56 protein-coding genes and 1 tRNA gene (2 of these 57 cut by a window edge) are annotated in these 56,118 nt (G+C 62.0%); 8 read left to right on the top strand and 49 right to left on the bottom strand.

The features are described 5' to 3' along the window. From KO539_RS15410 to KO539_RS15325, 18 genes are all read right to left on the bottom strand, one after another. A protein-coding gene (locus tag KO539_RS15410) for an endonuclease/exonuclease/phosphatase family protein (protein ID WP_077398987.1) crosses the window boundary here: on the bottom strand, positions 1 to 411 show its 5' portion. Its footprint begins 411 nt before the window's first position; 411 of the gene's 822 nt are visible here — the first part of the coding sequence; it begins with the start codon at positions 409 to 411; its stop codon lies beyond the left edge, outside the window. A 70-nt stretch (positions 412 to 481) separates the two neighbouring features. Beyond that, the gene (locus tag KO539_RS15405) at positions 482 to 730 is read right to left on the bottom strand and encodes a hypothetical protein (RefSeq protein WP_219310425.1); all 249 of its coding nucleotides are present in this window, start codon (positions 728 to 730) and stop codon (positions 482 to 484) included. 124 nt (positions 731 to 854) lie between these two features. After that, positions 855 to 1,148, bottom strand: coding sequence for a hypothetical protein (locus KO539_RS15400; RefSeq protein WP_176387726.1), 294 nt, complete (start codon positions 1,146 to 1,148; stop codon positions 855 to 857). A 13-nt stretch (positions 1,149 to 1,161) separates the two neighbouring features. Then, entirely contained in the window at positions 1,162 to 1,626 is a 465-nt protein-coding gene (nudB, locus tag KO539_RS15395; RefSeq protein WP_035824172.1) for a dihydroneopterin triphosphate diphosphatase, read from the bottom strand. 84 nt (positions 1,627 to 1,710) lie between these two features. Next, entirely contained in the window at positions 1,711 to 3,507 is a 1,797-nt protein-coding gene (aspS, locus tag KO539_RS15390; protein ID WP_219310486.1) for an aspartate--tRNA ligase, read from the bottom strand. 69 nt (positions 3,508 to 3,576) lie between these two features. Next, positions 3,577 to 4,218, bottom strand: coding sequence for a DUF502 domain-containing protein (locus KO539_RS15385; RefSeq protein ID WP_035824167.1), 642 nt, complete (start codon positions 4,216 to 4,218; stop codon positions 3,577 to 3,579). A 40-nt stretch (positions 4,219 to 4,258) separates the two neighbouring features. Further along, a complete protein-coding gene (locus KO539_RS15380) occupies positions 4,259 to 4,567 on the bottom strand; it encodes an FmdB family zinc ribbon protein (protein WP_099378504.1) in 309 nt (102 codons plus the stop codon). A gap of 79 nt (positions 4,568 to 4,646) precedes the next feature. Next, the gene (locus tag KO539_RS15375) at positions 4,647 to 5,249 is read right to left on the bottom strand and encodes a methyltransferase (protein ID WP_219310424.1); all 603 of its coding nucleotides are present in this window, start codon (positions 5,247 to 5,249) and stop codon (positions 4,647 to 4,649) included. An 18-nt stretch (positions 5,250 to 5,267) separates the two neighbouring features. After that, positions 5,268 to 6,839, bottom strand: coding sequence for a ubiquinone biosynthesis regulatory protein kinase UbiB (gene ubiB / locus KO539_RS15370; protein WP_035824160.1), 1,572 nt, complete (start codon positions 6,837 to 6,839; stop codon positions 5,268 to 5,270). Then, entirely contained in the window at positions 6,836 to 7,474 is a 639-nt protein-coding gene (locus KO539_RS15365; RefSeq protein WP_257626298.1) for an SCP2 domain-containing protein, read from the bottom strand. Before KO539_RS15365 ends, ubiB begins: the two co-directional genes overlap by 4 nt. A gap of 152 nt (positions 7,475 to 7,626) precedes the next feature. Beyond that, positions 7,627 to 8,571 carry a Tim44 domain-containing protein gene (locus KO539_RS15360; protein WP_219310423.1) on the bottom strand — a complete coding sequence of 315 codons (945 nt, stop codon included), beginning with the start codon at positions 8,569 to 8,571 and terminating at the stop codon, positions 7,627 to 7,629. 31 nt (positions 8,572 to 8,602) lie between these two features. Continuing rightward, a complete protein-coding gene (gene ubiE, locus KO539_RS15355; RefSeq protein ID WP_034778407.1) occupies positions 8,603 to 9,337 on the bottom strand; it encodes a bifunctional demethylmenaquinone methyltransferase/2-methoxy-6-polyprenyl-1,4-benzoquinol methylase UbiE in 735 nt (244 codons plus the stop codon). Positions 9,338 to 9,366: 29 nt separating this feature from the next. Then, a complete protein-coding gene (locus KO539_RS15350; protein WP_219310422.1) occupies positions 9,367 to 10,608 on the bottom strand; it encodes an RNA polymerase sigma factor in 1,242 nt (413 codons plus the stop codon). 2 nt (positions 10,609 to 10,610) lie between these two features. Beyond that, positions 10,611 to 10,955 (bottom strand): YciI family protein, encoded by a 345-nt coding sequence (locus tag KO539_RS15345; protein WP_219310421.1) that lies wholly within the window; start codon positions 10,953 to 10,955, stop codon positions 10,611 to 10,613. A gap of 214 nt (positions 10,956 to 11,169) precedes the next feature. After that, complete coding sequence (locus KO539_RS15340) at positions 11,170 to 11,619, bottom strand: gamma-butyrobetaine hydroxylase-like domain-containing protein (protein WP_035824146.1); 450 nt, start codon at positions 11,617 to 11,619, stop codon at positions 11,170 to 11,172. 9 nt (positions 11,620 to 11,628) lie between these two features. Beyond that, complete coding sequence (locus KO539_RS15335; RefSeq protein ID WP_219310420.1) at positions 11,629 to 12,078, bottom strand: HIT family protein; 450 nt, start codon at positions 12,076 to 12,078, stop codon at positions 11,629 to 11,631. Then, on the bottom strand, positions 12,078 to 16,118 hold the full coding sequence (locus KO539_RS15330; protein WP_219310419.1) for a DUF3683 domain-containing protein: 4,041 nt from the start codon (positions 16,116 to 16,118) through the stop codon (positions 12,078 to 12,080). Before KO539_RS15330 ends, KO539_RS15335 begins: the two co-directional genes overlap by 1 nt. Before the next feature lie 268 nt (positions 16,119 to 16,386). After that, a complete protein-coding gene (locus tag KO539_RS15325) occupies positions 16,387 to 16,878 on the bottom strand; it encodes a YqaA family protein (RefSeq protein ID WP_035824134.1) in 492 nt (163 codons plus the stop codon). Between the two features lie 201 nt (positions 16,879 to 17,079). Here KO539_RS15325 and ilvA point away from each other — a divergent pair, with 201 nt between their 5' ends. From ilvA to rapZ, 5 genes are all read left to right on the top strand, one after another. Further along, on the top strand, positions 17,080 to 18,615 hold the full coding sequence (ilvA, locus tag KO539_RS15320) for a threonine ammonia-lyase, biosynthetic (RefSeq protein WP_034753344.1): 1,536 nt from the start codon (positions 17,080 to 17,082) through the stop codon (positions 18,613 to 18,615). A 78-nt stretch (positions 18,616 to 18,693) separates the two neighbouring features. Further along, positions 18,694 to 19,536 (top strand): NADPH-dependent 7-cyano-7-deazaguanine reductase QueF, encoded by an 843-nt coding sequence (queF, locus tag KO539_RS15315; protein ID WP_219310418.1) that lies wholly within the window; start codon positions 18,694 to 18,696, stop codon positions 19,534 to 19,536. A 347-nt stretch (positions 19,537 to 19,883) separates the two neighbouring features. Further along, positions 19,884 to 20,366: a PTS sugar transporter subunit IIA gene (locus KO539_RS15310; RefSeq protein ID WP_034753339.1), complete on the top strand. Its 483-nt coding sequence runs from the start codon at positions 19,884 to 19,886 to the stop codon at positions 20,364 to 20,366. A 36-nt stretch (positions 20,367 to 20,402) separates the two neighbouring features. Then, positions 20,403 to 21,338, top strand: coding sequence for an HPr(Ser) kinase/phosphatase (gene hprK, locus KO539_RS15305; protein WP_034753337.1), 936 nt, complete (start codon positions 20,403 to 20,405; stop codon positions 21,336 to 21,338). Between the two features lie 242 nt (positions 21,339 to 21,580). Then, positions 21,581 to 22,444, top strand: a complete 864-nt coding sequence (rapZ, locus tag KO539_RS15300) for an RNase adapter RapZ (RefSeq protein WP_035824128.1) — start codon at positions 21,581 to 21,583, stop codon at positions 22,442 to 22,444. Here the strand turns inward: rapZ and KO539_RS15295 are convergent, their stop codons facing one another. The 8 genes from KO539_RS15295 to KO539_RS15260 form a co-directional block, all read right to left on the bottom strand. Next, complete coding sequence (locus KO539_RS15295; RefSeq protein ID WP_219310417.1) at positions 22,445 to 23,530, bottom strand: enoyl-CoA hydratase/isomerase family protein; 1,086 nt, start codon at positions 23,528 to 23,530, stop codon at positions 22,445 to 22,447. A gap of 135 nt (positions 23,531 to 23,665) precedes the next feature. Beyond that, entirely contained in the window at positions 23,666 to 24,028 is a 363-nt protein-coding gene (hpf, locus tag KO539_RS15290; RefSeq protein ID WP_035824124.1) for a ribosome hibernation-promoting factor, HPF/YfiA family, read from the bottom strand. Between the two features lie 69 nt (positions 24,029 to 24,097). Then, positions 24,098 to 25,576: an RNA polymerase factor sigma-54 gene (locus KO539_RS15285; protein WP_219310416.1), complete on the bottom strand. Its 1,479-nt coding sequence runs from the start codon at positions 25,574 to 25,576 to the stop codon at positions 24,098 to 24,100. A gap of 4 nt (positions 25,577 to 25,580) precedes the next feature. Next, positions 25,581 to 26,336, bottom strand: a complete 756-nt coding sequence (gene lptB, locus KO539_RS15280) for an LPS export ABC transporter ATP-binding protein (RefSeq protein WP_035824117.1) — start codon at positions 26,334 to 26,336, stop codon at positions 25,581 to 25,583. Then, positions 26,336 to 26,917, bottom strand: coding sequence for a lipopolysaccharide transport periplasmic protein LptA (gene lptA, locus KO539_RS15275; RefSeq protein ID WP_219310415.1), 582 nt, complete (start codon positions 26,915 to 26,917; stop codon positions 26,336 to 26,338). Before lptA ends, lptB begins: the two co-directional genes overlap by 1 nt. Before the next feature lie 25 nt (positions 26,918 to 26,942). Further along, positions 26,943 to 27,554 carry an LPS export ABC transporter periplasmic protein LptC gene (gene lptC / locus KO539_RS15270; RefSeq protein ID WP_257626297.1) on the bottom strand — a complete coding sequence of 204 codons (612 nt, stop codon included), beginning with the start codon at positions 27,552 to 27,554 and terminating at the stop codon, positions 26,943 to 26,945. Positions 27,555 to 27,593: 39 nt separating this feature from the next. Continuing rightward, positions 27,594 to 28,127: an HAD family hydrolase gene (locus tag KO539_RS15265; RefSeq protein WP_077398943.1), complete on the bottom strand. Its 534-nt coding sequence runs from the start codon at positions 28,125 to 28,127 to the stop codon at positions 27,594 to 27,596. Continuing rightward, positions 28,127 to 29,137, bottom strand: coding sequence for an SIS domain-containing protein (locus tag KO539_RS15260; protein WP_219310414.1), 1,011 nt, complete (start codon positions 29,135 to 29,137; stop codon positions 28,127 to 28,129). Before KO539_RS15260 ends, KO539_RS15265 begins: the two co-directional genes overlap by 1 nt. A 108-nt stretch (positions 29,138 to 29,245) precedes the next feature. Here KO539_RS15260 and KO539_RS15255 point away from each other — a divergent pair, with 108 nt between their 5' ends. Further along, positions 29,246 to 31,225: a monovalent cation:proton antiporter family protein gene (locus tag KO539_RS15255; RefSeq protein ID WP_035824107.1), complete on the top strand. Its 1,980-nt coding sequence runs from the start codon at positions 29,246 to 29,248 to the stop codon at positions 31,223 to 31,225. Here KO539_RS15255 and KO539_RS15250 read toward each other — a convergent pair whose 3' ends face one another. The 3 genes from KO539_RS15250 to KO539_RS15240 all read right to left on the bottom strand — a co-directional run bounded on the left by KO539_RS15250 (position 31,226) and on the right by KO539_RS15240 (position 34,492). Further along, positions 31,226 to 32,383 carry a diguanylate cyclase gene (locus KO539_RS15250; protein ID WP_099401323.1) on the bottom strand — a complete coding sequence of 386 codons (1,158 nt, stop codon included), beginning with the start codon at positions 32,381 to 32,383 and terminating at the stop codon, positions 31,226 to 31,228. It abuts the gene before it with no gap. 34 nt (positions 32,384 to 32,417) lie between these two features. Further along, positions 32,418 to 33,269: an MOSC domain-containing protein gene (locus KO539_RS15245; RefSeq protein WP_219310413.1), complete on the bottom strand. Its 852-nt coding sequence runs from the start codon at positions 33,267 to 33,269 to the stop codon at positions 32,418 to 32,420. Between the two features lie 128 nt (positions 33,270 to 33,397). Continuing rightward, complete coding sequence (locus KO539_RS15240; protein WP_176387714.1) at positions 33,398 to 34,492, bottom strand: type II asparaginase; 1,095 nt, start codon at positions 34,490 to 34,492, stop codon at positions 33,398 to 33,400. Between the two features lie 133 nt (positions 34,493 to 34,625). Here KO539_RS15240 and KO539_RS15235 point away from each other — a divergent pair, with 133 nt between their 5' ends. Together KO539_RS15235 and KO539_RS15230 are read left to right on the top strand one after the other, a co-directional pair. Next, positions 34,626 to 35,018, top strand: coding sequence for a hypothetical protein (locus KO539_RS15235; RefSeq protein ID WP_219310412.1), 393 nt, complete (start codon positions 34,626 to 34,628; stop codon positions 35,016 to 35,018). Then, the gene (locus KO539_RS15230) at positions 35,015 to 35,851 is read left to right on the top strand and encodes a MipA/OmpV family protein (protein WP_219310411.1); all 837 of its coding nucleotides are present in this window, start codon (positions 35,015 to 35,017) and stop codon (positions 35,849 to 35,851) included. The genes KO539_RS15235 and KO539_RS15230 overlap by 4 nt, the downstream gene beginning before the upstream one ends. A gap of 12 nt (positions 35,852 to 35,863) precedes the next feature. Here the strand turns inward: KO539_RS15230 and KO539_RS15225 are convergent, their stop codons facing one another. The 20 genes from KO539_RS15225 to KO539_RS15130 all read right to left on the bottom strand — a co-directional run. Beyond that, complete coding sequence (locus tag KO539_RS15225) at positions 35,864 to 38,317, bottom strand: TonB-dependent receptor (RefSeq protein ID WP_219310410.1); 2,454 nt, start codon at positions 38,315 to 38,317, stop codon at positions 35,864 to 35,866. Positions 38,318 to 38,423: 106 nt separating this feature from the next. Then, entirely contained in the window at positions 38,424 to 39,401 is a 978-nt protein-coding gene (locus KO539_RS15220; protein WP_219310409.1) for a siderophore ABC transporter substrate-binding protein, read from the bottom strand. Position 39,402: 1 nt separating this feature from the next. After that, positions 39,403 to 40,173: an ABC transporter ATP-binding protein gene (locus KO539_RS15215; RefSeq protein WP_219310408.1), complete on the bottom strand. Its 771-nt coding sequence runs from the start codon at positions 40,171 to 40,173 to the stop codon at positions 39,403 to 39,405. Then, positions 40,170 to 41,120: an iron chelate uptake ABC transporter family permease subunit gene (locus tag KO539_RS15210; RefSeq protein ID WP_219310407.1), complete on the bottom strand. Its 951-nt coding sequence runs from the start codon at positions 41,118 to 41,120 to the stop codon at positions 40,170 to 40,172. The genes KO539_RS15215 and KO539_RS15210 overlap by 4 nt, the downstream gene beginning before the upstream one ends. Next, the gene (locus KO539_RS15205) at positions 41,117 to 42,073 is read right to left on the bottom strand and encodes an ABC transporter permease (RefSeq protein WP_219310406.1); all 957 of its coding nucleotides are present in this window, start codon (positions 42,071 to 42,073) and stop codon (positions 41,117 to 41,119) included. The genes KO539_RS15210 and KO539_RS15205 overlap by 4 nt, the downstream gene beginning before the upstream one ends. Continuing rightward, positions 42,070 to 43,842 carry an ABC transporter ATP-binding protein gene (locus tag KO539_RS15200; protein ID WP_219310405.1) on the bottom strand — a complete coding sequence of 591 codons (1,773 nt, stop codon included), beginning with the start codon at positions 43,840 to 43,842 and terminating at the stop codon, positions 42,070 to 42,072. Before KO539_RS15200 ends, KO539_RS15205 begins: the two co-directional genes overlap by 4 nt. Next, on the bottom strand, positions 43,836 to 45,602 hold the full coding sequence (locus tag KO539_RS15195) for an ABC transporter ATP-binding protein (protein WP_219310404.1): 1,767 nt from the start codon (positions 45,600 to 45,602) through the stop codon (positions 43,836 to 43,838). The genes KO539_RS15200 and KO539_RS15195 overlap by 7 nt, the downstream gene beginning before the upstream one ends. 103 nt (positions 45,603 to 45,705) lie before the next feature. Next, the gene (locus KO539_RS15190) at positions 45,706 to 46,665 is read right to left on the bottom strand and encodes a FecR domain-containing protein (RefSeq protein ID WP_374106412.1); all 960 of its coding nucleotides are present in this window, start codon (positions 46,663 to 46,665) and stop codon (positions 45,706 to 45,708) included. A 12-nt stretch (positions 46,666 to 46,677) separates the two neighbouring features. Then, entirely contained in the window at positions 46,678 to 47,196 is a 519-nt protein-coding gene (locus KO539_RS15185; RefSeq protein ID WP_099378628.1) for a sigma-70 family RNA polymerase sigma factor, read from the bottom strand. 121 nt (positions 47,197 to 47,317) lie between these two features. Continuing rightward, positions 47,318 to 48,730: a lipopolysaccharide biosynthesis protein gene (locus tag KO539_RS15180; protein ID WP_219310402.1), complete on the bottom strand. Its 1,413-nt coding sequence runs from the start codon at positions 48,728 to 48,730 to the stop codon at positions 47,318 to 47,320. A 21-nt stretch (positions 48,731 to 48,751) separates the two neighbouring features. Then, positions 48,752 to 49,300 (bottom strand): dTDP-4-dehydrorhamnose 3,5-epimerase family protein, encoded by a 549-nt coding sequence (locus KO539_RS15175; protein WP_219310401.1) that lies wholly within the window; start codon positions 49,298 to 49,300, stop codon positions 48,752 to 48,754. A gap of 38 nt (positions 49,301 to 49,338) precedes the next feature. Then, positions 49,339 to 50,307, bottom strand: a complete 969-nt coding sequence (locus tag KO539_RS15170) for a glycosyltransferase family 2 protein (protein WP_219310400.1) — start codon at positions 50,305 to 50,307, stop codon at positions 49,339 to 49,341. A gap of 60 nt (positions 50,308 to 50,367) precedes the next feature. Further along, a complete protein-coding gene (ychF, locus tag KO539_RS15165; RefSeq protein WP_035824073.1) occupies positions 50,368 to 51,459 on the bottom strand; it encodes a redox-regulated ATPase YchF in 1,092 nt (363 codons plus the stop codon). 214 nt (positions 51,460 to 51,673) lie between these two features. Next, positions 51,674 to 52,258, bottom strand: coding sequence for an aminoacyl-tRNA hydrolase (pth, locus tag KO539_RS15160; protein WP_099401315.1), 585 nt, complete (start codon positions 52,256 to 52,258; stop codon positions 51,674 to 51,676). 115 nt (positions 52,259 to 52,373) lie between these two features. Continuing rightward, on the bottom strand, positions 52,374 to 52,982 hold the full coding sequence (locus KO539_RS15155) for a 50S ribosomal protein L25/general stress protein Ctc (protein ID WP_176387707.1): 609 nt from the start codon (positions 52,980 to 52,982) through the stop codon (positions 52,374 to 52,376). A gap of 164 nt (positions 52,983 to 53,146) precedes the next feature. Then, complete coding sequence (locus tag KO539_RS15150) at positions 53,147 to 54,097, bottom strand: ribose-phosphate pyrophosphokinase (protein ID WP_034753270.1); 951 nt, start codon at positions 54,095 to 54,097, stop codon at positions 53,147 to 53,149. Between the two features lie 150 nt (positions 54,098 to 54,247). Beyond that, a tRNA-Gln gene (locus tag KO539_RS15145) sits at positions 54,248 to 54,324 on the bottom strand. A gap of 78 nt (positions 54,325 to 54,402) precedes the next feature. Beyond that, on the bottom strand, positions 54,403 to 55,287 hold the full coding sequence (gene ispE / locus KO539_RS15140) for a 4-(cytidine 5'-diphospho)-2-C-methyl-D-erythritol kinase (RefSeq protein WP_219310399.1): 885 nt from the start codon (positions 55,285 to 55,287) through the stop codon (positions 54,403 to 54,405). Beyond that, entirely contained in the window at positions 55,284 to 55,934 is a 651-nt protein-coding gene (locus KO539_RS15135; protein WP_219310398.1) for an outer membrane lipoprotein LolB, read from the bottom strand. Before KO539_RS15135 ends, ispE begins: the two co-directional genes overlap by 4 nt. 83 nt (positions 55,935 to 56,017) lie before the next feature. After that, positions 56,018 to 56,118, bottom strand: partial view of a tetratricopeptide repeat protein gene (locus tag KO539_RS15130; protein WP_219310397.1) — the end only. The gene runs 1,687 nt beyond the window's last position; the window shows 101 of its 1,788 coding nt (coding positions 1,688-1,788); its start codon lies beyond the right edge, outside the window; the stop codon is at positions 56,018 to 56,020.

The following is a 56,118-nucleotide window of genomic DNA, read 5'->3' as shown; positions in this document are numbered from 1 at the left end:
GACATAACAATGCACGTCGGCCTGCGGCGTCTTGAGCACGCAATGCAGGATGCCGCGTTGCTCGTAGGCATGGTCGGAGACGTCGTGGTTGGTTTGCGAGGCGATGGGAAACTTGCTCAGCAAGGCGTTGCCATGGTGGCCATGGTCATACACGGCATTCATGCCATACGCGGAATGGTGTTCGGCGCCGGCAAAAAACTCATGCTGTGACGCTTCCGGCCAATGCTTGTGGCCGTTTTTCTCGGCGCCATAACGGGCCGCATTGCGGTCATGCTTGCCTTGCACTTCCTGCAAAAAGACGACATCGGCATGAAACAGGGCAATCGCCTGTTTTAAAGCATGCACGCGGGGCAAGCCTCGCACGGAGGAGACGCCTTTGTGAATATTATAAGTTGCTACGCGGATTTTCATGCATTGATTCTACTCCCTGACGGGCCCCGCGCGGCGCCAGCGTAGGTGCGCGTGCGCACCTACGGCAGCTTTATCTGCCCGTCATCGCTGCCAGCAAACTATCGATGGCGCTGATGCTGCCCACCACCATGCCGATCACCCACAAGCCCTTCACGATCCCGGGTGCGCTGCTCCAGCTGAAGGCGCCCCGTCCACCGGCAAAGCAACGGGGGTGCAACAGAAATCCCAGCATCAGCAAGGGCAAGCCTGCCTGTGGAAGGCGGGCATGCGGCTGATCAGGGAAACACACGGCATACAGGGCGCCAACGATGCAGGACAAGAATACGGCGCCTAGGAGACGCTGCTGAAAAGAAAGTTGAGACCAGTTCAGCATGTACGCCTTTCGTCATGAAGTGGAATTACTATTAAAGCAATAATACCACATGACAATAGTTTTGCAGCGCTTAAGCCAGCATGCGTCCCACGCCTGCCGTCACGCTGACGAGCAGCGCGGTGATGCCTGCCGCCCAGACGATTTTCACCAGCAACGGCGCGCCGCGCCAGGCCACGGTACGCTTGCCCTTGGCAAAGGCGCCCGGATGCAGCAGCCAGCCGATCGCCATCAGCGGCATGCCGATCGGCGGCGTGCGGCCAGGCACGGTGGAGCTGAACAGCAGGAAAATAAAGCACAGGCAAAAAACGATGCCCAAGGTGCCCAGCAGTTTTTGCTGCGTCGTCAAATGTAACCAGTTCAACATGGAATGCTTTCTATCAAGTGGGGCGCGCCAGGCCCGTCATGGCCGGCAATTGCAGAATCGCTTCCGCGTTGGATGACGAGAAACAGCGGTCGGCCGCCGCCAGGTAAGGCAGCCACGCGTACTGCAAGTGTTCGCGCGGGCTCAGGGTGATGGCGATATCGCGCGGCACTTGCACGCTGAACACGTGTTCCGTGTTGCGCGTCACGCCGGGCGCATAGCGGTGGCGCCAGATCGGGTAGATCTCGTACACGTTCGACAAGTTCCAGTCGCGCAGCACAATATCGCGCCCATCGGCAACGATGCCGGTTTCTTCCGCCAATTCGCGCGCGGCCGTCCGCAGCAGCGGTTCGTCGACGGCATCGACGGAACCCGTCACCGATTGCCAGAAACCGGGCTGGCCCGCGCGTTCGATGAGCAAGACGTCAAGGTCAGCCGTATGAATGACGACCAGCACGGAAACAGGGATTTTATGAGTCATATCAACAATGAAAAAGGCGCCACGACAGCGCCTTTTTTTGCATAGTGGATCAAACAGCGGCCGCTTGGGCAGCCGCATGCTTCATTACACTACTTTTGGCTCGGCGCTGCGCAAACGGATGTGCAGTTCACGCAGTTGCTTCTCGTCCACTTCCGACGGCGCATGGGTCAGCAAGTCTTGCGCGCGCTGGGTTTTCGGGAAGGCGATCACGTCGCGGATCGATTCGGAACCCGTCATCATGGTCACGATACGGTCCAGGCCGAATGCCAGGCCGCCATGCGGTGGCGCGCCGTATTGCAGGGCGTCGAGCAGGAAGCCGAATTTCAGCTGCGCTTCTTCCGCATCGATCTTCAGCGCGCGGAACACTTTCGACTGCACTTCTTCGCGGTGGATACGGATCGAACCGCCGCCCAGTTCCCAGCCGTTCAGAACCATGTCGTAGGCCTTGGCGATACAGGCGCCCGGATCGCTTTCCAGCATGTCTTCATGGCCGTCTTTCGGCGCCGTGAATGGATGGTGGGTCGCCGTCCAGCGGTCCGCTTCTTCGTCGTGCTCGAACATCGGGAAGTCGACCACCCACAATGGCTTCCACACGTCTTCGAACAGGCCGGCTTTCTTGCCGAACTCGCTGTGACCGATTTTCACGCGCAGCGCGCCGATGGCGTCGTTGACGACCTTGGCCTTGTCCGCGCCGAAGAAGATCAGGTCGCCGTCTTGCGCGCCCGTCTGCTCGAGGATCGTGGCCAGCACGTCAGCCGGCAGGAACTTGACGATCGGCGACTGCAAGCCTTCAGGACCCTTGGCTTTCTCATTGACCTTGATGTAAGCGAGGCCCTTGGCGCCGTAGATGGCGACAAATTGCGTGTAGGCATCGATTTCCGAACGGGGCATGCTGCCGCCTTGCGGTACGCGCAGGGCAACCACGCGGCCGCCGTTCATGTTGGCGGCGCCGTTGAAGACCTTGAATTCGACCGACTTCATGACTTCCGTCAAGTCCGTGAAGGCCAGCTTGACGCGCATGTCCGGCTTGTCGGAACCGTACAGGCCCATCGCTTCGGCGAAATCCATCACCGGGAACGGGTTCGGCAGGTCGATGTCCAGGGTGTTCTTGAAGACGACGCGGATCATGTCTTCGAACAGGTCGCGGATTTCCTGCTCCGTCAGGAACGAGGTTTCGCAGTCGATCTGCGTGAATTCAGGCTGGCGGTCAGCGCGCAAGTCTTCGTCGCGGAAGCACTTGGTGATCTGGTAATAACGGTCGAAGTTAGCAACCATCAACAGTTGCTTGAACAACTGTGGCGATTGCGGCAAGGCGAAGAAACTGCCCGCGTTGACGCGCGACGGCACCAGGTAGTCGCGTGCGCCTTCTGGCGTGGACTTGGTCAACATCGGCGTTTCGATGTCGATGAAGCCCAGCGCGTCGAGGTACTTGCGCACTTCCATCGTCACCTTGTAACGCAGGCGCAGGTTGTTTTGCATTTGCGGGCGGCGCAGGTCCAGCACGCGGTGCGTCAGGCGCGTCGTTTCCGACAGGTTGTCGTCGTCCAGCTGGAACGGCACGGGCACGGAAGGGTTCAGCACTTCCAGCTCCGAGCAGACCACTTCGATCTTGCCCGATTTCAGGTTGTTGTTGATCGTGCCGTCGATACGGTTGGTCACGACGCCCGTCACGCGCAGGCAGAATTCGTTGCGCACGGCTTCGGCGACCTTGAACATTTCCGCTTGTTCCGGGTTGCAAACGATTTGCACCAGGCCTTCACGGTCGCGCAAGTCGATGAAGATCAGGCTGCCGTGGTCGCGGCGGCGATGTACCCAGCCGCACAGGCTGACGGTTTGTCCCAGCATGGCTTCGGTAACGAGGCCGCAGTATTCAGTACGCATAGACATAAAATTCTCAGTTCAGGTTAGTGAGTGTTCAATCCGGCCACGTCCCACGTGGGACGCCTGCCTTTATTCTTTGGCTGCCGGGGCCGGTACAGCAACAACTTCCGCAGGCGCCACCACGCCCATCGAGACGATATATTTGAGCGCCGCATCGACGCTCATGTCGAGTTCGACGACATCGCTGCGCTTCATCATCAGGAAAAAGCCTGATGTCGGGTTCGGCGTCGTCGGCACGTACACGCTGACAAAGTCGCCCACCAGGTGGTTCGCCGCATCGCCGCCCGGCACACCGGTCAGGAAAGCGATGGTCCAGGAGTTCTGATGCGGATACGGCACCAGCACGGCCTTGCGGAAGGCGTTGCCCGACGGGGAAAACAGGGTATCGGAGACTTGCTTGACGCTCGAATACAGGGAATTGACGATGGGTATGCGTTGCAGCAATTTTTCCCACAGTTTCACCACGTAATTGCCGACCAGGTTATTCGTCAGCAAGCCCGTGAAGAAGACGATCAGTACCGTCAATACCGTGCCCAGGCCGGGAATGGTGCTCAGCGGAGGAACCAGGTGGCCGAACCATATGCTGGGCTTCGTACTGCCGGGCACCAGCAATAGCGACTGGTCCATCGTGCTGATCACCAGATTCAGGACCCAGGCCGTAATGGCCAAGGGCACCAAAATCAGTAATCCGGTAATAAAGTATTTACGCATCGGTTTCTCAGTAAGGGATCGTAGCGGCGCGGCGCGCTTTTCAGTCCGCTTTCGGCGCAGCGGCAGCCGGGGCGGGCGCAGGCGCGGCAGCAGGCGCGCTCTCGGTGGTTGCGGCAGGCTTGGCGCCATCAGCCGGGCCCGTCGGGATGGCCGTGGTGGGCGCCGTGCCGCCGCGGAAATCGGTCGCGTACCAGCCGGTGCCCTTCAATTGGAAACCGGCGGCCGTCAATTGTTTCTTGAAACTGGGCTTGCCGCACGACAGGCACACCGTCAGTACTGGATCGGAGATCTTTTGCAAGACGTCCTTGGCAAAACCACACTCGTCACAACGGTAAGCGTAAATCGGCATCTCTACTCCGAGAAAATCATCAAAAACCCTGAATTATAAAGCTTTTCCTTTGCTCCCAGCAGAAATTGCCCCGCCCGCCTCAGTCTGCCCGGCGGCGCCAGCTCATCCAGCGCTCCTTGCCGGCGAAGACGGCGATGGAATCATCGACGGCTTCATCGGCGAGGCAATCGAAATGCGGCGCCAGCAATTCCTGCAGTTTCTCACGCGAAATACCAAATGGCGGCCCCTTGGCATTGTCGTCAAAGAAAAAGTAACCGGCCAGCATGGCACCGGGCGCCAGTAGCTGCGCCCAGCGGGCCGCCACTTGCGGCCACATGGCGCGCGGCATGGCGCACAGGAAGGCCCGTTCATAGATCAGGTCCAGCGGTGCGGCGGGCTGCCAGGCAAAGAAATCTGCTTCCACCACCTGCCCTCCCCGTTTGCCGACGACGGCGCGCGCGGCGGCCACGGCAGCCGGTGAAAAGTCGATGGCCGTGGCATCCCAGCCGTGATCGAGCATGAAGACCAGTTCATAGGCGGAACCGCAGCCGGGAATCAGGCAGCGCAGCGGCGCCGGGCTGCCGGCAACGAAACTGCGCAAGCGCGACGGCACGCCGCCGTGGTCCCAGGGCGTGAATTGCTTCTCGAAACGCTCGTCCCAGAAGGCGGGCGAGAGCGGATCGCGGGTATTGAAGTCAGCCATCACTTACGTCCTCAGCCTTTAAAACGGCAGTTGATGCCAGCGCATGAATACTTGCAAGCCCAGCGCACCGAGGGCGAAGGCGCCCACGAAGTACACGATAAAGCTCAGCAAGCGGTTCGTCTGGCGTTGTTCCGCCAGCAAGGTTTTCATCAGTTCCACATCGTTTTCGCGCGGTTCGCCATGCACCGTCAAGGCCTGATGCAGCAAGCGCGGCAGTTGCGGGAAGATGTGCGCATAACGGGGCGCCTCGGCGCGCAGGCGCTCCATGAAGCCTTGCGGGCCCACCTGGTTACTCATCCATTTTTCCAGATACGGCTTGGCCGTTTGCCACAGGTCCAGCTCCGGATCCAGCTGGCGGCCCAGGCCTTCGATATTGAGCAGGGTCTTTTGCAGTAGCACCAGTTGCGGCTGCACTTCCACGTTGAAGCGGCGCGAGGTCTGGAACAGCCGCAGCAGAACTTGCCCAAAGGAAATATCCTTCAGCGGACGGTCGAAGATCGGCTCGCAACAGGCGCGCACGGCCGCTTCCAGCTCATCGACGCGCGTATCCTTCGGCGCCCAGCCCGATTCGATATGCGCTTCGGCCACGCGCTTGTAGTCGCGGCGGAAGAAGGCGAGGAAGTTTTGCGACAGATAATCCTTGTCGTAGTCGTTCAACGTTCCCACGATGCCGAAATCGAGCGCGATGTAGCGGCCGAACGATTCGGGTGCGATCGACACGAGAATATTGCCCGGATGCATGTCCGCATGGAAAAAGCCATCGCGGAACACTTGCGTGAAGAAAATTTCCACGCCATCGCTGGAGAGTTTACGCAAGTCCACGCCGGCCGCCACCAGGCGCTCCGTCTGCGACACGGGGATACCGACCATGCGTTCCATGACGATGACGCTGCTGGAGCAATAATCCCAGTGCATTTCCGGCACCAGCAACAAGTCCGAGTTGGCAAAGTTGCGGCGCAGCTGGCTGGCGTTGGCCGCCTCGCGCATCAGGTCCAGCTCGTCATGCAGGTATTTGTCGAACTCGCCCACCACCTCTTTCGGTTTCAAGCGCTTGCTGTCGGCCCACAGGCGGCTGGTCCAGTCGGCGGCGATGTGCATCAGGGCCACGTCTTCGTCGATCAGCTTTTTCATGCCTGGACGCAAGACCTTCACGGCCACTTCGCGGCCATCTTTCAAAGTAGCGAAGTGCACCTGGGCAATCGAGGCGGACGCCACCGGTTCGCGCTCGAAGCGGGCAAACAATTGATCCGGGTGCGCACCGAGCGACTTGGTGATTTGCGCGATGGCCAGGTCGGAATCAAACGGCGGCACGCGGTCTTGCAGGCGCGCCAGTTCTTCGGCGATGTCGGGCGGCATCAGATCGCGCCGGGTCGACAGCACCTGGCCGAATTTGACGAAAATCGGGCCCAGCTCTTCCAGCGCCAGGCGCAGGCGCAAGCCCCGTGGCGACGACAGGTCGCGCCAGAAAATCAGGGTGTCGATCAATTTGGCGGTGCGGGGAACTTGCAGACCAGAAATCGCTATCTCATCCAGACCGTACTTGATGGAAACACGGATGATTTTAAACAGGCGCAGGAATTTCAATATCATGTAGACAAATCCGGTAAGGAGGACTGCGGCTGGACGGCGGCGGCCGCCTTTTCCAGCAGGGCAAGGCGCTTGGCCAGGCGTTCGACGTCATCGCGCACGCGCGTCACGCCAGCGGAATACTCTTGCAAGGTTGCAGGACGGATCAGCATGGGCTGTTCGTCGAGGAAATATTCGGCCACGTTTTCCGCCAGCTTTTGCTGGCCCGTGCGCACAAAGGCGGCCGCATCTTTCGCACCGAAAACAAGGCGCGTGGCCAGCATGGGGCCGACGACCTTTTCCAGGTCGTGCTCGGCTTCCCAGCGCAAGCCCTTGCTCAATTGCGAAATCGCATTGGCAAACTCGGCATCGCCTTCGATCTTGACGTAGGAAAACGCCCGCTCGCGGTTTTGCAGGATCAGCGGCACATCGGACAATTTTACGCGGATGGTGACGCTGGCCGGCATGTCGGCCGGCGCCGCTGCCAGCATGCCGGCGCTGTCGACGCGCAGGCGCAAGGCCACGGCGCCCGTGTCGATGCAGGCCAGCTTGCCGGCGTGCACGGCCAACTGATGGCGCGCCCACGGCTCTTGTGCCAGCAAGTGGTTGATGGTCGCGATGACGGGCGTCATCAGGGAGAGATCGGAAAGTGGTGCCATCTATATACAGCGCGCCAGGCGCGCCCCTAAAAAGAAAAAACCGCCCGTAAAACTACGCGGGCGGTTTCGATCTTACCAGTTCAGTAGGAAATATCTGTTAAGCATCATGCATTCCGCATGGACTTAAGCCAGTATTCAGCAAGTTTTTGCAATTAATTCAATTGCTGGATGCCTGCCAGGACCCAGCCGCTGTTGCCGCTGACGGGTTTCGACATATTCCACACTTCCGCGAACGGTTCCGCTGCGGCGCCCGGCGCCGAACGGATCAGGCCCGTAAATTTCACGCTGGCCAGGTAATCGTTGACGCTCGTCTCGATGCCCAGGAGTTCGGCATCGATGGTGACGACATCCGTAAAGTCCGGCTGCGCGCCCCGTTCCTGGATTTGCATGCGCAATTCCGCATACACTTCCGGCGACGTGAATTCGCGGATATCGTTGACGTCCGCCTTGTCCCAGGCCGCTTGCAGGCGAATGAAATTGCTTTTCGCGTGGCGCAGGAAGGCATCCTTGTCGAAGTCGCCTGGCACGCCCCATGGCGCTGCAGCGGGCGCCGGCTTATCCAGGCCTACGCCGGACGAGACGGGTTGCAGCGGCGGCAGCGGTGGAATGCGCGAACCGATGTCAGGCACGTTGCCGGCTGGCGCAGGCTGGTTGCCGCCAAAACCCGCGAACGGTGCATTGCCGCCGGCATTGCCGTCACGCTTGCCGCGCACCATGCGGTAGATAAAGAAGGCCACGCCGGCCAGCAAGGCCACCATCAGCAGGGTACTGATCATGCTGGCCAGGGCGCCGCCCAGGCCGAAATGCGACAGCAAGGCGCCCAGGCCCAGACCGAGCAAGGCGCCGCCCAATAAACCCTTCCAGCGGCTCGGTGCCTTGGCGGCAGGCGCTGGCGCAGGGGCCGGTGCAGGTTGCGCCTGGCGTGGCGCGGCAGCCGGTGCCGGGGTTGGCGCCGGTGCGGGCGCCTGGCGGCCCACGTTTTGCGACTGGCGGCCAAACGAACGGCCACCGCCCATGGGACGGGCCAGCGCCTCGCCCAGCATGGATACCGTGGTCGCGGCCAGCATCATGCCGACCATAAATTTCTTCAATTTCATTCCATCTCCTAAAATCACCAACGTTGATGCATTACATCTTGATACCGGTGTGCAAAGCGGCAATACCTGCCGTCAAATTGTAGTACTGCACGCGTTCCAGGCCCGCCGTTTCCATCATGGTTTTGAGGGTTTCCTGGTCCGGGTGCATGCGGATCGATTCTGCCAGGTAGCGGTAGCTTTCCGCGTCGCCGGCGATTTTCTGTCCGAACCACGGCAAGACCGAAAACGAATACAGGTCGTATGGCTTTTGCAGGGGCGCGGCCACCTTGGAAAACTCCAGCACCAGCAGCTTGCCGCCCGGTTTCAGCACGCGGCGCATTTCCGCCAGCGCCACATCCTTGTGCGTCATGTTGCGCAGGCCAAAGGCCACGCTGACACGGTCGAAATAATTGTCGGGGAATGGCAGTTTTTCCGCGTCACACAACATGGTGGGGGTGAGCAAGCCGCGATTCAAGAGGCGGTCGCGGCCCACGCGCAACATCGATTCATTGATATCAGTCAACCAGACTTCGCCGGTAGGGCCCGCCTGCTTGGCGAATGCCTTCGACAGGTCGCCCGTGCCGCCGGCGATGTCGAGCACCTTGAAACCGGGGCGCACGCCCGCGTTGGCAATGGTGAACGTCTTCCACAGACGGTGCAGCCCGCCCGACATCAAGTCGTTCATCACATCGTATTTGGCAGCGACGGAATGGAACACCTTGGCGACTTCGCGCACTTTGTCGTCTTCTGCAACTGTTTTGTATCCGAAATGGGTCGTATTGGTCATGGTAGGCAGTCTGTTTGAACTTGGGAGCATTATACAAGCGGCAGGCGCATTTCCCCGTGACGCCGGAGAAGGTATTGCCTTTCGACTGCATTCGAAGCCAGCATGGCCGCCCGCGCGTATGCCGCCAGCGCCCCCGGCCGGTCGCCCTGGCGGCGCAGCAAGTCGGCGCGGGCCGCGTGCAGATAATGCGATAGCGCCAGGCTGGGCACGGCTTCCAGGCGATCGAGCCACGCCAGCCCGTGTGCGGCCCCATGCGCCATGGCGCAGGCGATGACGGCATTGAGCAAAATCAAGGGTTCCGGCTTGTGCCGCAGCAAGGCGCCATACAGGGTGCTGATCTGGCGCCAGTCCGTCTGGCTGGCCGTGGGCGCTTTGGCGTGCAAGGCGGCAATGGCCGCCTGCAACTGATATGGCCCCGGTGCGCGCGCCGGCAAGGCCAGCTCCAGCACGGCCAGCCCCTCGGCAATCAGGGCGTCATCCCACAGGCGCCGCTCCTGCTCTTCCAGTGTCAGCAAAAAACCCTCGGGCGACAAACGAGCCGGGCCGCGCGACGCCTGCAGCAGCATCAGGGCCAATAGCCCCTGCACTTCCGGCTGGCCCGGCTGCAGGCTGTCGAGCAGCCGCCCCAGGCGCAGCGCTTCCGCGCACAGGTCCGCGCGCAGCAGGGTATCGCCGCCGCTGGCGCAATAGCCTTCGCTGAACACCAGGTACATCACGTGCAGCACTTGCGCCAGCCGTTGCTGCAACTCTTGCTCCGGCGGCAACTCGAAAGGAATGTGCGCCTCGGCGATCTTGCGCCTGGCGCGCAATAAGCGCTGCGACAGGGCCGCTTCCGCCAAGCCGAAGGCGCGCGCGATCTCGCCCGTGGACAGGCCACACAGGGTGCGCAGGGCCAGCGCCACCTGCGCCTCGGGCGCCAGCGCGGGATGGCAACAAATAAACAGCAGGCGCAGGCGGTCGTCTTCGATGGCGTGCGCTTCTTCAATCACGGGCGCCGGCAGGCCGGAGAACACGGCCTCGGCCTCGCCGACGCTCTTGCCCGCGCGGCGCACCTGATCAAGGGCCGCGTTGCGCGCCACGGCACTGAGCCAGGCGGCAGGATGATCGGGGATGCCCGTGCGCGGCCACAGTTCCAGCGCCTTGCGGCACGCTTCCTGCAACACGTCTTCCGCCAGGCCCAGGTCGCCGAAACGCCGCATCAGGCCGGCCAGCACCCTGCCCCTTTCCTGACGAAAGACGTGTTCGACGGCCGCAATGGCGTCGCCGGCCATGTTTATGCCGTGACAGGCCGTACTTCAATGGTGCCCAGGGAAGCCACCGGGCAGCGCCCGGCCCAGGCCAGCGCCTCGTCCAGGTTCGCGCAGGCTAGCAGGTAGTAGCCGCCCAGCTGCTCCTTGGTTTCCGCGAACGGCCCATCCGTGATGACGGGCTTGCCATTGCGCACCCGCACGCTGGTGGCACTGGCCACGGGCGCCAGTTCGGCACCGCCGCGCAGCACGCCAGCCGCCTCCAGCGCCTGCGTATAGCTGGCAAAGTCGGCCATCAGACTGGCCATCTGGCCCTCTTCCATGGATTCATAGCGCGCCTCGTCGGCGTAGATCAGGATCAGGTATTCCATAGTCTCTTCTCCAAAAGAAAAATGCCCGCAAGCGCGGGCATTCATACGACGAATGGATATGCGGCAATCCGACAGATTACCGCATTATTTTTTCTAAACGCCTAAAAAACCGTAGCGAGCGGAAGCAAGTTGTGGCCGAGAAGCGGAACTGTGCTTGAGCACAGTGAGCATCGGCGGCCGCAAATGGCGACGCGCAGTAGGTTTTTCAGGTGTTTTAATGTTTATGCCCGCAACTCGGTCCATGAACGTGGCCGGAAGATTGCTTGACCGTCATGTCGGCCTTGGCGTCGCGGCCGCTGTCGCCCGGGTAGCCGGCTGCCGTCAGCTGGTCCAAGTAGGCTTGCCACAGCTTGTCTTTTTCCGCGCCCAGCTTGTACAAATAGGCCCAGGTGTACAGGCCGGAATTGTGACCATCGCTGAAAGTGGGCTGCACGGCGTAGTTGCCCACCGGCTCCAGGCCAGTGATGCCGACCAGGCGTTTGCCTAATTGCAAGGTTTCCTGGCCCTTGCCATGGCCCTGCACTTCGGCCGACGGCGAGTACACGCGCAGGTATTCGAACGGCAAGACAAATTCGCTGCCATCGTCGAACGCCACGTCGAGCACGCGCGACTGGTTGTGCACGGTCAAGCCGGTGGGTTGCGGTGTTGCTGTTTTTTCAGTCATGACGATACTTTATGCGGATAAACGTTGAATGATCGCGTCGCGCAGTGCCGGCAGCAGGGCGCGGCGCGCGGCCAGCACCTCGGGTGCCGTCTCGCGCTGCACCACGGCCCAGCTGGGGTTCGGGAAATGCGCGTCGTCGCGGTAGCGGGGAATCACGTGCCAATGCACGTGCGGCGTCATGTTGCCGAAACTGGCCACGTTGACCTTTTCCGGCTGCATCACTTCACGCACGGCCAGCTCGACTTGCCACACGACTTCCATGACATAGTTGCGCTCGCCAGGCGTGAGATCCGTCATTTCCTTCACGTGCTTGTTCCAGATCACGCGGCAAAAGCCGGGATATGCCGGGTCATCGACGGCCACCACGGACAGGCGCTCGCTGCGCCACAGCAAGGTCTCCAGACCTTGCTTGTTGGCGTAGCCGTCCAGCAAGCTGCACAGATCGCAAGGCGCGGACATTACACCAGCACCCGTTCGATGCCGCCGTCATTGGCACGTTTCACGTAATCCGGCATCCAGTTCTCTCCCAGCAAGTGTTTGGCGATCTCGACGACGATGTAGTCGGCCGTGGTGCCCGAATCGTCATTGTAGCGCGACAGGCCTTGCAGGCACGACGGGCAGCTGGTGAGGATTTTCACGTCACCGGTAAAACCATCGCCGCGCAGCTTGTCGGCGCCCTTGACCATCTCTTCTTCCTTGCGGAAACGCACTTGCGTGGAAATGTCGGGACGCGTGACGGCCAGCGAACCCGATTCGCCGCAGCAACGGTCATTCTTCTCGATCTTCACGTTATCCACCGTGCTGATCAGGGAATTGATGGTCTTGCCCGATTCCTGCAGTTTCATCGGATTGTGGCATGGCTCGTGATACATATAGCGCGTGCCGTTGACGCCTTCCAGCTTGACGTTTTTCTCCAGCAAATACTCATGGATATCCATGATGCGGCAGCCAGGGAAAATCTTTTCAAACTGATACGTTGCCAGCTGGTCGTAGCAGGTGCCGCACGAGACGAGCACTGTCTTGATGTCCAGGTAATTGAGCGTGTTGGCCATGCGGTGGAACAGGACGCGGTTATCCGTCATCATCTTCTCGGCCTTGTCGAATTCCCCGGCACCGCGCTGCGGATAACCGCAGCACAGGTAGCCAGGTGGCAAGACCGTCTGCACGCCCACTTCCCACAGCATCGCCTGTGTGGCCAGGCCCACTTGCGAGAACAAGCGCTCCGAACCGCAACCGGGGAAGTAGAACACGGCTTCCGTATCGGCCGTCGTCGTCTTCGGATTGCGGATGATCGGGATGACCTTGTCGTCTTCGATGTCGAGCAACGCGCGCGCCGATTTCTTCGGCAGGTTGCCCGGCATTTTCTTGTTGATGAAGTGGATCACCTGCGCCTTGACGGGCGGCTTGCCCGTCGATGGCGGCGGCGCCTTGGTTTGCTTCTTGGCAAATTTCTTCAGCAAATCGTGGCCCAGGCGCTGCGCCTTGTAACCCCAGCCGATCATGACCTTGCGCGTGGCGTTGATGGTCACGGGATCGGTGGCGTTGAGGAACATCATCGTCGCCTTGGTGCCTGGATTAAAGCTCTTCTTGTCCATCTTGCGCAGCAAGTTACGCATGTTCATCGACACGTCGCCGAAATCGATGTTGACGGGGCAAGGCGTGACGCATTTATGGCAGACCGTGCAATGGTCGGCCACGTCCTCGAACTCTTCCCAATGCTTGATGGAAATACCGCGCCGCGTCTGCTCTTCGTACAGGAAGGCTTCGATCAGGGACGAGGTCGCCAAAATTTTATCGCGTGGCGAGTACAGCAAGTTGGCGCGCGGCACGTGGGTCGAGCACACGGGCTTGCACTTGCCGCAACGCAAGCAATCCTTAACGCTGTCGGCGATGGCACCGATATCGCTTTGCTGCATGATCAAGGATTCATGGCCCATCAGGCCAAACGATGGCGTGTAGGCATTGCGCAAGTCGGCGCCCATGCCTGGCAGGTTCAGCAATTTGCCTTTATTAAAACGGCCTTCCGGATCGATGCGCTGCTTGTAGCTGCGGAACTCACCGATCTCTTCTTCCGTCAAAAATTCCAGCTTGGTAATGCCGATACCATGTTCGCCGGAAATGACGCCGTTCAGCGAGCGGGCCAAAATCATGATGCGGCCCACGGCTTCGTGGGCGTCCTGCAGCATTTCGTAATTGTCCGAGTTGACGGGCAAGTTCGTGTGCACGTTGCCGTCACCCGCATGCATGTGCAGCGCGACGAACACGCGGCTACGCAAGATGCGCGCGTGAATCGCGGTGGCTTCGTCGAGGATCAATTTAAAAGCGGCGCCGTTGAATATCTGGCGCAGCTGGGCGCGAATTTCCTGCTTCCAGGTAATGCGCACGGTGCGGTCCTGCACCACGTCGAACAGGGTGGCGTCCGGCTGGGTTTCCAGGCGCGCATCGAACACGGGCAGCAAGCGCTCCATGCCCAGTTCGGCCAGTTCGCCCTTCACGTCCGCCAGCGGACGGTCCAGCTGGGCCAGCAGATAGGTCCAGCGCGCCGTGACTTGCGCCAGCAGCTGTTGTGCCTGCTCGGCGCGGTCGCCCAGCATTTCCGCATCGTCGACCCGGTCATCCGATGCATCGTCGCTCTTGCCTACTGGCAAATTACCTTTGCCAAAGAATTCGCTCAGGGCCTCGGCCAGTTGCAGCTTGTTCTTGATCGACAGTTCGATATTGATGCGTTCGATGCCATCCGTGTATTCGCCCATGCGATTGAGCGGGATCACGACGTCTTCATTGATTTTAAAAGCGTTGGTATGCTTGGCGATCGCCGCCGTGCGGGCGCGGTCGAGCCAGAATTTCTTGCGCGCTTCCGGGCTGACGGCCACAAAACCTTCGCCCACGCGGGTGTTGGCGATGCGCACCACTTCCGACGCCGCTTGCGCGACGGCATTTTCATCGTCGCCGACGATGTCGCCAAACAGGGCCATCTTTGGCAGCACGCCCCGCTTCGACTTGGTGGCATAGCCGACGGCGCGCAGGTAGCGCTCGTCCAGGTGTTCCAGGCCCGCCAGGCGGATGGTCGTGTATTGCTCGCCCTTGGCCGGCAAGCCATCGAGGTAATCCTTGATTTCCACGATCGACGGAATCGCGTCGCGCGCCTGGCCAAAGAATTCCAGGCAGACGGTGCGGGCGAATTTCGGCATCTTGTGCAAAATCCAGCGCGCCGACGTGATCAGGCCGTCGCAACCCTCTTTCTGAATACCCGGCAAGCCGGAGAGGAATTTGTCCGTGACGTCCTTGCCCAGGCCTTCCTTGCGGAACTTGCGGCCAGGAATTTCCAGGATTTCCGTCTTGAATGGCGCGTTCGGTTTGCTTGCGTCGCGCGTGCTCGGGTGACGCCATTCCAGCTGGAAACGTGCCAGCGCGATATCGTGGATCTTGCCCAGGTTATGGTCGAGGCGGGTGACATCGAGCCAGTCGCCGTTCGGGTCGACCATGCGCCATGAGGCCAGATTGTCCAGCGCCGTGCCCCACAGCACGGCTTTCTTGCCGCCCGCATTCATGGCGACGTTGCCGCCGATGCAAGAGGCGTGCGCCGAGGTCGGGTCGACGGCGAAGACGAAGCCGGCCTTCTCTGCCGCTTCCGACACCTTGTTCGTGATCACGCCCGCGCCCGAATTGATGGTCGCGTATTCGTGGCTCAATCCCGGCAAGACCGTCATTTCCACGGCGCCCAAAGTAATGAGTTTTTCCGTGTTGATGACGGCCGACATTGGCGTCAATGGAATCGCGCCGCCCGTGTAGCCGGTGCCGCCGCCGCGCGGGATGATGGTCAGCCCCAGCTCGATACAGCCTTTGACGAGGCCGGCCATTTCCTCTTCCGTGTCGGGCGTGAGCACGACAAACGGGTATTCCACGCGCCAGTCGGTGGCGTCCGTCACGTGCGACACGCGCGTCATGCCGTCGAAGCGCACATTGTGCTTTTCCGTGTAGCGGCCCAGCACCTTGACAGTGCGCTTGCGCAAGTCATAGGTCTTGCGGAATTCGTCGCCAAAGTCGGCCACGGCCTTGCTGGCCGCTTTCAGCAGCAACTCCACATTGGCGCTGCGCGCCTTGGCGACTTCCGGCGCTTCGCCACTGGCAGCGACGTCGCCGCCGGCAGCATCGATGCCCAGGCGGCGCTTGTCGACTTCGGCCAGGCGGTGATGCAAGGCGTCGATCAAGCCCTGGCGGCGCTTCGGATTGTCGAGCAAGTCATCCTGCAGGTAGGGATTGCGGCGCACGACCCAGATGTCGCCCAGCACCTCGTACAGCATGCGGGCCGAACGGCCCGTCTGGCGGGCGCCGCGCAGCTCGTCGAGCAGGCGCCAGGAGTCCTCCCCCAACAGGCGTATGACGATCTCGCGATCGGAAAACGACGTGTAGTTATACGGGATTTCGCGCAGGCGGCTTGCTGCGGGACCATTGGGCGTTTCTGCCAGTAAAGCTTGGATATGTGCGGGAGCGTTCATGGAGTGTGGTGACGATGTGGACTGGACCCTAAAGGCCCATTTTATCTTATTGCGCCGCACCATGCGGGAACAGCCTTATTCCGCCCAAGGTTTAAGCACCTCATCCGCTACCATAGCAAATACGGAAAAGCCCTATTTTTCATGAATAAAAAACCAGTCTTGCTGATTTTTCGACGCAAAAATGCCAAGAACAGGACTCTGCCACGAACTATCGAACTGCCCAAAAATGGGGCAAACTGGCGTTGCATTACGCCCCGTTTGCGTGCCATTACGCCAGCATTTGTCCAATCCGGTGCCATACGCCATCAGGCACGTAGAGCAGCAAGCCCGTCATGGTCAGGTAGCGCGCGCACTTGCCGACGGCCATATAGGCCACGCTGGGCCAGAACGGCAGCTTGAGCCAGCCTGCCAGGGTGCAAAGGGGGTCGCCCACGATGGGCAGCCAGGCCAGCAGCATGGTCTTGGCGCCATAGCGGGCCAGCCAGCGGAACCAGCGCGTGTCGCGCTCCTTGGCAAACGCCTGCTTGGCCCGGTAGCCGAGCCAGTAGTCGACGATGCCGCCCAGGGTGTTGCCCAGGGTGGCGACGCCGATGGCGGCCCAGAACAGCGCGGGATTGGCCTTGATGACGGCAAACACGGCCGGCTCCGAGCCGAGCGGCAACAAGGTGGCGGAAATAAAGCTGATCAGAAAGACCGATGTCAGCCCGACTTCCGGCGCTGCGATCAGCTGCAGCAGCCAGGCGATTGCGGATTCGATCATGGAACACTTCGCGATGCGGTAAGGCTCTCCATTATAATGAAGAGCAGCTTGCGCGCCGCACAATCCGCGACGGCCGGCAAAGGCATACCCGCCCGCAGTTCCACAGAGCATTATTGTCGCCAGGCTATCCGCCGCGGCGCCGCCGCTATCGCCCGACACGCTCCAGACCCTTTCTGGCCCAGAATCACTTGCTTGCAGACTATGAACATCGACTACCTCAAGAAAATCCTGACCGCCCGCGTCTATGACGTCGCTACTGAAACGCCGCTGGAACTGGCCCCTGCCCTGTCGCAGCGCCTGAACAACCAGATTTACTTCAAGCGCGAAGACATGCAAAGCGTGTTCAGTTTCAAGATTCGTGGCGCCTACAACAAGATGTCCAAGCTCAGCGAAGCGGAACGCAAGCGCGGCGTGATTTGCGCCTCGGCCGGCAACCATGCCCAGGGCGTGGCCCTGTCTGCCGCGCGCATGGGTTGCCGCGCCGTCATCGTCATGCCGACCACCACGCCGCTGGTGAAAGTCGAGGCGGTCAAGGGGCGCGGCGGCGTGAACGTGGAAGTGGTGCTGCACGGCGAGTCCTACACGGATGCCTACAACCATGCGCTGACCCTGGAAAAGGAACAGAAGCTGACCTTCGTGCACCCGTTCGACGATCCGGACGTGATCGCCGGCCAGGGCACGATCGGCATGGAAATCCTGCGCCAGCATGCCGGCCCCATCCACGCCATCTTCGCCCCCATCGGCGGCGGCGGCTTGATCGCCGGCATTGCCGCCTACGTGAAACAGATTCGTCCCGACATCAAGATCATCGGCGTGCAAAGCGTCGATTCGAACGCCATGGCCCGTTCGCTGAAAGCCGGCGAGCGCGTGACCCTGAATGACGTGGGCCTGTTTGCCGACGGCACGGCCGTGCGCCTTGCCGGCGAGGAAACCTTCCGCCTGGTGCAGGCGTATGTCGATGAAATCATCACGGTCGACACGGACGCCATCTGCGCCGCCATCAAGGATGTGTTTACGGACACGCGCTCCATCCTGGAACCATCGGGCGCGCTGGCCATCGCCGGCGCCAAGGCCTATGTGGAACGGGCCAGCCTGACCAAACACCCTGTCAACAATGAAACCCTGGTCACCATCGCCAGCGGCGCGAACATGAATTTCGACCGGCTGCGTTTTGTGGCGGAACGGGCCGAACTGGGCGAGTTCCGCGAAGCCGTGTTTGCCGTCACCATGCGCGAACAGCGGGGCAGCTTCAAGCGCTTCTGCTCGCTCATCGGCGCGCGCAACGTGACGGAATTTAACTATCGCATCAGCGATGAAAAAGCCGCGCACGTGTTCGTCGGCATTCAAATTGCCGACCGGCATGAGTCGAGCGTCCTGGCCAAGACCTTCGAGGAACACGAATTCAAGACCCTGGACCTGACCCACGACGAGCTGGCCAAGTCGCACATCCGCCACCTGGTGGGCGGCAAGAGCCGGCTGGCGCAAGACGAGCTGCTGTACCGCTTTGAATTCCCCGAACGGCCGGGTGCACTGATGCGCTTCCTCGACAGCATGGCGCCGAACTGGAATATTTCACTTTGCCACTACCGCAGCCAGGGCGGCGACGTGGGCCGCATCCTGATCGGCTTGCAAGTGCCGCCCGACGAGATGGGAGAGTTCGCCCGCTTCCTCGATACCCTCGGGTATCGTTACTGGGATGAGAGCAGCAATCCTGTCTACAAACTGTTCTTGGGCTAAATAGCGAATTCACCCCGGTATTGCACTGGGGTGAAATAGGCTACCATGCGTGCTTGACTGAATTCACGCCACACGACCATGACCACCACCAACGACCTCGCCGAACAATCCCCCCTGGGTAAAAGCTCCGCCTACCGCACCGATTACGCGCCGGAACTGCTGTTTCCGATTCCGCGCCAGGGCAAGCGCGACGAGCTGGAACTGCGCGGTACGCTACCCTTCTTCGGCCTCGATATCTGGAATGCGTATGAACTGTCGTGGCTGAACCAGCGCGGCAAGCCGCAAGTGGCCATTGCCAAGGTCAGCGCGCCGGCCGATTCGCCCAACATCATCGAATCGAAATCGTTCAAGCTGTATCTGAACTCGTTCAACCAGACCAGGCTCGATAGCGCGGATGCGCTGCTGGCCTTGCTCAAGCAGGATTTATCGAACGGTTTCGGCGCGCCCGTGCAAGTGGAACTGACCTTGCAGGAAGATTTCGGCAAGTTGAAAATGGGCGAATTCAACGGCGTGCTGCTCGACCGCCTGGATCTGGAAATCACGCAATACACGCCCTCGCCGCTGCTGCTGAAAGCCGCCCTGGATGAAGCGCCGGTGGAAGAAAAACTCGTCTCGCATTTGCTCAAATCGAATTGCCTGGTGACGGGCCAGCCCGACTGGGGCAGCGTGCAGATCGAGTATGCGGGACCGCAGATCGACCAGGAAAGCCTGTTGCGCTACCTGATCGGTTTCCGCGAGCACAATGAGTTCCACGAGCAATGCGTGGAGCGCATCTTTGTCGATATCTTGCGCCAGTGCAAGCCGCAAAAACTGTCCGTGTATGCGCGCTACACGCGCCGCGGCGGCCTCGACATCAATCCCTGGCGCAGCAACTTCAGCACGGGAGCGATGCCAGGCAATCTGCGCAATGCGCGCCAGTAACATTGATTGGGTAACATCGCGCAACACCACGAAACCATGCCAACAGGAATGTTGGCTGTGTTTTAAAACAACGTTGCAGTAGTGCCGCAGAGCATGTCACAGACGGTGAAAAATCGGAAAATCGGCATTCGGCGGCGGAAAAACCGGCGCGCCGCGTGTTTTTAATCAGGAAATAGCCGATACACGCCGATGTTATTTTTTTGCTAAAATGATGGCTACGCGGGCTGTAGCGCCCACTGCGCCCGCAGCGGGCGTATACTGTTGAGAATTGGCGTTACAGGCCACCGAAACAGGCCTATAATTCGGCTCGCAAGCCCTCTGCGCATTGCACCATTTCATTGAGTGTCATGACTAATCTTAGCAAAATATTATCCCTCGAAAACGTCCTGCTGGACCTGGAAGTCTCCAGTAAAAAGCGCGCCTTCGAGCAAGCCGGCCTGATCTTCGAAAACAATTACGGCATCGCCCGCTCTACCGTCTCGGACAATCTGTTTGCCCGCGAACGCCTGGGCTCGACTGGCCTGGGCCATGGCGTGGCCGTGCCGCATGGCAGAGTCAAGGGCAGCAAAACCTTGAAATCGCCGCTGGGCGCCTTCGTGCGCCTGGCCGAGCCGATTCCGTTCGAGTCGCCCGATGGCAAACCCGTCAATCTGCTGTTTTTCCTGCTGATTCCCGATCATGTCACTCAGCAACATCTGGAAATCCTGTCGGAAATCGCCGAAATGTTTTCCGACGATGCCTTCCGCACGGCGCTGGCCACGGATCCGGAACCGAAATCCGTGCATTCGCGCATCGTCAATTGGCAACCTAGTCTGCAAGCGGCGGGTTAAACTTCAGGTATTCCTCCACTCCTGAAGAAGACTGCCATGTTGCAAACGCCACTGACGATACAACGCCTGTACGACGACAATCGTGAAAGTCTGCAACTGGGCTGGTTCGCCGGCTTCCCCGGCGGCGAGCGCCTGATCTCGGGCGACGTCTCGTCGGCCGCCGACCAGGTGGGCCACTTGAACCTGATCCATCCGGGCCGCATCCAGGTCTTCGGCCACCAGGAAATCAATTACTACCAGCGCCTGAAGGTCAACACGCGCACCCACGTGATTGGCGAGCTGATCGCCGGCGGTCCGCCCGCGCTGATCATCGCGCAAGGGCTGGAAACGCCACCCGACATCCTCGCCATCTGCGACGAGCAAAACATTCCCCTGTTCTCGACCCCGCTGCCGGCCGCGCAAGTGATCGACTTCCTGCGCGTCTACCTGTCGAAAAAGCTGGCGCAACGCATCATCATGCATGGCGTGTTCATGGACGTGCTGGGCGTGGGCGTGCTGATCACGGGCGATTCAGGCCTGGGCAAGAGCGAGCTGGGCCTGGAGTTGATTTCACGCAGCCACGGCCTGGTGGCCGATGACGCCGTCGAATTCTCGCGCATCGCGCCCAACATGATCGAAGGACGCTGCCCGCCGCTGCTGCAAAACCTGCTGGAAGTGCGGGGACTGGGTTTACTCGACATCAAGGCCATCTTTGGCGAAACGGCCGTACGCCGCAAGATGCGCCTGAAACTGATCGTGCACCTGGTGCGCCGCAATGCCCTGGAAGAAGAGGTCGAGCGCCTGCCCTTCCTGTTCCCCACGGAAGACGTACTCGGCTTGCCCGTGCGCAAGGTCGTCATCCCCGTCGCCGCCGGCCGCAACATCGCCGTGCTGCTGGAAGCGGCCGTGCGCAATACGATTCTGCAACTGCGCGGCATCGATACCTTGCAGGAGTTCATGGAGCGGCAGCGTTTGGCAATGAGCGGCGATTAGCACGTAGGTCGGATTAGCGGGGCAACGCCCCGCGTAATCCGACGACATTGTTAGCGGGTGTCGGCAGAAGCCCTCGCTTGCAAGCGAGGGCCGTTACGCAGGCACGCAGCCATGCTGCGTGGATTCCCTGCTGCACCGCTTTGCGCTAAGCCGACCTACGAAATACACATATGAAATTGCAATAATTTGTAAAGATAATTGCCTTGGGAGCAGAGCGTCGATCTTTATTGTATGATCGGCGTATGCATATCGTCCTTATCACCGGAATATCCGGCTCCGGTAAATCCGTCGCGCTCAATGTGCTGGAAGATACCGGTTACTATTGTGTCGACAACCTGCCACCGGCCTTGCTGCCCAGCCTGGTGCAAACCCTGCTCGACGAAGGTACACCGCAACTGGCCGTCGCCGTCGATGCGCGCAGCGCCGAGTCGCTGACCAGCCTGCCGCACAATGTGGCTCTGCTGCGCGACCAGGGGCACGACGTCAAGGTCATGTTCCTGACGGCCACCACGCATTCGCTGGTGGCGCGCTTCTCGGAAACGCGGCGCAGCCATCCGCTGTCGCACGAATTGCGTCCGAACCAGAATCCCGCCAGCCGCCGCACCCTGATCGAGTGCATCTCGGAAGAACGCGAGCGCCTGTCGGCCATCGAACAGCTGGGCCATGTGATCGACACGTCGGAACTGAGCGCCAACAAGCTGCGCGCCTGGATCAAGGATATCGTCGCCTCCGAACGCGCGCCGCTGACCCTGTTCTTCGAATCGTTCGCCTTCAAGCTGGGCGTACCGCTGGACGCCGATTTCGTCTTCGACGTGCGGGCCTTGCCGAATCCCTATTACGACCTGGCGCTGCGCCCCCTCGACGGACGCGACGCGCCCGTGATCGCCTTCCTCGACGCGCAGCCGAGCGCGCTGGAACTGCTGGCCGACATTCGCGCCTTCATCGAAAAATGGTTGCCGTCATTCAAGTCCGACAACCGCAGCTACCTGACGGTGGCGCTCGGCTGCACGGGCGGCCAGCACCGCTCCGTGTACATGGCGGAACGGCTGGCGCAATACTTCGGCCCCAACGAGCGCGTGGTCCTGCGCCACCGCGAACGCTCCTAGTTAATTCAGGTGGCGCAGCGGATGCGCTTGAGCCGGCCAGACGGGGGCAAAGAAGCGCGCCACCATGGCAGCGTCGACCTCGTCCAGGCTGGCGGGGTTCCAGCGCGGCGCATTGTCCTTGTCGACCACCAGCGCGCGCACGCCCTCGAGCACTTCGCCATGCGCGAAGTTGTGGCGCACCACCGTGCGCTCCAGTCGCAGACAATCGGCCACGCCCAGGTGAGCGCCCCGCTGCAACAATTCCAGGGTCACCGACATCATCAAGGGCGAACGCAGGCGCATGGCTGCCAGCGCCTTGGTGGCGAACGCGCTGTCGTCCTGCGCCAGCGAGGCCATGATGGCCGCCACGGACGGCGCGCCGAAGTGGCGGTCCAGCGCCGCGCGCGCCGTCGCCAGGGAAGAGTCCCCCGCCCCGGCCTGGAACGGCGCCGCCAGCGCCTTGATGGCTACCGGCAAGGCCTCGCCCGGCGTCGAGTCGAACAGGGCCAGCAACGCCCCCATCTGCGCCTCGGGCAGGTAGACATCGGCCAGGCCCGTGTACAGGGCATCGGCCGCGTTGATGGTCAAGCCCGTCAAGCCCAGATACAGGCCCAGCTGACCGGCCAGGCGGGAAAGAAAATAACTGCCGCCCACGTCAGGGAACAGGCCGATATTAACTTCCGGCATGGCCATGCGCGTGCGGCCCGTGACGATACGCAGGCGGTTGCCGGGCCCGGCTTGCGCCACGCCCATGCCGCCGCCCATCACCACGCCATCCATCACGGCAATATACGGTTTTGGATAGAAATGAATCACATGATTTAAGGCGTATTCTTCCGTAAAGAAATCTTCCAGCAAGGCGCTGCCGCCTTGCGGCGTGGCCAGTCCCGCATCGTAAAAGAAGCGGATGTCGCCGCCGGCGCACAGGGCTTTTTCGCTGCTGGAACGGATCACCACGGCGTCCACGTGCGGATCATCGCGCCAGGCCAGCAGGACCGCGCTCAGGGCGCGCACCATCTCCAGCGACAGGGAATTCAAGGCTTTCGGACGGTCGAGCACGATGTGCCCGGTGCGGTTGCGGATGGAGGTCTGGACGAAGTCGCTCATGGCAGGCAGGAAAGAAGTGAAAGTGCAAACATTCTAGCGCCTGCGCGGGGAAGATTGCGTTCAACAGGTCCAGGCGCAAAAAAGGGCGCAAGATGTGCGCCCTTAGTTGATCACAACTGCTGGAAGCGGGTGGCCTTAAACGGCGACGACGGCGTCTTCCTCGGAGTTGTCTGGCAGATGCTTGATCGCCTCTTTACCGTGCCCTTGCACTTTGGTTTTGTATTTCATCACTTGCCTATCGAGCTTGTCGATCAGGGTATCGATCGCGGCGTACAGGTCGTGCGCCAGGCTTTCCACATAGACAGTCTTGCCACTCAAACGCAGGTTGACTTCAGCCTTTTGACGTTTTTCTTTCTCTTTGAGGTTATCCACGGTCAGAATCACGGCGATATCGATGACTTGATCGAAATGACGTTTCACGCGCTCCAGCTTCGTTTGTACGTATTCACGGATGGCTGGTGTCACTTCGAGATGATGTCCGCTGATGGTGAGATTCATACACACTCCTAAAGATGATCGGGTTCGTGCGGTCCATCGTATCCGGCCCGCAGAGGAACCGAAAAAAACTTACAAACACTTACGCAGGCTCACTGGCGGAATTTTCAACGCTTCCCGGTATTTGGCAACAGTACGTCGCGCAATCACCATGCCTTGTTCCCCCAGCATGTCCGCAATCTTACTGTCGGATAAAGGATTTTTAGGGTCTTCTGCTCCTGTCAGTTGCACGATCAATGCCCGTATCGCCGTCGATGACGCTTCGCCCCCCGCTTCGGTGGCGACGTGGCTACCAAAGAAATATTTCAACTCGAACATGCCGTGCGGGGTCAGCATGTACTTTTGAGTTGTTACCCGCGAGATAGTACTCTCGTGTAAACCCAGTGTATCAGCTATTTCACGGAGCACAAGGGGGCGCATGGCAACGGCCCCATGCGAGAAAAAGTTCTTTTGTCTTTCTACTATCGCCTGTGCCACGCGCAGGATGGTGTCGAAGCGCTGGCGCATATTCTTGATCAGCCACTTGGCTTCCTGCAACTGTGCGCCCATGGCGCCTTCGCCCTTGCCCTGCTTGAGCAGGTTGGCGTACATGGCGTTGACGCGCAGGCGCGGCATGACGTCGTTGTTCAGGGTCACTTGCCAGCCATTGCGCGCGCGCTTGACGACGACGTCAGGCACCACGTAATCGGACACGTCCGAGGCGAACACGGCGCCCGGATGCGGATTGCACTGGCGAATCACCGTCTGCGCTTCGCGCAAGTCTTCCTCGTCGCAATCGAGGGCTTTTTTCAGCTTGTTGAAATCGCGCTGGGCAAACCAGGCCAGGTGCTTTTCCACGATGACGAGGGCCATGCGCCGCGTCACCATGGCGATGTGCGGCAAGCGCTTGATTTGCAGGGCCAGGCATTCGGACGCATTGCGCGCGCCCACGCCCGGCGGATCGAAACTTTGCAGCAGCGACAAGGCCGTGCGCATCTCGTCGGCGTCGATTTCCAGCTCTTCCGGCAGGCGCGCCAGGATGTCGTCGAGCGACTCTTCCAGGTAGCCATTGTCGTCGAGCGCGTCGATGATCAGCTCGACCAGCGCGCGGTCGCGCAACTCGAGCACCGTCACGCGCATCTGCTCCATCAGGTGCTCGCGCAGGGTGCAGTGATGGGCCTCCAGCTGCGGACGCGAATCTTCATCGTCTGGCGCCTTGCCGCGGCTCGCCTCGCTCCAGTCGCTGTCGCCACCGTCCGCGGCAGCCGGACTGTCGCCCGCCTCGCCGTCAAAGGTTTCCGCTTCGGCCGGCGCGGCAGGCGCGTCCTGGCTTGGCGGCTGGGGCGGCGCTTCGGCCGGCGCCGCCGTGGAACTCAAGGCGCCGTCGGACAGCAGGCGCAGCGAACGGTCGAGCGGATCGTCGAGGCGCTCGAGCAAGGGATTGTCCGTCAGCAGTTGCTCTAGTTCCTGGTGCAATTCCAGGGTAGACAATTGCAACAGGCGTATCGATTGCTGCAACTGCGGCGTCAGTGCCAGGTGCTGCGAAGTGCGCAGCTGCAATGATTGTTTCATTGGCTTACATGCGGAAGTGTTCGCCCAGATAGACCCGGCGTACCGACTCGTTCGCGATGATGTCGTCGGGGCGTCCCGACGCCAGCACCGAGCCCTGGTTGATGATGTAGGCACGGTCGCAGATACCCAGCGTCTCGCGCACATTATGATCGGTGATCAGCACGCCGATATTGCGCTCCTTCAAGAAGCGCACGATGCGCTGGATCTCGATCACGGCGATCGGATCAACGCCGGCGAACGGCTCGTCGAGCAGCACGAAACGGGGATCGGTGGCCAGCGCGCGGGCGATTTCCACGCGGCGGCGCTCGCCGCCCGACAGGGACAGGGCCTGGTTCTCGCGCAGCTTTTCAATCTGCAAGTCGGCCAGCAATTTGTCCAGGCGCTCCTCGATCTCGGCCTTCTTCAAAGGACGGCCTTCAACGGTCTGGATTTCCAGCACGGCGCGGATATTGTCTTCCACCGTCAGCTTGCGAAAGACGGACGCTTCCTGCGGCAGGTAGGACAGGCCCATCTGCGCGCGGCGGTGGATCGGCAGGCTGGAAATGTCCACGCCGCTGATATCGATGCTGCCGCCGTCCGACGGCACCAGGCCGACGATCATGTAGAACGAGGTAGTCTTGCCGGCGCCGTTCGGGCCCAGCAACCCCACCACTTCGCCGCATTCGACTTGCAGCGAGACATCATGCACGACTTGCCGCTTGCCATAGGTTTTTTGCAGCCCGCGAACGATCAGGGTGCTGCCGCAACGTGTATTTTCCATTATTTCTTTCCTGGCGCGGGCGTGGCCGGCGCTTTCTCCGCCGCCGGCGCCTTGGTCTTCGGCTGGATCACCATGCGCACGCTGCCGCCATCCGCGGTGCTGGTGCCGCTGTTGGAATTTTCCATCGCAAATTCTTCCTTGCGGCTGTCATACGAGATGAAGGCGCCGTTGGCCACATCGGTCACTTTCGCGCCTTCCAGGCGCGTCAGCTTGGCTCTGGAAAACAGTTTCACCACTTCCGTTTTGTTGTTGTATTCCACGCGCTCCGCTTCGCCTTCGACCCACAGGTCGCCCGCGCCATCGCGCTTCTGGCGGAAGGTGGCGAGCTTGCCGGGATCGGCCCAGAAAGTAATGAACTGGTAGCCTTGCGGATCTTCCGTGATCAGGGCCCGGCCCGCCTTCATGGTCAGGGTACCCTTGACCAGCACGACGTCGCCCGTCAGGGTGCGCACCTGCTTGATGTCATCGATGTGGCCGCTACGTGCCGTGATGACGGCTTCCTTCTCGGAATCGGCCTTCTCGGCATGCGCCACGCCCATGATGGCCAGGGAAAATACGGTCAACAGCAAAATTTTCTTCATAGTATGGTTTCCTTGTTTCATTCTGTCATTTTGACGCCGCGGCCGGGCGCGGTTTCGGCGGGAGGACCATGCGCAGCGCATTCTGCACTTCGACCACGCCGGTGGCATTATTGGCCTTCATGCCGATGCCATTGAGGCGCGAGGTGCCCGTCAGGATATCGACAGGCACGTCCGATTCCATTCTTTCCTCATCCGGGAACACCGTCAGCGCTTCCGTCCTGACCGTCAGGTTCTGCGCCTTCGGACTGGCCACGCGGTCGATCACGACCTTGCGGTGCAGTTGCAGCCGGGTATTGTCCTGGTCGATATGCGCCAGTTCCGCATTCATGTTCATCGGCGGCATGCCTGGCGTGAGCTTGCGCACGAAAGGCTGGTCGATATCGGACGAATCGTCGGCCGGATAATGCGTGAGCTTGGTGCCCGACACGATATAGCTGGGCTTACCCGTCAAATCCATGCGCACCAGGCTGAAATTGGTGATGAAATAGTCGGGCTCATCCAGGTGCTTGCTGGCCGTGATGTCCTGGCTGTTCTTGTTCATCACTTCAAGCAGCCAAAAGCTGGCCAACGCGACAACAACCGCGCCCAGCACGGTAAAAATCATGCGCCAGCGATGGGCGCCTCCTGGCTTACGCATAGGGCTTCACTCTTTCAAAGGTCACTGGCGAGGCGCGCCTCACTCCAGGAACGGCGCCATGACGCGCGCATAGTTGTCCTGGGCGCGCAGCAGGAATTCGCAGATCTCGCGCACGGCGCCGCGACCGCCGCCGGCCTGCGTCACATGGTGCGCCAGGCCCTGCGCTTCGGGACGCCCGCCAGGCACGCTGACGGCAAAACCGACGCGCTTCAGGATGGGCGCATCGATGACGTCATCGCCGATATAGCCGCATTGCTCTTCCGTCAAGCCTGTCAGCGCCAGCAGTTCGCGAAACGGCGTCAGCTTGTCGTGGCCGCCCTGATGCACATGGGTAATGCCCAGGTCCTGCGCGCGGCGCGCCGTGATGGCCGAGCGGCGCGCGCTGATGATGGCCGTCTGCACGCCCGATTCCTGCAGCAGCTTGATGCCCAGGCCATCATACACATTAAATGTTTTCATCATCTCGCCGTCCGGGCCGAAATGCAGGCTGCCGTCGGTGAGCACGCCATCGACGTCAAAGATCATCAGTTTGACCTTGGCCGCGCGCGCCAGGTTGTCCGCTACGCTGTCCATCAGATCACCTTCGCTTGCGTCAGATCATGGATATGCAGCGCGCCCACCAGCTTGCCGTCGGCATCGACGACCAGCATCTGGTTGATGCGGAACTGCTCCATCACGGCCACGGCATCGACGGCCAGGCGTTCGGGCGCGATGCTGCGCGGCTGCGCATGCATGACGTCGCGGATCGCCACTTGCGTGAAATCCTGCACGCGCTCGAACATGCGGCGCAAGTCGCCATCCGTAAACACGCCCACGGGGCGGTTGTCCGCATCGACGACGGCCGTCATGCCCATGCCCTTCTTCGTCATTTCTTCCAGCGCCTGCAGCAGGGATGCCTGCACGGGCACTTGCGGCACCCGTTCGCCGCTGCGCATGACGTCATGCACGTGCGTGAGCAGGCGGCGGCCCAGGGCACCACCCGGATGCGAGCGGGCGAAATCTTCTTCCTTGAAGCCGCGCAAGTCGAGCAAGGCCACGGCGAGCGCGTCGCCCAGGGCCAGGGTGACGGTGGTGCTGGCCGTCGGCGCCAGGTTCAGCGGACAGGCTTCTTTTTCAACGGAAACATCCAGGTGCACGTCGGCCAGCTGGGCCAGGCTGGAATTCGGCTTACCCGTCATGGAAATCAGTACGCCGCCCATGCGCTTGACGACGGGCATGATGGCCATCAGTTCCGACGATTCGCCCGAATACGATATGGCAATAAAGGCATCGTCCGAGGTGACCATGCCCAGGTCGCCATGGGCCGCTTCGGCCGGATGCACGAACAGGGCCGGCGTGCCGGTGGAAGCGAGGGTGGCGGCAATCTTGCGCGCGATATGGCCGGATTTGCCGATGCCGGAGACGACGACTCTTCCTTTGCATTGCAGCAACAGCGCCACGGCGCGGCCCACGCTGTCGTCCGTGGCCAGGCGCGCGTGCAGCGCAACGATGGCGTCGGACTCGATCTGCAAGGTGGTGCGGGCCAGCGCGACGGCGCGCTCGGTCGTCGCTTGCATGTCAATTCGATCAAAAGCTTTCAGCATTGTTTTTTCATGGGTTACACTCATGCCCAAAGTATAAACGAATTAGGAAAGCAAAAAACTTGCCAGTCACAACAAACAACGATTTCCATTGACCGTACCGGGCAACCCATGTTTTCCTCGCTTGAACTGACCCTGATGTTACTCGGCAGCGCCGTGCTGGGCGTGGTCGCTTTCAGAATGTTGCATTTGCCGCCCATGCTGGGCTACCTGGCCGTTGGCATCGTCATCGGCCCCCACGCGCTGGGTCTGGCAGCGGAAAACGAGGCCAGCCACACCCTGGCCGAATTCGGCGTCGTCTTCCTGATGTTTTCCATCGGGCTCGAATTTTCTCTGCCCAAGTTCCTCGCCATGCGGCGCATCGTCTTCGGCCTTGGCATGGCGCAGGTGGTCACCACCATCATCGCCACCGTCGTCTTCGGCTGGCTCGTCGGACATTACCTGTCCGCCTACATCCACCTGAGCTGGCAGGCCGCCTTCGCCCTAGGCGGTGCGCTGGCCATGTCGTCGACGGCCATCGTCTCGAAAATGCTCACGGAACGGCTGGAGCTCGAAAGCGAACACGGCCGCAAGATCATCGGCATCCTGCTGTTCCAGGACCTGGCCGTCGTGCCTCTGCTGATCCTGATTCCCGCCCTCACGCGCGATTCGGACAACCTGGCCGAAACCCTGGCCTGGGCCGGCGGCAAGGCCCTCGTCGTGCTGATCCTGCTGCTGTTCATCGGCCAGAAACTGGTGCGCGGCTGGCTCACCATCGTCGCCAAGCGCCGCTCGCAAGAATTGTTCATGCTCAACCTGCTGCTGATTACCCTCGGTGCGGCGTGGATCACGGAGCGGGCCGGGCTGTCGCTGGCCCTGGGCGCGTTTGTTGCCGGCATGCTCATTTCCGAGACGGAATTCAAGCACCAGGTGGAAGAGGATATCAAGCCCTTCCGCGACGTGCTGCTGGGCCTGTTCTTCATCACCGTCGGCATGCTGCTCAATATCCGCGTCGTACTCGACAACTGGTGGCTCGTCTTGCTGCTGCTGTGCGGCCCTGTGCTGCTGAAATTCGCGCTGATCGCGGGCCTGGCCCGGCTGTTCGGCTCCAGCAACGGCGTGGCCCTGCGCACGGGACTGGGACTGGCGCAGGCGGGCGAGTTCGGCTTCGTGCTGCTGAACCTGGCTGGCGGCATCAAGCTGATGGACCCGTTCGTCGTGCAGGTGGTGCTGGCCTCGATGGTGCTGTCGATGCTGGTGGCGCCCTTCCTCATCGCCAAGTCCGACGCCATCGTCATGAAACTGGCGGCCAACGACTGGATGATGCAATCGCTGGCGCTGACGAAGATCGCCACGCGCACCATGGCCTCGCAGAAACACGTGCTGATCGCCGGCTTCGGGCGCAGCGGGCAAAGCCTGGCCACCCTGCTGGCGGAAGAAAAGATCGAATACCACGCGCTGGACCTGGACCCGGAACGGGTGCAGGAAGCGCAGCTGGCTGGCGCCCATGTGTCGTATGGCGATGCGGGCCGGCGCGAAAGCCTGGTGGCGGCCGGCATCTACCGGGCCAGCGCCGTCGTGATCACGTACGCCAACACGCCCTCGGCCTTGAAATTATTGCATTTGCTTAACGAAATGGCGCCGACCTTGCCCGTCATCGTGCGCAGCCACGACGATACCGACCTCGACCAGCTGAAGAAGGCGGGCGCGGCCGAAGTGGTGCCGGAATTGATGGAAGGCAGCCTGATGCTCGCTTCGCATGCGCTGATCATGATGGGCGTGCCCCTGCGCCGCGTCGTGCACCGGGTGCAGGCGGCGCGCGAGGAGCGTTATGCGTCCTTGCGCGGCTATTTCCACGGTTCCAGCGACGCGGGCGACGATGCCGAGCTGGAGCGCCTGCATACGGTCACCGTCAGCGAAGGCGCGCACTGCGTGGGCTTGCCCCTGAGCACGATCGACGTGGCCGGCTGCGGCGCTGCCGTGACGACCATTCGCCGCGGCCGCGGCCGCCTTGATGTCACGCCCGAGACGCAACTGGCCAGCGGCGACGTCGTGGTGCTGCGCGGCACGGCCGACGCCGTGGCCAAAGCGGAAACTTTACTATTAAAGTAATTAACCGGGCTGCGCCTGCCAGCTGACGACCTTGTTGCGGCCATCGGCCTTGGCCTGGTACAGGGCCTGGTCGGCGTGCGCCACCAGTTGCTGCGCCACCGTTTCAATGGGGAGTAGCGCCGCGTCCGCTTCCAGGCTGGCCACGCCGATCGACACGCTGACCCACGCTTGCGCGCTGCCCGGCAAGTCGAACATGGTACCGGCGATGCTGGCGCGGATGCGTTCGGCCACGAAGGTCGCGCTGTCGAGGTCGGCGTCGATCAGCAGCACGACGAATTCCTCACCGCCGAAGCGGCCCAGCGCGTCCGAGCGGCGCAATTCCGTGCGGATGCGCGTCGCCACTTCGCGCAGCACTTCATCGCCGCCCTGGTGGCCGTACGTGTCATTGACCAATTTGAAATGGTCGATGTCGATATACATACATGAGATGCAATAATTCTGGCGCCGCGCGCGGGCGATTTCTTCCAGCAAGCGGCGGTCGATATAGCGGCGGTTGTAGACGCCCGTCAGGGAATCGGTCAAGCCGATGTATTTGAGCATTTCATTGCTGATCACGTTTTCCAGGCAAATGGCGATGATGGACGCCATGTGCTTGATGAAATCCGTGCCCAGCGCGGGCGTAAAGCGCGTCACGTCGCTGCTGGCCAGGTTCAGGCTGCCAATCAGGCGCTTGTTGCGCAGCAAGGGCACCAGCGCCACGCTGCGCAGCGCATCGATACCCGGAAAACGCGGGCCATGCACGGCCGCATCGAAGGCCCCCAGCAGCGGCATCGGCGGCAAGGCCGCTTCGCCCTCGGCCACGGGCTTTGGTGCGGCAAAACCCAGCTCCGCCACGGCATGCACGAACAGCAACTGCGGAAAGGCGCTGAAATCGACACCCAGCTTTTCCATCACCAGCACGATATCGTCATCCTCGTCGAGCAGGCTCAAAGTCACGCCGTCGAGGTCGGAAATCACGGGCAAGGTGCGGAAGATGGTGCCGATCAGTTCGGGAAACGTGGACGCGCCGACGATTTCCAGGTCGAACGCCTGGTGGCGGCACATGATGTCGTGGTTGCGCTCGACCTGTTCCAGCAGGAAAGCCATGCGCGCCCGCAAGGCCTGGTTTTCGGCTTCGAGGCTGGCAATGCGCGGATCCGGCGGTATTGCTTGATTCATAGAAACCTTAAACCCTTGTGTGCGGGCGCCATGCTTAAAATGCCAGTTCGAAACCGATGTCCTGCCCCACCACGATACGCTCATCGCCGCCTTCGGTGACGATGGCGTTCATGCCGAAGCAGATGGCGCCGTCGAGCTCGGGCTTGGCGCGGTAGCCATGCATGACGTCGAGCGGATCCGGTCCGGGCACGCCCGTGGCCTGGTCCACCGACGGAATCGGGCAGCGCGAGCACGGCTTGACGGGCTTTAGCACGGTCGCGCCGAATTGCAGGAAGTCGGCGTAATCTTCCTCGAAGGCGCCGATGTCGCCGATGACGAGGTTGGGACGGAAACGGTTCATCGGCAGCGCTTCGCGGCCGGCGGCGCGCAGCTTGTCGTTGACATCATCGAGCGAAGCATTGCCCGCGATCAGCACCGGGTAGCCATCGGCAAACATGGTCTCGGCAGCGACGCCGTCCGTCCATTTGGTGCTCGTGGCGCGCACCACGTCCGGGTGAAAGCGCACCAGCCGGCACGGCACGCCGATGGCATTGGAAACCCAGGTGGCCGTGACGTCGTCGCAATCGTAGGCGCGCACGCTATCGTCCCACACTTGCACGTCCAGCATCGGTGCCAGTTGCGGATGCGGCAAACCCAGCTCGATTTCCAGGCGCAGCATGCCCGGCGCGCGCAACTCCAGCGTGGTAGCCTTGATGGACGGCACGATCAGCGCCATGCGCGGATGTTCGCGCTGGGTCAGGAAGCGGCCCTGCGCGTCCACCACCATCCATTCGCGGTCGAACACGTGCTCGCTCATCAGCCCCGAGCGCGTCAGGACCGCTTCGCGCAAATGGATGCCGGCGCACGATTTGATCGGATACAGGATGATGTCGGACAGGATAGCCATGAACCAGGGACAAGGAACAGTGTTGCTGCTTCTGCCAGGAAGTTATTCAGAAGCGAAGTATGGCAGCAAAGCGGGCAAGCGTAAATCGGCCAGGCTCAGCCAATACGGCTGGCCTGGCATGAGAAGGATCAATACGTGTAGAAAATACGCTGGATTTCTTGCGTGCTATTTGTTTTGGTCAGGGCCAGCATCAGCAGAATGCGGGCTTTTTGCGGGTTCAGGGTGTCGGAAACGACACTGTCGAGTTCATCGTCGTTGGCTTCGCCATTGCGCGCCACGATGCCCTGGCCGACACGGCTCGAACGCACGATCAGCACGCCCTTCTGGCGCGCTTCCACCAGGGCCGGCTTCATTTGCGCGGCCACGCTGCCATCGCCCACGCCAGCGTGGATGATGCCTTTGGCGCCAGCGGCAATGAAGGCGTCCATGCCGACACGGTTCATGTTGGCGTAGCCGTAAACGATGTCCACTTGCGGCAGGGCATCGAGCTTGCTGATGTCAAATTCCGATTCCAGGGTATGTTTGCGCGTCGACTGGCGGTAGAAGAAGGCCTTGCTGCCCTGAATGTAGCCAAGCATGCCCAGTTCCGGCGACTTGAAGGTGTCGGTGGTCGAAGTGTTGGTTTTGGTCACTTCGCGCGCGGCGTTGATCTGGTCGTTCAAGGCCACCAGCACGCCCTTGCCCACGGCTTCCTTGCTGCCTGCCAGCATCACGGCGTTGTACAGGTTGATCGGGCCGTCAGCCGAAATGGCCGTCGAGGGACGCATGGCGCCCACCACGACCACCGGTTTATGGCTTTTCACGGTCAGGTTCAGGAAATACGCCGTTTCCTCGATGGTGTCGGTGCCGTGCGTCACGACCACGCCATCGACCTCGTTCGAGGCCAGCAGCACGTTGATGCGCTTGGCCAGGGCCAGCCAGTGGCTATTGCCCATGCTTTCGCTGGCGATCTGGAATACTTGCTCGCCTTTCACATTTGCCACTTTTTTCAATTCCGGCACGGCCGCGATCAGGCGCTCGACGCCCACGGTGGCCGAGGTGTAGCCGACGGTGGTGGTGCTGTCGGCGCCGCTGCCAGCGATGGTGCCGCCCGTGGCCAGAATCACTACATTCGGCAATTTGGCGGCCGCCTGCTGCGCGCGCGCCGGGGAGGCGGCGATAAAGCCCATCAGCATGGTTGCCAGCATCAGCTGTGCACAAGAATGGAATTTGCGTGAAAACATGGTGCTCCCGTGAAGTGTACTGTCAAAAATAACAAAGTCGTGTGCAAATTATATGTCATCCATGCCGGGGAAAATCCCGAATTCATGCGTATCGGGCAAACGTGCGCGCCTTCCCATACGCTACAGTGGCGCCATGTCCACACTGCTCCCCTTCCGGTCTTGCCTCGTCCTGCCGCTCGTCTTGATGGCATTGAGCGCCTGCTCCACGCAAATCGAACTGCGCACGGCGGCGCAACAGGAACAGTTCGGACGCGAGGCGGCCAGCCGGGGCGACTGGGCGCTAGCCATGCGCAACTACGCGGACGCCGTCGGGAATGTCGAACTGGGTCACGGTGATCCCGCTTGGCAGGCGCGGCTGCACCACGAGGCGGGACGGGCCGCCAGCGCAGCCTGCCGCGACGATGCGGCCGAATTTCATTTCCGCCAGGCCATCGCGCTGGCAAAGAAAAGCGGTCAATCGAGCGCGCTCAGCGACAAGGCGCTGGAATCGCTACAGGCCGGCAAACCCTGCGGAGTTTCTCGATGAATATCGCACGCACCTGGCTGACAGCATCGGCCCTCTTCGCCGCCATGGCGCCGGCGCGCGCCGCCGAAGCACCGCTGCCCTTATGGGAAGCGGGCGTGTTTGGCGGCACGGCCGTCACGCCCGCCTATCCGGGCGCCAGCGAACGCTCGACGCGCAGCCTGGCCCTGCCCTACCTGATTTATCGCGGGAAAGTGTTGCGTGCCGACCGCTCCGGCGTGGGTGCGCGCCTGTTCAACACGGACCGCCTCGACTTCGATATCGGTTTTGCCCTGTCCTTGCCGGCCCGCTCCAGCGACGTGCCGGCCCGGCGCGGCATGCCCGACCTGGGTACGCTGGTGGAATTTGGCCCGCGCCTGAAAATCAAGCTGGCCGAGCCGACACAGCACAGCCGCCTGGGACTGGAACTGCCCTTGCGCGCCGTCATCGAAGCGCGCGGCGGCCTGCGCCGCCAGGGCACCACCTTCGAGCCGCGCCTGCTCTACCGTCTGAACGATGACGGCCAGGCATGGCACGTCGATGCCAGCCTGGGCGCCGTGCTGGGCAATGCCGCCATCAACGATTACTTGTATGGCGTCAACCCCGCGTTTGCCACCAGTCAGCGCCCCGCGTATGCGGCAAAAAGCGGACTGATGCTCACGCGCCTGGGCCTCGGCGGTTCGTACCGGCTGCAGCGGGACTGGCGCGCCTTTGCTTTTTTGCGCTACGACAACTACTCAGGCGCCGCCAACCGCAGCAGTCCCCTGCTGCGCCAGAACAGCGGCACCTCGGCTGGCATCGGCCTGATGTGGACGTGGCGCCGCTCGGACAGCCTGGCGCGGGGGCCGGACGAGTAACGACTAGCCGGATTAAAACTCCGTCGTGGCCGACAGCATGACAGTGCGCGGCGCGCCCAGGCCCAGGCTGGTCCATTGCGGCAGCGCCCAGTACGCCCGGTTGCCGACGTTCGTCACGCTGGCGCGTACGGTCAGGGGCCGGCCCGCCGCCTGCGTCGCATAGCGGGCGCCCAGGTCAAACACGGTACGGCCTGGCACGGACATCGAATTGTCGGCATTGATGTATTGCTTCGATGCCGCCGTCGCATTCGCCGTCAGGGTCACGCCGGGGATGGCGGGCGTATCCCATTCGACACCGAGCTTGGCTTGCAGCTTGGGCACGCCCGTGGCCTGCTTGCCCTGGTTGGCGCCGCCCGGTGTCTTGCTCAAGACGGGGTCGACATACGCGACGCCGCCCATCAGGCGCACGTCGCGCAAGGGCGAACCGAAGAAGCCCCAGTCGACGCCGCGGTTGCGCTGTTCCCCGCCAAAGGAAAAGACATTGCTGACCGGGTCGACATAGCTGCCGGGCCGCTTGATTTCATACAGGCTGACCGTATGCGCGAACTCGCCCAGGTCGACCTTGACGCCAAGCTCCGCCTGTTTCGACTTGTAGGGCGCAAAGACCTCGCCCGAGTTGGCCGCCGTCAACGGCGCCGTGGCGCCCTGGCTCAAGCCTTCGATGTAATTGCCATACAGAGAGATAGTCTTGCTGGCCTTGACCAGCAGGGCGACGGCCGGCGTAGTGGCGCCTTCGTCATAGCGCGAGGTGCGCGCCCCCGTCTTGATATTGAAGCTGTCGCTGAGTACTTCCTGGCGGCGCAGACCCACCGTCAGCTGCACGGTGTCTTGCGCAAAGGACAGCGTGTCGACCAGACCGACACTGGCCAGGCGCAATTCCGCCTTGGAAATTTGCGGCGCCTCGAAGCGCGTCGCCGGCCCCCAGACGGGGTGGTAGATATTCGTGATCCAGTCTTTCGCCAGGGTATTGCGGCGTCCGTACTGCTTGTCCGTGTGATGATAATACGTGGCGTTGACGGCCCATTGATGGCCGATGTCGCCCGTGCGCAGCTTGCCCCGCAAACCAATTTCCGCTGACTGCTTTTCCACGTCAAAACCCAGGTCGGCAAGATTGGTGCGGTAGTCGCCGGCCGTGTTGAACACCTGGATCAGGTAGGCGCCCGTCGACTGGTAATCGGCCCGGCTGGCCCCCACGGCCGCATACGCCATCACCTGCGCGTTCAAGTCCAGCTCGCCGCGCAGCATGGCACCCTTGTCCTTGGTGTCGTAAAACGCCCAGCTGGGATTGAGCAAGGTTTCCGCTTTCGGCGGACGCGGCACGGGCAAGCCGGGCGCCAGGTTGACGCCCCGGTTCAAGCCATCGGCGCGGTCCTCGCTGTGGTACAGGTCGGCGGACAGGCGCGCGCCGTTGCCACGCCAGTCCAGGCCCACGGAGACGAGCTTGGTCTTCTTTTTCTGATGGTCGATGGCGCCGTCGCCATCGCGGTAGACGCCGTTGACGCGGATGCCGAACTGTTTATGCTCGCCAAAGCGCTGGCCCAGATCAATATGCCCGCCGAACTGGGAATCCGACATATACGATGCCGTCACGCGCGCCAACGGCACGTCACCCGCGCGCTTGGGCACGAGGTTGATGCTGCCGCCTACCGAGCCGCCCGGTGGCATACCATTGAGCAAGGCCGATGGCCCTTTCAGCACCTCGATGCGCTCGAACATTTCAGGCGAAGTGCGGTAGTAGGGCGAAATGCCGTACAAGCCGCCAAACGCGACGTCGCCGATATTCGAGCTGAAGCCCCGTATCGAATAATTTTCGCCGATGATGCCCGTCATGCCGCTGCTGAAGACGGTGGGATCGGTGGCGGAAATCACATCGGTGATGTCGCGCGCCTGGCGGTCTTCGATGAATTTATCCGTATAGCTGATGGTGTTGAACGGGGTTTCCATGAAATCCTTGTCGCCCAGGAATCCCACGCGGCCGCCGGACGCCACCTGGCCACCCGCGTAGGCATCCGTCACCGTGTTGCCCTTGCCCCACACCGTCACAGCCGGCATGGTCGCGGCGGCCTCGGCGGCTGCGCTGTGCACCGCTTCGCGGCGCACCGTATAGCTGCCATTGCCTTCGCGCACGGCCTGCAAGCCATGGCCGCGCAGCAATTCATAAAAGCCTTCGGGCACGCTGTAACTGCCGGACAGGCCGGCGCTGTTCTTGCCTTGCAGCAGGCTAGCCTCGACCGTCAATTCCACGCCAGCCTCGGCGGCAAAGGTATTGAGCGCCAGACCCAGCGCACCGGCCGGCACGCTGAACGCTTGCCGGGCCTGCCCCGCCCCCGCTTGCGCGTAGGCCGGCGGAGCCGCGACGCCCAGCGCCCCCACGGTCAAGCCCGTGATGAGCGCCAGTTGCACGGCGGTGGCGATGCGGCTCAGGTTCAAGGCGGGAAGGTGGCGCGTTGCCATGCGGTGTGTCATACGGTAAATCCTTTCAGAGGGGATGATTGCTTGTTCTCACCCTATCTCCCGAACGAAAAGGCAAAACCCTCAATGCAAATACGAATCATTACAAAAATAACTTAGATTATTGATAGCCCCTGAGCACGTCGTCGATCACCCGCTTCAGCGACGTCACGCTGGCCGCCGTGATGTACCAGGCGTCCGCATCGACAAAGACCACGCGGCCGTTCTTCCAGGCATTGGTCTGGCGCAGCAGCGGATTGGCCATCTGCTCGGCCGTCATGACGGGACGGTGTTCCATCACGGCCGTCCGGTCGACCACATAGATGATGTCGGGGTTGGCTTGCTGGATGAACTCGCTGGAAATCGGTTGCCCATGCAAGCCCGCTTCGATGGCCGTGCTGGCCGGTTTCACGCCCAGCGCATCAAAGACAAAACCGTAGCGCGACCGCACGCCAAAGGAGCTGAAGGCGCCATTATTGTGCAGCACGATGAGCGCTTTCTCGGGACGGTCCTGCGTCATTTTGCGCGCATCCGCCACCTTGGCGTCAAGCTCGGCGGCTTTCCGGCTGGCGAGGTCTTCCTTGCCGAAGATGCGGCCCAGTGTCAGCAAGTGTTGCTTGACCACATCGATGTGCTGGCTTTCGCTGTTCTGGTAATCCACATCGAAATGCAGGGTCGGCGCGATCTGGCTCAATTCCTTGTAATGGTTGGCCTGGATCGACGTCATCAGTATCAGATCGGGCTGGAGCGCGTGGATGTGTTCCAGGTTCGGCTGCACGATGGCGCCCAGGTCGCGGATGTTCGCGTCGTCCTTGTAGCGCGTGAGGAAATGCGGCACGTAATCCTTCACCATGCCGGCCACGGGCACGCCCAGCTGATCGAGGAAATCGACTTCGTTCATGTCCAGCACAGCCACCCTCTGCGGACGCTGCTGGATCACCGTCGTTCCCAGCTTGTGCTCGATGGTGATGGGAGTAAATGCCTGCTCCGACGCGGAAGCGGCAGGCGCTGGCGGCGGTAGCTTGTCGGTGCAGCCTTGCAGTGCGGCCATGGCGGCGAGCAGCACGGCCAGCGCGCAGCGGGATTTGTTCCAGATCATCTCAAGCTCCTGTGGGGGTAAAGTAATTGCAGACGCAGCCGCGCTCGTTGCGCACAATGTGAAAATCGATGTCGTACAGGGCGCGCAAGCGTTCCTCCGTGACGACCTCGTGCGCGGGGCCAGCAAAGCGCACGGCGCCGCCCTGCATGGCGACGATGTGGTCGGAATAATTGGCGGCGAAATTGATGTCGTGGATCACCAGGATTACGGTGCGGCCCTGCTCGTCGCACAGGCGGCGCAGCGCGCGCATGATCTGCACGGCGTGCTTCATGTCGAGGTTGTTGAGCGGCTCGTCGAGCAGCAGAATATCCGTTTGCTGGGCGATCGTCATGGCCAGGAAGGCCATCTGGCGCTGGCCGCCGCTCAGCTCATCGACGTAGCTGGCGCGCAAGTTTTCCAGCGACAGAAAGGCGATGGCGTCATCGATGGCTTGCCGGTCTTGCACCGTTAAGCTACCTCGGCTGTAGGGGAAGCGGCCGAAGGCGACCAGCTCTTCCACCGTCAGGCGCAAATGAAAATCGGGCGACTGGCGCAGGGTGGCCACGAGTCTTGCATAGTCCTGGATCTTGATGGCCGCGATGCTGCGCCCGTCTATCGTGATCTCGCCGCCATTCGCTTCCTGCAGGCGCGCGATGAGCATCAGCAAGGTCGTCTTGCCGGCGCCATTCGGACCGATCAAGGACGTCACTTTGCCCTTGGGAAACTGCGCGCTGACGTGGGCCAGCACGCGCTTTTCTCCGTAGCTTTTTTCAATCTGGTTGACGTGAATCATGCGGTGCCTCGGGTGCGAACCATGAGCGCGAGGAAATACGCGCCACATACGAGGTTGACGAGGATGCCAACCGTGGTCCGGTAATTGAAAACGTGCTCGACCAGCAACTGGGCGAGCAAAAAAATGGCGATGGCGATGGCGCAACCCAGCGGCAAGGTGACGCGATGGCGCGCCGTGCGGGCCAGGGCATACGTCGTGTTCGCCACGAAGATGCCCATGAAGGCCGTGGGGCCCAGCAAGCTCGTCGACACCGCCACCAGCACGGCGATCAGCGTCAGCTGCAGCCGCACCATGCGCCGGTAATCGATGCCGAGCGAGATCGCCTGTTCGCGCCCCAGCGCCAGCACGTCGAGCGCCGGCAGGGTTTTCAGCACAGCTGCACAGGCAGCGCCCGCCAGCAGTGCCGAGGTCAGCAATTGTGCGGGCTGCGCCTTGTTGAACGAGGCCTGGCTGAAGCCTTGCAAGATGGCGAACTCGCCGGGACTGATGCGCAGCTGGATGAACTGGGTGAACGTGCCGATCACCATCGTCAGCACAAAACCCAGCAGCAACAAAAAATACACGTTGTTCTTGCCATCACGAAACAGCCAATAGTGGATGGCCCAGGAGTAGGCCAGCATCAGCGCGATCGACACGGCAAAATTGCCATCCTGTCCCAGCAGCACCACGCTGTGCATGCCCATCGCGAGGATCAGCAGCGATTGCAGCAGCAGGTACACGGCTTCGTAACCCATGACGGCCGGCGTCAAAATCCGGTTGCCGGCGATGGTCTGGAACACGATCGAGGACACGGCCACGCAAACGCCGCCGATGGCGATGGCGGCCAGGCGAGAGAGGCGCTTGGGGATGATGTAATCGACATCGAAGTTCGCGCCGAGGAAGAGGAACACCACGGCCAAAGCAAGCACGGCCAGCCACAGCGTCCGCTGCTTGAATAGCCGCTTCATCGCCGCCCCCGGATGATCAGGACGAGGAACAGCAGGCCGCCCACGCCGCCCGCCGTCAGGCCGATCGGCACCTCGAACGGGTAGATCAGCAAGCGCCCGGCGATGTCGCAGGCCAGCAGCAGCGAGGCGCCGCACAGGGCGACGATGGGCAAGGTGCGGTCCAGCTTGTCGCCGTAGCGCAAGGCCACCAGGTTGGGGATGGCCAGCCCGACAAACGGGATCGCCCCCACCGTGATCACCGTGGCCGCCACCGTAACGGCCACCAGCATCAGGCCCAGCGCCACCGTGGCGCCATAGTTCAGGCCCAGGCTGGTAGCCATGCCCTCGCCCATGCCCAGCACGGTAAAACGCTGCGCGTACACATACGTAAGGACAACGATGGGCAGGATCAGGTAAATGATTTCATAGTTGCCCTGCACGATGCGCGAAAAATCGCCGAGCAGCCAGCCCTGCATGTTTTGCAACATGTTGTTGCGGTAGGCATAGAACTCGGCCACGGCGCTGAGTACGCCGCCATACACGAGGCCGATCACGGGGACGAGTATCGTGTTCTTGAAGCGGATGCGGCGGATCAGGGCCACGTACAGTACGCTGGCGGCAAGGCAAAAGGCCAGCGCGAACGCCATCTTGCCGGCCGTGCCCGCCGCGGGCGCCACGCTCAGCGCCACGAGGATGCCCAGCTTGGCCGCGTCGAGGCCGCCCGAGGTGGCCGGCTCGACGAATTTATTGCGCACGATGTGCTGCAGGATGACGCCGCACACGGACAAGCCCACGCCCGTCAGCACCAGCGCCGCCAGACGCGGCAGCCGGCTGGCCGTCAGGGTCAGCCAAGTATCGTCGGACAGCGCGCCGGACGATGACAACAGTTGTGCCCACTCCATCTGCCTGGCGCCCACCAGCAGCGAAGCGCAGCACAGCAGGAAGAAGACCAAATACAAACGCGCGCGTGTCAAATGCCGGACTCCGGCGCAGGCGCGGCGATGCGCCAGCCCTTGGCCGCCTGGCGCTGGGCCAGGAAGTGGGCATACAGGCCGCCCTGCGCGCGCAAGGTGGCTGGCGCGCCCTGCTCGCCCAGGGTGCCGCCATCGAGCACGACGATCTGGTCAGCCATGGCCACCGTCGACAACTGGTGCGCGATAACGATCACCGTGCGCTTGCCACGCAGCCGCGCCAGCGCCTCGGCGATGGCGGCCTGGTTTTCCGCGTCGAGCGCGGCCGTCGCCTCGTCGACCAGCAAAATCGGCGCATCCTTGACCAGCGCGCGGGCAATCGCGATGCGCTGGCGCTCGCCGCCGGACAGGCGCGCACCGCCCTCGCCCACCAGGGTATCGAGTCCCTGCGGCAAGCGGGCGATGATCTCGGCCACGCCCGCCTGGTGCGCCGCTTCCAGCACCTCGGCCTCGGTCGCGTCCGGCTTGCCGATGCGGATGTTGTCACCGATGCTGCCCTGGAACAGATAACTGTCCTGGAAGATCTGGCTGATTTGGCCGGCCAATTGCTCGCTGGACATGTCGCGCACATCGACGTCGCCCACCAGCACCGTGCCCGCACTGGCGTCGAAGAAGCGTGCGATCAGCCGCACCAGGGTCGTCTTGCCGGAACCGGAAGCGCCGATCAGCGCCGTCATGCTGCCCGGCGCGATGTACAGGTTGATGTCCGTCAAGACGTCGGGCTGGTCCGGTGCATAGCGGAAGTGCACGTTGCGCAACTCAACGGAACCATCGCGCGGCGCTTGCGGCTCGTGTGCTTCCGGCAGCGGCTGCACGGCGAACATCTCGCGCGCCGCATCGAGCGGACCGCGCGCGCCGCGCAGCACTTCACCATAGCTGGCCACTTCCTGCAACGGGTCGACAAAGCGCACCACCAGCAGCAAGGCGACGATGACGGAAATAGCGTCACCCGCAGCCGATGCCGCCCCCAGCAAACCCTGCAGCCACAGCGCGGCAACGGCCAGCAAGGCGGCGAAGATGGCTTGCACGGTCCAGGCGTTCAGCACGGACGACAGCGCGGAAAGATAGATCAGCCGCGTGCCTGAGTGGCGCTGCGCGTCGATGGCTTGCTTGAGGAAACGCGTGCCACCATCCGCATTTTCGCCGTTAAATGCACGCAGCACCGATTGCGCTTGCGCAAACTCGACCAGGCGCTGGCTGGTCTGGGCAAAGTGGTGATGATAGGCATCGTCGGCGCGCTGGCCCAGGTGCGCCGTCAGCCGCAAGGCGCCAGCCAGCAGGGGCAGCGCCAGCAACGCGATGAGACCCAGCTGCCAGTGCAGCGCGAACAGCGCGGCGAGCAATACGACGGGCGTGACGGCGCCGCAGATCACGGGCGTCAATACGTGGGCCGGCAGTTGCGCCACATTCATCATGCCCTGCGTAATGACGTGACCGAGTTTTGCCGTGTTGTACGGCGTGAACCAGCCGACGGGCAGGCGCGCCACGTGGTCGCCCAGGCGCTGGCGCGCCCCTTGCAAGACCGTCACGCCCACGCGCACGCCCGCCTTTTCCACCTGGCGCCGCCAGGCCCAGCAAGCGACCAGCCCGGCCAGCAGCACCAGCAGCCAAAGGGCCGCACCATTCGTATCGCCGGCCAGCAAGCGGCCCAGGGCCAGCACCAGCGCCGTGATCGTCAGTCCGCTGAGCACGCCATACGCGAGCGCCATGGCGCAGTAGCGGCGGAACACGGGCGCGTCATCGCCCAGCAGTTGAATAAATGTTTTCAGCATGGCAGCACCGCATCTTCCTGGGAATCTTGATAGCCGCCCAGCGCCCACAGTTGCGCATAGCGGCCCTGGTGGGCGAGCAAGCCGGCATGGCTGCCCTGCTCGACGATGGCGCCGTTCTCGACCACGACGATGTTGTCGGCATGCATGATGGTGTCGAGCCGGTGCGCGATCACCAGCAAGGTGCGGCCTTGCGCAAAGCGCGACAAGGCATCCTGGATTGCCACTTCGTTTTCCGCGTCGGCCGCCGCCGTCGCCTCGTCGAGCACCAGCACGGAAGGATCGAGCAGCACGGCGCGGGCGATGCTCACGCGCTGCAACTCGCCGCCGGACAGCTGCGCATCCTCGCCGATGACGGAATCGTAGCCGCGCGGCAAGGCCAGGATGCGTTCGTGGATGTTCGCCAGGCGCGCCGCCGCTTCGATCTCGTGCGCGCTGGCCGATGGCCGGCCCAGCGCGATGTTTTCGCGCACGCTGGCATGGATCAGCCGCACTTCCTGCAGCACGAAACCGATGCGCCGGTACAGCTCGGGCGTGGCGATGTGCCGCAGGTCGACGCCGCCCAGGGTGATGCGCCCTTCAGTCGGGTCGAAAAAGCGCAGCAGCAGCCGCGCCAGGGTCGACTTGCCGGAACCGGAAGCGCCGACGATGGCCGTCACCGTGCCAGGACGCAAAGTGAGCGTAATGTCCGACAGCACCTTGTTCTGGCCATCGTAGGCATAGCCCACGTGCTCCATGCGGATCTCCGTGCCGTTGGGTAACTGCTGCTGGCCGGGCGCCGGCTGCGCCAGCACGGGCGTATCGAGCAAGGCTTGCACGCGCTGGGCCGCGCCCGTGGCGTTGTTGAGGTCATGCGTGAGGTAATGCAGCAGCAGCATCGGTGCGGAAATGCCGGGCGCCACGAGGGCGAACGGCAGGATATCGATGGGCGCCATCGCCTCCAGCGCCACGAAGGCCGTACCGGCAAGCACCACCACGCCCAGCACGGCGACGGGCGCGATCAGCGCGTTGGCATTCGCCATGGAACCGACCAGTGGGCGCGTAAACGCGGCAAACGCGTCGGCAAACGCATCGACGGCCGCGCGGTAGCTGCCGTGCGCGCGTCCCGTGGCGCCAAAGGCCTTGACCACGGGAGTGCCGTTGACGAACTCCACCACGGCATTGTTGATGCGTCCCATGCCGGCGACGAATTGCTCCATGTTGCCGCCGCTGGCCTTCATGGCACGGCCGAAAAACAGGAAAAAGCCGGGAAATGGCAATATCGAAACGATGGCCAGGCGCCAGTCCATGGCGAACAGATAGATGACGGAGATGGCGATGGCGCCCACGGCGCGCCCCGTTGTCGTATAGAAGTGGGCGGTGAGGCTGTGCAAGGTATTGATGTCGTCCTGCATCGCCTGCTTGACCTCGCCCGAAGCGCGGCTGGTGAACCAGCCCAGCGGCACCTGCCCCAGGCGCTGCATGGCTCGCAGGCGCAATTGATGGGTGAGGCGGTTGTCCGCCAGGTGCGCGGCCAGCTCACCCAGCGAGATCAGGGCCATGCCGGCAAACAGGCAGGCGACGCTGACGAGGATGATCTGCCACACGTCCCCCTGCGCCAGCGCGGGGTTCAGGGCGATGTGCGCGAGCTGCGCGATGCCGGCCAGCGGCACCAGGGTCAGCATGGAACCCGTGCCGGCCAGCACGGCGGCGGCGATCAGGCGCCTGCGGATGGGCTGCAGTATCCGGCTGATCGGGCCGGCCTGGCTGCTGTGGCTACTCATGGGAAAAACGGGAAAAAGCGGGCATAAGTTCAATGGATAAGGGTGGCTCTCACCCTATATCCCGAACGAGAATGCAAAACCCTCAATCAGGCCCGCGAAATAATCAGGCTGCGGCCTGGACGGTCACCCAGTAGCGCGTGCGCGCAACGATTTGCACGGGCAAGGCCAGCGCCAGGTTGTGCAGCGAGCGGTCCGTGTCGCGCAGGGAAAACACGCCGTTGACGCTCAGGCTGGCCACGGCCGGGTCGCAGCGCAGCAGGCCGGGACGGTAGCGGGCCAGTTCCGCAAGCAGCTCATCGAGGCGCATGTTGTCGGCCACCAGCACGCCCTTGGTCCAGGCCGCCGCGCTGGCGGACGCGGGTGCGCCTGACTGCACGATGTCGGCCGAGTAGACGGCGCCCTGGCCCGTGTCGATGCGCACGGGATGGCCAGGCGCATGCGCGAGGCGCACCTCGACGGCGCCCTCGAAGACGGCCACGCGCGACGTGTATTCGTCTTGCCGCAAGGTAAAACGCGTACCCAGCGCCTGCACCGCGCCATGGCGCCCCTGCACGCGAAAAGGCCGCTGCGCCGGGTCGGGATCGCGCGCCGTGGTGACGAGGATTTCGCCGCTGCGCAGGATCAGCAAGCGCTCGCTGGCGTCGAAGCGCACGTCGATGGCGGAAGCGGAAGCGAGCATCACGCGCGTGCCGTCAGGCAGGGTCATCTCGCGGATCTCGCCCTTGTCGGTGCTATGCCCTGCCGTGGCCACTTGCCAGGCATCCGTGCCGCGCAGCAGGTACGCCATGCCGCCCACGGGCAGCAGCACGGCCAGCAGCTTCAGGGCACGGCGGCGGTTCAGGTAGGCGCCCGGCGCCGGTTCGCGCAGCGCGTGCCGGGCCGCGTCGCGTGGCACGCTGTGCAGCTTGCCCTCGAACGCCTGCAAACGCTGCCAGGCGATGGCGTGGTGCGGATGGGCGGCGCACCAGCGGGCGCAGGCATCCCGGTCCGCGTCGCTGGCGTCATCGGACCACAGGCGCGCCATCCACTGGGCCGCCTGCTGCACGATAGCCGGTGCAATCACCACCTCCATGGCTCAGGCTACCTGGGCGTGCATGGCTTGGTAGCATGCCAGCAAACCGGCGGCGATGTATTTTTCGACGGACGAAACGGACACCTGCAGTTCGGCGGCGATGTCGCGGTAGCTCAGGCCATCGAGTTTGCACAGCAGCAAGGCTTTGCGCGCCTTGGCGGGCAGTTGGTGCAGCACGGCGTCGATTTCCGTCAGCGCCTCGATCACCAGCGCACGCTCCTCCTCGGACGGCGCCAGCGCTTCGGGCACCAGGGCCAGCACTTCCAGGTAGGCCGTTTCGATCTGGCGGCGGCGGTACAGGTCGATGACCATGCCGTTGGCGATCTGCGTCAGGTGGCGGCGCGACTCCCCGGCCGGCGGCACCCTGCCCGTCTTCATCAGGTGCAGGTACACATCGTGCGCCAGGTCGGCCGCATCGAAGGCATTGCCGAGTTTACGGCGCAGCAAGCCACGCAGCCAGTGATGGTGGTCGGTGTACAGACTGCTGACTTGCTGCTGAAGCGCTAACTCGGCGGTGCTCACGATACCCTTCCTGTCGCCAACGGCCGGCAAGAGCAGGCGCATCGGATTATAAATGAGAATTATTCTCATTGTACGTGGAGTAAGCAGAAAAACGCAATACGGCGACGGGCGGCAAACGCTGTCAGCCTTGCTGCCGGACGGGCTTGAGCAGCCTGAACGCGGCCCGCAGCGAAGGCCGGCAGACGTACAGTGCGGCCACCAGCAGCACGCCCCACGCCAGCGGAGCAAGCACCCCAAGGCGCTGGGCAAAAAACGCGTGGCCTGCCGCCAGCAGCGATAGCAGGCAGGCGCTCAGGTACAGCGAACGGCGCGGCAGCGGACGCCAGACGCGCATGCCCAGCTCCGTCTTGACAACAAAATACACGAGGAAACCCAGCAGCTGCGAGACGGCGGCGCCCGTGGCGCCACAGCGCGGCACCAGCACGGCGCCCGCCAGCAAGGTGCCCAGCAAGCCTGCCGCGAAAGCGGCGATGGATAAGGAGGGACGGCGGACCAGACTGATGCCGACGCCGCTCACTTCCGCCAGCGCATACAACAGCGGCTGGCCCACGGTGGCCACCGCCAGATACGCGACGCCATGATAGTTGGAAGGCAAGACCCATCCGATCAGCCAGGTCAGGGCGCCCGCCAGGCAAAAGCCCACCACCACGACGGCTTGCGCATGGCGGCAAATGGCCGCGATATTCGACAGGTCCCCGCCGGCGGCGGCCCATTTGTGTACTTGCGGTATCCAGACAATCGTAAAAATCGACTGCACCAGCCAGGCGCCGGCGGCCACGCGCGTGGCCAGCGCATAAATACCGAGCTCGTCAAAGCCGGCAAAAATGCGCAGCAAGCCCATGCCGGCCGACAACATGGACAGGTAGCCAATGGCGCTCACCAGCAGGGGCCCTGCCTCGGAAAGCAGGCGCCGCAGCAGCACCCGGTCCACGGCGGCGGCCCAGGCTTGCGCCAGCGATACGCGCGCATGCCACAACAGCCATAGCGTGACCAGCCAGGTGGTGGCCACGACCAGGCTTGCCAGGTGCACGAAATTGCGCTGAGGATCCCACCACAGCACAGGCAGCAGCAACAGCAGCGAGATTTTCGGCAAGACCTGCGCCAGGCTGAATACCCACGCGCGCTCCTGCATGCGGAAAAGCTGCGCGATCAGGCGATTGGCCAGGGCGCTCAGCATGCCGGCAGCGAACAGGACGGCCAATGCAGGCTGCGCCACATCGAACAACAGCTGCGCTACCGGCGCGGCAAACAGCAGTATCACGGCCAGCGCCACGGGCGCGAGCAGCATGGCCGGCAGCAGGCACGCTTTCAGCAAACCGCTACGCGCGGTGCTGTAATGGTATTCATGCAGGAAAGCCTTATCCAGCCCCAGCGACAGCAGCAAACCGGCCACCGTGCACGCGGTCATGAAGAAATCCAGCTTGCCGATGTCGGCAGGCGGAAACAGCCAGGCCACGGCAGGCACGGTGGCAAGGCTGCACAGCAGCGACAAGATGGGGCCGGCTGAAAAACCCGCGAGACGGTTCAGGCGCATCGTTCAGCCAGGCCGGACATCTCAGCCATGCCTGTCGTTGGAAAAACGATACGGCACCATGTCCGAATCGGCCGGCACGCGCCAGTGATCCGGCGCATCATAGCGATACGCATGGTCCACCGCATTGACGAGGATGGCCGGCGTGCCGCAGTAATTCTGCACGCCGTGCCAGACGCGGGGCGGCACGACGAGCAGGCCGGGACGCCTGGTGCCCAGCTTGAATTCGTTGAGCATGCCAAAGGTGGGCGAATCCGCGCGCGCGTCGTACAGCACCACGCGCATCTGGCCGGCCGCCACGAACAGGCGGTCCGTCGTGATGGCATGCGCATGCCAGGCGCTCAGTCCGCCCGGCTCCAGGGTCGAGGCAAATATCTGGCCGATCTGCGCCGCACCAGGCACCCATTCAGTACGGAAAATTTCAGTCAGGCTGCCGTACGCCGTCAAGACAGGCTTGATTTCCTGAAAGATCACGCCATCGATCAAGGCAGGCGCCGTCGGCTTCCATTCCTTGGTAATGCTTTCGCCATCCTGCTTCGCGCCAGCCAATAACCAGTTATTTTTCTCAACCACCAGATCTACCCCTAGAAATTTTACAAAAATACTCTTATCTATCGCCGCCGCATGTCCTTCAATCCCCTGCGGCGGCGTAATTCACGCAAGTATGTACCTTTACGCCAATACCTGAGCCAGAAACTGGGACGCGGCGGCCACAATCCCAACAGGTAACAGAGGCGGCGCGACAGTGCTTTCATTGTCGTTATGGCAGACTGTAGCGGCGCAATCAAGCGCTCCTGCCCCACCTTGCCATGGAGTTTGGAGACGGCCTGCAGGATATTGAGCGGATCTTGCATGTGCGCCCACCAGTACGCATGCTCGCTGTGCTGCCGCTCCAGATAGGCATTGCTGCGGCTGCCAGACTGTATCAGGATGGCGCCGATGCGGGGATGGGCCAGCATCGGCCGGCCCGCGCAATACACCCGGTGCAACCAGGCTTGCGATGGCCAGCACCGCACTTCCCATGATGGCTGCCATGGGCCGATCTGCCGGGCCAGCTCACGCCGCATGACCCACAGAGTGACCGGCACGTCCATCCACGGACGGTAAGGCTGCACACCGTCAGCCAGCGCCCCAACCATGTGATATTCCATTGGCAAGACCACCAGTCCCTGGCCAAAGACCAGGTCGGCCCCGGTGCGCTCGAGGACATCGATATTGCTTTGCAAATGATCGGGCAACCACAGGTCATCGTGATTCAGGAATGCCAGATAGGTGCCGCGCGCCAGGCTGACGCCGAGATTGTTGGGCCCCGTCTGCTCGCCGAAATTGGTTTCCAGATTCACAAAGCGGATGCGCGCGTCGCCGAACGCGGCGACCACCTCGGCGGTATCGTCGGTACAGCAATCGCCGACGACAATCAGCTCCCAATCCTGCACGGTGCTGGCGAGTACCGACTCAATTGCATACCCAAGGATATTGCTCCGGTTATACGTGGCCATGACAATGGAAACGAGCGGTTGCTTCTCTGACTGCATGGCAAGCCTTTCACACGACAGATAAAAAAATGCCGCCCAGGTCATTGAGCGGCATTTCGCAATGGACTGATAGCAGTTGCCGGCATGAGCCAGCAACCGCGTTCGTCAGACGTTGAACAGGAAGTTCAGCACGTCGCCATCCTTGACCACGTATTCCTTGCCCTCGGCGCGCATCTTGCCCGCTTCCTTGGCGCCCGCTTCGCCCTTGTAGGCGATGAAGTCGTCATAGGCGATGGTTTGCGCGCGGATGAAGCCGCGTTCGAAGTCGGTGTGAATCACGCCGGCCGCCTGCGGCGCCGTGGCGCCCACGGGAACGGTCCAGGCGCGCACTTCCTTCACGCCTGCCGTGAAGTAGGTTTGCAAGCCCAGCAGCTTGTAGCCGGCGCGGATCAGACGGTCCAGGCCTGGCTCTTCCATGCCCATGTCGGCCAGGAAAGCACCCTTGTCGGCATCGTCCAGGTCGGCGATTTCCGCTTCCAGCGCGGCGCAGATGGCGACGATAGGGGCGTTTTGCGCTTGTGCGTAGGCCGTCAGCTGGTCCAGCAGCGGGTTATTCGTGAAGCCAGAATCGGACACGTTGGCCACGAACATGGCAGGCTTGGCCGTGATCAGGCACAGCGGCTTGATCAGTTCCATTTCGTCGGCGTCCAGGCCCATGGCGCGCACGGGTTTCGCATCGTTCAGGTAAGGCATCATGCGTTCCATGATGGCCAGCAGCTTGGCCGCATCCTTGTCGCCCGAGCGGGCTTTCTTGTTTTCGCGGTGAATGGCTTTTTCCACGGTGCCCATGTCGGCCAGCGCCAGTTCGGTCTGGATGACTTCGATATCGTCGAGCGGATTGATCTTGCCGGCCACGTGGATGACGTTGTCATCTTCGAAGCAGCGCACGACGTTGACGATGGCGTCCGTTTCGCGGATGTGCGACAGGAACTGGTTGCCCAGGCCCTCGCCCTTCGATGCACCGGCCACCAGGCCGGCGATGTCGACGAATTCCACGATGGCGTTGACCATGCGTTCCGGCTTGACGATGGCGGCCAGCGCATCCATGCGCGGATCCGGCACTTCGACGACGCCGACGTTCGGCTCGATGGTGCAGAACGGATAGTTTTCAGCCGGAATGCCGGCTTTCGTCAGTGCATTGAACAGGGTGGACTTGCCGACGTTCGGCAAGCCGACGATACCGCATTGGAGACTCATGGAAAACCTTTAATAATCAAAGCACATGGCGCCGTCTATCGGCGTGCTTGCCGTGCTGTTAGGGAAAACGGGCGATTCTTCGCCCTTTTCCGGGGATAGTGCGTGTGCTGCATTTCAAGGGGTCAATTGTACCCCTGACCGGCGCGCTTCAAAAGCCCGATGATGGGCAAATGACGCCAAAACAGCCGTATCGTGACGCCATCAGGCCCTGTTCTCAGGCCGTATGCAGCTTCATGGTCGCCGCCTCGAACTTGCCCTCGACGATCTGCGGCATCACCTGCAAGGATTTTTCTATCGCCTGCTCGATCAGCTCCTGGTCTTCGCGGCGCGGGCGGTGCAGCACGAAGTCGGCCACCTGCTGCTGCAGGCTCAGGGTGCGCGGATGGCCGATGCCCAGGCGCAAGCGCCAGTAATCCTGCGTGCCCAGCGCGGCCGTGATGTCCTTCAAGCCATTATGGCCGCCGGCCGAGCCGCCCTTCTTCAGGCGCGCGATGCCGGGCATCAAGTCGAGCTCGTCGTGCACGACCAGCACTTCCTCGGCGGCGATCTTGAAGAAGCGCGCCAGCGCGCCCACGGACTGGCCCGAGCGGTTCATGAACGTCAGCGGTTCGAGCAGCCAGACTTCCTTGCCGCCGATGGAAGTCTTGGCCAGCATGGCGTTGTAGCGCGAATCGCGCTGCAAGCGCGTGCCGGGCAAGCTGTTGGCAAGATTGTCCACCAGCCAGAAGCCGGCATTGTGGCGGGTTTGTTCGTATTCGGGTCCCGGGTTGCCGAGGCCGACGATCAGGCGTATGGGCATGGCTGTGTCTGCAATGTAAAAGAAAGCATTATCGGTGAAAACGGACGGAAAAAAACCCGCGCGGCGAACCTGGCGGGTTTTTCCTTGCGACTACCGCATTGCTGCGGCGGCAGAATTACTTCTTGTCAGCAACAACTTCAGCAGCAGCGGCTTCAGCAGCAACGTGGCCAGCCGGTACCGAAGCGGTAGCGATGGTCAGGTTGGCGCCGTGGGTGACAACGGTCACGCCAGCTGGCAGGACCAGGTCGCCTACGTGCAGCGAGTGACCGACGTCGATGTTCGACAGGTCAACGTTGATGAATTCTGGCAGTTTGCCTGGCAGGCAAGCGACTTCGATTTCGTTGGCAACGTGGCTGATGGTCGCGCCGTGCAGTTTGACTGCTGGGGAAACGTCAGCGTTGATGAAGTGCAGAGCCACTTTCACGTGGATAGGCTGCGATGCGTCAACGCGCTGGAAGTCAGCGTGCAGAACCAGTTGTTTGTATGCGTGGACTTGGAAGTCGCGCAACAGAACTTGCTGGGAAACGCCGTCGATTTCCAGATCCAGGATCGACGAGTGGAACACTTCTTTTTTCAACGCGTGGTACAGGGCGTTGTGATCCAGCGAGATCAGCACAGGGGCTTCAGCGCCACCATAGACGATACCAGGGGTTTGGCCGGAAATGCGCAGGCGGCGGCTCGCTCCGGAACCTTGCAATTCGCGTTTAAATGCGATAACTTTCATGTGAAACTCCAAGAAGAACAAGGCTTGCGCCTTGTGTTATGAGGATACCCGCGACCAGGAATCCTCGAAAATGGGTGCAAAACACCCCGAAAACTAAAACACTGCGGCGCAACAGGCAAAAAGCCGGTCGCGCCGCAGGCATTACGTCTGTTTCTATTATCGAATTAGTCGATAAACAGGGAAATAACCGAATCACCCTTGATGATGCGCTTGAACGTCTCGGCCAGCAGCGGCGCGCACGTCAATTGACGGATCTTGCCGCAGGCCAGGGCCGCTTCGGACAGGGGGATCGTATCGGTCACGACCAGCTCATCGAGTGGCGAGGCCGAAATACGGTCGATCGCCGGGCCCGACAGCACCGCGTGCGTGCAATACGCCACGACTTTTTTCGCGCCGCGCTCTTTGAGCACTTCGGCAGCCTTGGTCAAGGTGCCTGCCGTGTCGACCATGTCATCCATGATCACGCAGTTGCGGCCTTCGACTTCACCGATGATGTTCATCACTTCGGACACGTTCGCTTTTGGACGACGCTTGTCGATGATGGCCAGGTCGCAGCCCAGGCGTTTTGCCAGGGCGCGCGCACGTACCACACCGCCGACGTCCGGCGACACGACCAGCAGGTCCTGGTAGTTTTTCTTTTGCAGGTCACCCAGCAAAATTGGCGAAGCGTAAATATTGTCGACTGGGATATCGAAGAAACCTTGAATCTGGTCAGCGTGCAAGTCCATGATCAGGACGCGCTCGACACCGGCTTCTTCCAGCATGTTCGCCACCACCTTGGCCGAAATCGCCACACGCGCGGAGCGGGGACGACGGTCTTGGCGGGCGTAGCCGAAGTAAGGAATCGCGGCGGTGATGCGGCCAGCGGAAGCACGTTTCAAGGCATCAACCATCAGCATGATTTCCATCAGGCTGTCGTTGGTTGGAGCACAGGTGGATTGCAAAACAAAAACATCCTTGCCGCGCACGTTTTCGTTAATCTCGACCATTACTTCGCCGTCGGAGAATTTCGAAACGTTTGCTTTACCGAGAGGGATGCCGAGGTTTTTTGCGACCCCCTCTGCCAACGCTGGATTCGCGTTGCCGGTAAAAACCATCAGGTTTTCGTAAGCCATGGGAGTCCCAAGAGGTGATATAGAAGTCTTGAAAAGCACTAACCGGGCATAGGCCCGGTCAGTCATTGTTTAGAATATGCCGCGTGGCGACACATCTGCTTTTTCCCGTACTGGACGCTAACTTCGCATCGACAGACTACGGTGAAATGGTGGCAGGGGAAGAAGGATTCGAACCTTCGCATGCTGGAATCAAAATCCAGTGCCTTAACCAGCTTGGCGATTCCCCTACGTTACTGACTGCTTGCCGTCATGTTGGCCAGTATTATACCGACTATTTGACGCTAAGCAAAATCTTTTTTTGCTCTCTACAACATCGTGAGCATCGGGTGGCGATTCAGCGCTTTTGCCTTCCAGGCGATCCAGACTGGTGGCACATTGCTGAGCACCGCATCCGCTTCTTCCTGACTATCAAACGCACTAAACACACAAGCACCGGAACCAGTCATCCTGGCCTCACCGTAAGCACCCAGCCATTCTACCGCATCTGCTACCGGCTTGAAAAGACTGCATGCCACTTGCTGTAAATCATTCTTACCAAACCCGCCCGCATCGTTTCCTTCTGCGAGGTACCTGGAAAAGTCCGCTATTGTGACGGGTTCGGTATTTCTCGTCAAGCCTTCCGCGCAAAAAATTGCGGCGGTCGGCACTTGCACGCCCGGCTCGATCACCACATACCAACATTCGGGCGTGGCGACGGGCTGCAGGGCTTCGCCCACGCCTTCGGCAAAGGCGTTTTCGCCAAAGATGAAAAACGGGATGTCGGCGCCCAGCGGCAAGCCCAGCGCCATCAATTCCTCGCGCGTCAAGCCCGCCTGCCACAGGCGGTTCAAGGCCATCAGGGCCGTGGCCGCGTCGGACGAACCGCCACCCAGCCCGCCGCCCATGGGCAGCACCTTGTCGATGGCGATATCGACGCCGCGCGGCAAGGCGCCCGTGCGGCGCAACACTTCGGTCTGCAGCAGTGTCGCGGCGCGGATGATCAGATCCTGCTCTTGCGGCACGCCGGCCAGTTCCGTCACGCGGTGGATCGCCGTGTCGTCGCGCAGCGCGAAGTGCAGGGTGTCGCCATGGTCGAGCAGCTGGAACACCGTCTGCAGCAGATGGTAGCCATCGGCACGGCGGCCGTTGACGTGCAGAAATAAATTCAGTTTGGCCGGCGCCGGGCAGTTATTCAGGTTAGTCAACGTCATTGTGCTTGAGCCGATGGAGCGGGATCGAGCACGATGCGCAGCGACACGGCATCGGCCTGGGCGCTGGCATTGCGTTCGGCATCGATACGCCGCGGTTGGGGCAAGGCGCCCGGTGTATTGTCGGACGCATTTTGCCCTACTTCTTGCCACGACACATAGCGCAGGCGCCAGCCGTCTTTGGTCGTCACGCTGTCGTTGGCCGGCGAAGCGGCGAAACGCTTGCCATCGGCGCCCACGGCATAGCCCTGCAGCCAGTCGCGCAAGCCCGACACGGGCAAGGACCAGCCCAGCATCTGCGCGCTCAGGGTATCGACATCGGGCGCGCTGCGCGGCGCCTTGCCGCTTTGCGTCAACACGGCTTGCTGCGGCGTGACGGCGATCGTCGCCAGGGTGCTGCCGACGGGCGAATACAAGGTCACGTCCGTGCGCTGCGCCGTCTGCTGCCAGTTGAAATTGACGGTCGCCGATTCGGGCTTGTCATCTTTCTGGTACACGACGTTCAGGCGGCCCGTCAGCTCGACCTGTTCGCGGTAAGCAGCGACGGTTTTACCGGAGGGCGCGGCGCCGGACGAGAATGGGGAAGTCAGGGTCGAACAGGCCGAGAGGGACAGGCAGACGAGTGTGAGGGGGAGGAGTTTTTTTAACATGGTAACTTTTATAAACCCAACGGCAGATGCTGGGGTCAGACCCTGCAGGGTCTGACCCCGGTTTTTTGCCCTTGGGTTAACAATCACAAACTGACATTCAAGCGCGCCAGGGTACTTTTCAGCGCATCGTTTTTCGGGTCCTTGCTGCGCGCTTCGCGCCACAGTTTTTGCGCTTCATCCTTGT

It is taken from the genome of Janthinobacterium sp. NKUCC06_STL (assembly GCF_019345455.1).
Classification (GTDB): Bacteria; Pseudomonadota; Gammaproteobacteria; order Burkholderiales; family Burkholderiaceae_D; genus Janthinobacterium; species Janthinobacterium rivuli.
Note: the sequence above shows the minus strand (reverse complement) of the source record. Positions and strands in the feature narration are given on the sequence as shown.

What these genes read in the sequence shown, in the direction of transcription:
- KO539_RS15400 (WP_176387726.1), bottom strand. Translation starts at nt 1,148, where the DNA reads ATGTTGAACTGGTTACATTTGACGACGCAGCAAAAACTGCTGGGCACC.
- nudB (WP_035824172.1), bottom strand. Translation starts at nt 1,626, where the DNA reads ATGACTCATAAAATCCCTGTTTCCGTGCTGGTCGTCATTCATACGGCT.
- aspS (WP_219310486.1), bottom strand. Translation starts at nt 3,507, where the DNA reads ATGCGTACTGAATACTGCGGCCTCGTTACCGAAGCCATGCTGGGACAA.
- KO539_RS15385 (WP_035824167.1), bottom strand. Translation starts at nt 4,218, where the DNA reads ATGCGTAAATACTTTATTACCGGATTACTGATTTTGGTGCCCTTGGCC.
- KO539_RS15380 (WP_099378504.1), bottom strand. Translation starts at nt 4,567, where the DNA reads ATGCCGATTTACGCTTACCGTTGTGACGAGTGTGGTTTTGCCAAGGAC.
- KO539_RS15375 (WP_219310424.1), bottom strand. Translation starts at nt 5,249, where the DNA reads ATGGCTGACTTCAATACCCGCGATCCGCTCTCGCCCGCCTTCTGGGAC.
- ubiB (WP_035824160.1), bottom strand. Translation starts at nt 6,839, where the DNA reads ATGATATTGAAATTCCTGCGCCTGTTTAAAATCATCCGTGTTTCCATC.
- KO539_RS15365 (WP_257626298.1), bottom strand. Translation starts at nt 7,474, where the DNA reads ATGGCACCACTTTCCGATCTCTCCCTGATGACGCCCGTCATCGCGACC.
- KO539_RS15360 (WP_219310423.1), bottom strand. Translation starts at nt 8,571, where the DNA reads ATGAAATTGAAGAAATTTATGGTCGGCATGATGCTGGCCGCGACCACG.
- ubiE (WP_034778407.1), bottom strand. Translation starts at nt 9,337, where the DNA reads ATGACCAATACGACCCATTTCGGATACAAAACAGTTGCAGAAGACGAC.
- KO539_RS15350 (WP_219310422.1), bottom strand. Translation starts at nt 10,608, where the DNA reads ATGGCCGGCGACGCCATTGCGGCCGTCGAACACGTCTTTCGTCAGGAA.
- KO539_RS15345 (WP_219310421.1), bottom strand. Translation starts at nt 10,955, where the DNA reads ATGGAATACCTGATCCTGATCTACGCCGACGAGGCGCGCTATGAATCC.
- KO539_RS15340 (WP_035824146.1), bottom strand. Translation starts at nt 11,619, where the DNA reads ATGACTGAAAAAACAGCAACACCGCAACCCACCGGCTTGACCGTGCAC.
- KO539_RS15335 (WP_219310420.1), bottom strand. Translation starts at nt 12,078, where the DNA reads ATGTCCGCGCCTTGCGATCTGTGCAGCTTGCTGGACGGCTACGCCAAC.
- KO539_RS15330 (WP_219310419.1), bottom strand. Translation starts at nt 16,118, where the DNA reads ATGAACGCTCCCGCACATATCCAAGCTTTACTGGCAGAAACGCCCAAT.
- KO539_RS15325 (WP_035824134.1), bottom strand. Translation starts at nt 16,878, where the DNA reads ATGATCGAATCCGCAATCGCCTGGCTGCTGCAGCTGATCGCAGCGCCG.
- ilvA (WP_034753344.1), top strand. Translation starts at nt 17,080, where the DNA reads ATGAACATCGACTACCTCAAGAAAATCCTGACCGCCCGCGTCTATGAC.
- queF (WP_219310418.1), top strand. Translation starts at nt 18,694, where the DNA reads ATGACCACCACCAACGACCTCGCCGAACAATCCCCCCTGGGTAAAAGC.
- KO539_RS15310 (WP_034753339.1), top strand. Translation starts at nt 19,884, where the DNA reads ATGACTAATCTTAGCAAAATATTATCCCTCGAAAACGTCCTGCTGGAC.
- hprK (WP_034753337.1), top strand. Translation starts at nt 20,403, where the DNA reads ATGTTGCAAACGCCACTGACGATACAACGCCTGTACGACGACAATCGT.
- rapZ (WP_035824128.1), top strand. Translation starts at nt 21,581, where the DNA reads ATGCATATCGTCCTTATCACCGGAATATCCGGCTCCGGTAAATCCGTC.
- KO539_RS15295 (WP_219310417.1), bottom strand. Translation starts at nt 23,530, where the DNA reads ATGAGCGACTTCGTCCAGACCTCCATCCGCAACCGCACCGGGCACATC.
- hpf (WP_035824124.1), bottom strand. Translation starts at nt 24,028, where the DNA reads ATGAATCTCACCATCAGCGGACATCATCTCGAAGTGACACCAGCCATC.
- KO539_RS15285 (WP_219310416.1), bottom strand. Translation starts at nt 25,576, where the DNA reads ATGAAACAATCATTGCAGCTGCGCACTTCGCAGCACCTGGCACTGACG.
- lptB (WP_035824117.1), bottom strand. Translation starts at nt 26,336, where the DNA reads ATGGAAAATACACGTTGCGGCAGCACCCTGATCGTTCGCGGGCTGCAA.
- lptA (WP_219310415.1), bottom strand. Translation starts at nt 26,917, where the DNA reads ATGAAGAAAATTTTGCTGTTGACCGTATTTTCCCTGGCCATCATGGGC.
- lptC (WP_257626297.1), bottom strand. Translation starts at nt 27,554, where the DNA reads ATGCGTAAGCCAGGAGGCGCCCATCGCTGGCGCATGATTTTTACCGTG.
- KO539_RS15265 (WP_077398943.1), bottom strand. Translation starts at nt 28,127, where the DNA reads ATGGACAGCGTAGCGGACAACCTGGCGCGCGCGGCCAAGGTCAAACTG.
- KO539_RS15260 (WP_219310414.1), bottom strand. Translation starts at nt 29,137, where the DNA reads ATGCTGAAAGCTTTTGATCGAATTGACATGCAAGCGACGACCGAGCGC.
- KO539_RS15255 (WP_035824107.1), top strand. Translation starts at nt 29,246, where the DNA reads ATGTTTTCCTCGCTTGAACTGACCCTGATGTTACTCGGCAGCGCCGTG.
- KO539_RS15250 (WP_099401323.1), bottom strand. Translation starts at nt 32,383, where the DNA reads ATGAATCAAGCAATACCGCCGGATCCGCGCATTGCCAGCCTCGAAGCC.
- KO539_RS15245 (WP_219310413.1), bottom strand. Translation starts at nt 33,269, where the DNA reads ATGGCTATCCTGTCCGACATCATCCTGTATCCGATCAAATCGTGCGCC.
- KO539_RS15240 (WP_176387714.1), bottom strand. Translation starts at nt 34,492, where the DNA reads ATGTTTTCACGCAAATTCCATTCTTGTGCACAGCTGATGCTGGCAACC.
- KO539_RS15235 (WP_219310412.1), top strand. Translation starts at nt 34,626, where the DNA reads ATGTCCACACTGCTCCCCTTCCGGTCTTGCCTCGTCCTGCCGCTCGTC.
- KO539_RS15230 (WP_219310411.1), top strand. Translation starts at nt 35,015, where the DNA reads ATGAATATCGCACGCACCTGGCTGACAGCATCGGCCCTCTTCGCCGCC.
- KO539_RS15225 (WP_219310410.1), bottom strand. Translation starts at nt 38,317, where the DNA reads ATGACACACCGCATGGCAACGCGCCACCTTCCCGCCTTGAACCTGAGC.
- KO539_RS15220 (WP_219310409.1), bottom strand. Translation starts at nt 39,401, where the DNA reads ATGATCTGGAACAAATCCCGCTGCGCGCTGGCCGTGCTGCTCGCCGCC.
- KO539_RS15215 (WP_219310408.1), bottom strand. Translation starts at nt 40,173, where the DNA reads ATGATTCACGTCAACCAGATTGAAAAAAGCTACGGAGAAAAGCGCGTG.
- KO539_RS15210 (WP_219310407.1), bottom strand. Translation starts at nt 41,120, where the DNA reads ATGAAGCGGCTATTCAAGCAGCGGACGCTGTGGCTGGCCGTGCTTGCT.
- KO539_RS15200 (WP_219310405.1), bottom strand. Translation starts at nt 43,842, where the DNA reads ATGCTGAAAACATTTATTCAACTGCTGGGCGATGACGCGCCCGTGTTC.
- KO539_RS15195 (WP_219310404.1), bottom strand. Translation starts at nt 45,602, where the DNA reads ATGAGTAGCCACAGCAGCCAGGCCGGCCCGATCAGCCGGATACTGCAG.
- KO539_RS15180 (WP_219310402.1), bottom strand. Translation starts at nt 48,730, where the DNA reads ATGCGCCTGAACCGTCTCGCGGGTTTTTCAGCCGGCCCCATCTTGTCG.
- KO539_RS15170 (WP_219310400.1), bottom strand. Translation starts at nt 50,307, where the DNA reads ATGACCTGGGCGGCATTTTTTTATCTGTCGTGTGAAAGGCTTGCCATG.
- ychF (WP_035824073.1), bottom strand. Translation starts at nt 51,459, where the DNA reads ATGAGTCTCCAATGCGGTATCGTCGGCTTGCCGAACGTCGGCAAGTCC.
- pth (WP_099401315.1), bottom strand. Translation starts at nt 52,258, where the DNA reads ATGCCCATACGCCTGATCGTCGGCCTCGGCAACCCGGGACCCGAATAC.
- KO539_RS15155 (WP_176387707.1), bottom strand. Translation starts at nt 52,982, where the DNA reads ATGAAAGTTATCGCATTTAAACGCGAATTGCAAGGTTCCGGAGCGAGC.
- KO539_RS15150 (WP_034753270.1), bottom strand. Translation starts at nt 54,097, where the DNA reads ATGGCTTACGAAAACCTGATGGTTTTTACCGGCAACGCGAATCCAGCG.
- ispE (WP_219310399.1), bottom strand. Translation starts at nt 55,287, where the DNA reads ATGACGTTGACTAACCTGAATAACTGCCCGGCGCCGGCCAAACTGAAT.
- KO539_RS15135 (WP_219310398.1), bottom strand. Translation starts at nt 55,934, where the DNA reads ATGTTAAAAAAACTCCTCCCCCTCACACTCGTCTGCCTGTCCCTCTCG.